52 protein-coding genes, 1 tRNA gene, 3 pseudogenes and 1 other annotated feature (2 of these 57 running past the window's edge) are annotated in these 56,244 nt (G+C 66.8%); of the genes and pseudogenes, 20 read left to right on the top strand and 36 right to left on the bottom strand.

Annotated features, from left to right (window positions below; translation table 11 throughout):
• From ACRAQ3_RS11925 to ACRAQ3_RS11865, 13 genes are all read right to left on the bottom strand, one after another.
• Window positions 1-1,091, bottom strand: partial view of an insulinase family protein gene (locus tag ACRAQ3_RS11925; RefSeq protein WP_432254762.1) — the 5' end (the start) only. 1,471 nt of this gene lie to the left of the window's left edge; 1,091 of the gene's 2,562 nt are visible here — the first part of the coding sequence; its start codon is at window positions 1,089-1,091; the stop codon falls past the left edge of the window.
• A complete protein-coding gene (locus ACRAQ3_RS11920; protein ID WP_099278448.1) occupies window positions 1,088-2,005 on the bottom strand; it encodes an alpha/beta fold hydrolase in 918 nt (305 codons plus the stop codon). Before ACRAQ3_RS11920 ends, ACRAQ3_RS11925 begins: the two co-directional genes overlap by 4 nt.
• A complete protein-coding gene (gene pqqE, locus ACRAQ3_RS11915) occupies window positions 2,002-3,144 on the bottom strand; it encodes a pyrroloquinoline quinone biosynthesis protein PqqE (protein ID WP_432254761.1) in 1,143 nt (380 codons plus the stop codon). Before pqqE ends, ACRAQ3_RS11920 begins: the two co-directional genes overlap by 4 nt.
• A complete protein-coding gene (pqqD, locus tag ACRAQ3_RS11910; RefSeq protein WP_099278446.1) occupies window positions 3,141-3,422 on the bottom strand; it encodes a pyrroloquinoline quinone biosynthesis peptide chaperone PqqD in 282 nt (93 codons plus the stop codon). The genes pqqE and pqqD overlap by 4 nt, the downstream gene beginning before the upstream one ends.
• Window positions 3,419-4,207, bottom strand: coding sequence for a pyrroloquinoline-quinone synthase PqqC (gene pqqC / locus ACRAQ3_RS11905; protein WP_099278445.1), 789 nt, complete (start codon window positions 4,205-4,207; stop codon window positions 3,419-3,421). The genes pqqD and pqqC overlap by 4 nt, the downstream gene beginning before the upstream one ends.
• A complete protein-coding gene (pqqB, locus tag ACRAQ3_RS11900) occupies window positions 4,204-5,127 on the bottom strand; it encodes a pyrroloquinoline quinone biosynthesis protein PqqB (protein ID WP_432254760.1) in 924 nt (307 codons plus the stop codon). The genes pqqC and pqqB overlap by 4 nt, the downstream gene beginning before the upstream one ends.
• A gap of 43 nt (window positions 5,128-5,170) precedes the next feature.
• Complete coding sequence (pqqA, locus tag ACRAQ3_RS11895; RefSeq protein WP_099278443.1) at window positions 5,171-5,251, bottom strand: pyrroloquinoline quinone precursor peptide PqqA; 81 nt, start codon at window positions 5,249-5,251, stop codon at window positions 5,171-5,173.
• Window positions 5,252-5,879: 628 nt separating this feature from the next.
• Window positions 5,880-7,664 (bottom strand): PQQ-dependent methanol/ethanol family dehydrogenase, encoded by a 1,785-nt coding sequence (locus tag ACRAQ3_RS11890; protein ID WP_269398678.1) that lies wholly within the window; start codon window positions 7,662-7,664, stop codon window positions 5,880-5,882.
• A 292-nt stretch (window positions 7,665-7,956) separates the two neighbouring features.
• Window positions 7,957-8,724, bottom strand: coding sequence for an ABC transporter permease (locus tag ACRAQ3_RS11885; RefSeq protein ID WP_432256286.1), 768 nt, complete (start codon window positions 8,722-8,724; stop codon window positions 7,957-7,959).
• An 80-nt stretch (window positions 8,725-8,804) separates the two neighbouring features.
• A complete protein-coding gene (locus ACRAQ3_RS11880) occupies window positions 8,805-9,524 on the bottom strand; it encodes an ABC transporter ATP-binding protein (RefSeq protein WP_432254759.1) in 720 nt (239 codons plus the stop codon).
• Window positions 9,521-9,958 (bottom strand): hypothetical protein, encoded by a 438-nt coding sequence (locus ACRAQ3_RS11875; protein WP_432254758.1) that lies wholly within the window; start codon window positions 9,956-9,958, stop codon window positions 9,521-9,523. The genes ACRAQ3_RS11880 and ACRAQ3_RS11875 overlap by 4 nt, the downstream gene beginning before the upstream one ends.
• Window positions 9,955-10,932: a YVTN family beta-propeller repeat protein gene (locus ACRAQ3_RS11870; protein ID WP_099278438.1), complete on the bottom strand. Its 978-nt coding sequence runs from the start codon at window positions 10,930-10,932 to the stop codon at window positions 9,955-9,957. Before ACRAQ3_RS11870 ends, ACRAQ3_RS11875 begins: the two co-directional genes overlap by 4 nt.
• A complete protein-coding gene (locus ACRAQ3_RS11865; RefSeq protein WP_432254757.1) occupies window positions 10,929-12,101 on the bottom strand; it encodes an ABC transporter substrate-binding protein in 1,173 nt (390 codons plus the stop codon). Before ACRAQ3_RS11865 ends, ACRAQ3_RS11870 begins: the two co-directional genes overlap by 4 nt.
• Window positions 12,102-12,241: 140 nt before the next feature.
• On the opposite strand from ACRAQ3_RS11865, the gene pedF reads away from it, so the two are divergent.
• Window positions 12,242-12,922 (top strand): cytochrome c-550 PedF, encoded by a 681-nt coding sequence (gene pedF, locus ACRAQ3_RS11860; protein ID WP_269398680.1) that lies wholly within the window; start codon window positions 12,242-12,244, stop codon window positions 12,920-12,922.
• A complete protein-coding gene (locus ACRAQ3_RS11855; protein WP_432254756.1) occupies window positions 12,919-13,815 on the top strand; it encodes a substrate-binding periplasmic protein in 897 nt (298 codons plus the stop codon). The genes pedF and ACRAQ3_RS11855 overlap by 4 nt, the downstream gene beginning before the upstream one ends.
• Window positions 13,816-13,819: 4 nt before the next feature.
• Here ACRAQ3_RS11855 and ACRAQ3_RS11850 read toward each other — a convergent pair whose 3' ends face one another.
• On the bottom strand, window positions 13,820-14,701 hold the full coding sequence (locus ACRAQ3_RS11850) for an FAD:protein FMN transferase (protein WP_432254755.1): 882 nt from the start codon (window positions 14,699-14,701) through the stop codon (window positions 13,820-13,822).
• Between the two features lie 8 nt (window positions 14,702-14,709).
• The gene (locus tag ACRAQ3_RS11845) at window positions 14,710-16,794 is read right to left on the bottom strand and encodes a 4Fe-4S binding protein (RefSeq protein WP_432254754.1); all 2,085 of its coding nucleotides are present in this window, start codon (window positions 16,792-16,794) and stop codon (window positions 14,710-14,712) included.
• A gap of 139 nt (window positions 16,795-16,933) precedes the next feature.
• Here ACRAQ3_RS11845 and ACRAQ3_RS11840 point away from each other — a divergent pair, with 139 nt between their 5' ends.
• The 11 genes and pseudogenes from ACRAQ3_RS11840 to ACRAQ3_RS11790 all read left to right on the top strand — a co-directional run bounded on the left by ACRAQ3_RS11840 (window position 16,934) and on the right by ACRAQ3_RS11790 (window position 27,790).
• On the top strand, window positions 16,934-17,626 hold the full coding sequence (locus tag ACRAQ3_RS11840) for a response regulator (RefSeq protein ID WP_432254753.1): 693 nt from the start codon (window positions 16,934-16,936) through the stop codon (window positions 17,624-17,626).
• Window positions 17,627-17,650: 24 nt separating this feature from the next.
• Window positions 17,651-18,817: an FIST N-terminal domain-containing protein gene (locus tag ACRAQ3_RS11835; protein WP_432254752.1), complete on the top strand. Its 1,167-nt coding sequence runs from the start codon at window positions 17,651-17,653 to the stop codon at window positions 18,815-18,817.
• A gap of 2 nt (window positions 18,818-18,819) precedes the next feature.
• Window positions 18,820-21,009 (top strand): PAS-domain containing protein, encoded by a 2,190-nt coding sequence (locus ACRAQ3_RS11830; protein WP_432256285.1) that lies wholly within the window; start codon window positions 18,820-18,822, stop codon window positions 21,007-21,009.
• 156 nt (window positions 21,010-21,165) lie between these two features.
• The gene (gene adh / locus ACRAQ3_RS11825; protein ID WP_432256284.1) at window positions 21,166-22,689 is read left to right on the top strand and encodes an aldehyde dehydrogenase; all 1,524 of its coding nucleotides are present in this window, start codon (window positions 21,166-21,168) and stop codon (window positions 22,687-22,689) included.
• 76 nt (window positions 22,690-22,765) lie between these two features.
• Window positions 22,766-23,110 (top strand): DUF779 domain-containing protein, encoded by a 345-nt coding sequence (locus ACRAQ3_RS11820; RefSeq protein WP_099278432.1) that lies wholly within the window; start codon window positions 22,766-22,768, stop codon window positions 23,108-23,110.
• 25 nt (window positions 23,111-23,135) lie between these two features.
• Complete coding sequence (locus tag ACRAQ3_RS11815) at window positions 23,136-23,561, top strand: pseudoazurin (protein ID WP_432254751.1); 426 nt, start codon at window positions 23,136-23,138, stop codon at window positions 23,559-23,561.
• A gap of 64 nt (window positions 23,562-23,625) precedes the next feature.
• A pseudogene (locus ACRAQ3_RS11810) lies at window positions 23,626-24,257 on the top strand (transposase); the annotation flags it as partial.
• Between the two features lie 411 nt (window positions 24,258-24,668).
• The gene (locus ACRAQ3_RS11805) at window positions 24,669-25,382 is read left to right on the top strand and encodes a hypothetical protein (RefSeq protein WP_432254750.1); all 714 of its coding nucleotides are present in this window, start codon (window positions 24,669-24,671) and stop codon (window positions 25,380-25,382) included.
• Between the two features lie 338 nt (window positions 25,383-25,720).
• Window positions 25,721-26,593 (top strand): hypothetical protein, encoded by an 873-nt coding sequence (locus ACRAQ3_RS11800; RefSeq protein ID WP_432254749.1) that lies wholly within the window; start codon window positions 25,721-25,723, stop codon window positions 26,591-26,593.
• 210 nt (window positions 26,594-26,803) lie between these two features.
• Complete coding sequence (locus ACRAQ3_RS11795; RefSeq protein WP_432254748.1) at window positions 26,804-27,352, top strand: hypothetical protein; 549 nt, start codon at window positions 26,804-26,806, stop codon at window positions 27,350-27,352.
• Window positions 27,353-27,484: 132 nt separating this feature from the next.
• Entirely contained in the window at window positions 27,485-27,790 is a 306-nt protein-coding gene (locus ACRAQ3_RS11790) for a hypothetical protein (RefSeq protein ID WP_432254747.1), read from the top strand.
• Window positions 27,791-27,814: 24 nt separating this feature from the next.
• On the opposite strand, the gene ACRAQ3_RS11785 is transcribed toward ACRAQ3_RS11790, so the two are convergent.
• Window positions 27,815-28,390 (bottom strand): hypothetical protein, encoded by a 576-nt coding sequence (locus ACRAQ3_RS11785; RefSeq protein ID WP_432254746.1) that lies wholly within the window; start codon window positions 28,388-28,390, stop codon window positions 27,815-27,817.
• Window positions 28,391-28,570: 180 nt separating this feature from the next.
• Window positions 28,571-28,629: a sequence feature (sul1 is cis-regulatory element that is thought to sense ions involved in sulfur or methionine metabolism; They are found in Alphaproteobacteria), on the top strand.
• A gap of 68 nt (window positions 28,630-28,697) precedes the next feature.
• Between ACRAQ3_RS11785 and ACRAQ3_RS11780 the strand changes: the two genes are divergently transcribed.
• Both ACRAQ3_RS11780 and ACRAQ3_RS11775 read left to right on the top strand, forming a co-directional pair.
• A complete protein-coding gene (locus tag ACRAQ3_RS11780) occupies window positions 28,698-30,179 on the top strand; it encodes a SulP family inorganic anion transporter (protein WP_322336321.1) in 1,482 nt (493 codons plus the stop codon).
• A 13-nt stretch (window positions 30,180-30,192) separates the two neighbouring features.
• Complete coding sequence (locus tag ACRAQ3_RS11775) at window positions 30,193-31,044, top strand: universal stress protein (RefSeq protein WP_322336322.1); 852 nt, start codon at window positions 30,193-30,195, stop codon at window positions 31,042-31,044.
• A gap of 39 nt (window positions 31,045-31,083) precedes the next feature.
• Here ACRAQ3_RS11775 and ACRAQ3_RS11770 read toward each other — a convergent pair whose 3' ends face one another.
• The 10 genes and pseudogenes from ACRAQ3_RS11770 to ACRAQ3_RS11725 form a co-directional block, all read right to left on the bottom strand.
• A complete protein-coding gene (locus ACRAQ3_RS11770; protein WP_322336323.1) occupies window positions 31,084-32,109 on the bottom strand; it encodes an IS1595 family transposase in 1,026 nt (341 codons plus the stop codon).
• Between the two features lie 106 nt (window positions 32,110-32,215).
• Window positions 32,216-32,731, bottom strand: a complete 516-nt coding sequence (locus tag ACRAQ3_RS11765; protein WP_432254745.1) for a nuclease-related domain-containing protein — start codon at window positions 32,729-32,731, stop codon at window positions 32,216-32,218.
• A 533-nt stretch (window positions 32,732-33,264) separates the two neighbouring features.
• A pseudogene (locus tag ACRAQ3_RS11760) lies at window positions 33,265-34,292 on the bottom strand (IS110 family transposase).
• A gap of 102 nt (window positions 34,293-34,394) precedes the next feature.
• Window positions 34,395-35,152, bottom strand: a protein-coding gene (locus ACRAQ3_RS11755; protein ID WP_432254744.1) for an IS5 family transposase whose coding sequence is annotated in 2 segments (ribosomal slippage) — window positions 34,395-34,828 and window positions 34,828-35,152 — 759 coding nt in all. Because the reading frame shifts where the segments join, the coding sequence is not laid out codon by codon here.
• A 230-nt stretch (window positions 35,153-35,382) separates the two neighbouring features.
• Window positions 35,383-37,146 (bottom strand): site-specific integrase, encoded by a 1,764-nt coding sequence (locus ACRAQ3_RS11750; RefSeq protein WP_432256310.1) that lies wholly within the window; start codon window positions 37,144-37,146, stop codon window positions 35,383-35,385.
• A 6-nt stretch (window positions 37,147-37,152) separates the two neighbouring features.
• Window positions 37,153-37,323, bottom strand: a pseudogene (locus ACRAQ3_RS11745) (DUF6538 domain-containing protein); the annotation flags it as partial.
• Between the two features lie 140 nt (window positions 37,324-37,463).
• Window positions 37,464-37,538: transfer RNA gene (locus ACRAQ3_RS11740), tRNA-Gln, on the bottom strand.
• Between the two features lie 140 nt (window positions 37,539-37,678).
• On the bottom strand, window positions 37,679-38,512 hold the full coding sequence (gene kdsA / locus ACRAQ3_RS11735) for a 3-deoxy-8-phosphooctulonate synthase (protein ID WP_432254743.1): 834 nt from the start codon (window positions 38,510-38,512) through the stop codon (window positions 37,679-37,681).
• A gap of 80 nt (window positions 38,513-38,592) precedes the next feature.
• Window positions 38,593-40,302, bottom strand: a complete 1,710-nt coding sequence (locus tag ACRAQ3_RS11730) for a capsule biosynthesis protein (protein WP_432254742.1) — start codon at window positions 40,300-40,302, stop codon at window positions 38,593-38,595.
• Complete coding sequence (locus tag ACRAQ3_RS11725; protein WP_269398167.1) at window positions 40,286-40,939, bottom strand: ABC transporter ATP-binding protein; 654 nt, start codon at window positions 40,937-40,939, stop codon at window positions 40,286-40,288. The genes ACRAQ3_RS11730 and ACRAQ3_RS11725 overlap by 17 nt, the downstream gene beginning before the upstream one ends.
• Window positions 40,940-41,282: 343 nt before the next feature.
• Between ACRAQ3_RS11725 and ACRAQ3_RS11720 the strand changes: the two genes are divergently transcribed.
• A complete protein-coding gene (locus ACRAQ3_RS11720; RefSeq protein WP_432254741.1) occupies window positions 41,283-41,870 on the top strand; it encodes a uracil-DNA glycosylase family protein in 588 nt (195 codons plus the stop codon).
• Between the two features lie 3 nt (window positions 41,871-41,873).
• On the top strand, window positions 41,874-42,653 hold the full coding sequence (locus tag ACRAQ3_RS11715; protein WP_432254740.1) for an SseB family protein: 780 nt from the start codon (window positions 41,874-41,876) through the stop codon (window positions 42,651-42,653).
• Between the two features lie 63 nt (window positions 42,654-42,716).
• Here the strand turns inward: ACRAQ3_RS11715 and ACRAQ3_RS11710 are convergent, their stop codons facing one another.
• The 8 genes from ACRAQ3_RS11710 to ACRAQ3_RS11675 form a co-directional block, all read right to left on the bottom strand.
• The gene (locus tag ACRAQ3_RS11710; protein ID WP_432254739.1) at window positions 42,717-43,643 is read right to left on the bottom strand and encodes a 2-hydroxyacid dehydrogenase; all 927 of its coding nucleotides are present in this window, start codon (window positions 43,641-43,643) and stop codon (window positions 42,717-42,719) included.
• Window position 43,644: 1 nt separating this feature from the next.
• Window positions 43,645-44,784: a rod shape-determining protein RodA gene (gene rodA / locus ACRAQ3_RS11705; RefSeq protein WP_432254738.1), complete on the bottom strand. Its 1,140-nt coding sequence runs from the start codon at window positions 44,782-44,784 to the stop codon at window positions 43,645-43,647.
• A gap of 1 nt (window position 44,785) precedes the next feature.
• Window positions 44,786-46,726 (bottom strand): penicillin-binding protein 2, encoded by a 1,941-nt coding sequence (mrdA, locus tag ACRAQ3_RS11700; protein ID WP_432254737.1) that lies wholly within the window; start codon window positions 46,724-46,726, stop codon window positions 44,786-44,788.
• The gene (locus tag ACRAQ3_RS11695; protein ID WP_432254736.1) at window positions 46,723-47,256 is read right to left on the bottom strand and encodes a rod shape-determining protein MreD; all 534 of its coding nucleotides are present in this window, start codon (window positions 47,254-47,256) and stop codon (window positions 46,723-46,725) included. Before ACRAQ3_RS11695 ends, mrdA begins: the two co-directional genes overlap by 4 nt.
• Window positions 47,249-48,202 (bottom strand): rod shape-determining protein MreC, encoded by a 954-nt coding sequence (gene mreC, locus ACRAQ3_RS11690; RefSeq protein ID WP_432254735.1) that lies wholly within the window; start codon window positions 48,200-48,202, stop codon window positions 47,249-47,251. Before mreC ends, ACRAQ3_RS11695 begins: the two co-directional genes overlap by 8 nt.
• 77 nt (window positions 48,203-48,279) lie before the next feature.
• A complete protein-coding gene (locus tag ACRAQ3_RS11685; protein WP_085895516.1) occupies window positions 48,280-49,317 on the bottom strand; it encodes a rod shape-determining protein in 1,038 nt (345 codons plus the stop codon).
• Between the two features lie 185 nt (window positions 49,318-49,502).
• A complete protein-coding gene (locus ACRAQ3_RS11680) occupies window positions 49,503-51,086 on the bottom strand; it encodes a 2-isopropylmalate synthase (protein ID WP_432254734.1) in 1,584 nt (527 codons plus the stop codon).
• A gap of 192 nt (window positions 51,087-51,278) precedes the next feature.
• Window positions 51,279-52,079 (bottom strand): glutathione S-transferase family protein, encoded by an 801-nt coding sequence (locus ACRAQ3_RS11675; RefSeq protein ID WP_269398176.1) that lies wholly within the window; start codon window positions 52,077-52,079, stop codon window positions 51,279-51,281.
• A 91-nt stretch (window positions 52,080-52,170) separates the two neighbouring features.
• Here ACRAQ3_RS11675 and ACRAQ3_RS11670 point away from each other — a divergent pair, with 91 nt between their 5' ends.
• Complete coding sequence (locus ACRAQ3_RS11670) at window positions 52,171-52,884, top strand: SDR family oxidoreductase (protein ID WP_432254733.1); 714 nt, start codon at window positions 52,171-52,173, stop codon at window positions 52,882-52,884.
• Window positions 52,874-53,566, top strand: coding sequence for an SDR family NAD(P)-dependent oxidoreductase (locus ACRAQ3_RS11665; protein WP_432254732.1), 693 nt, complete (start codon window positions 52,874-52,876; stop codon window positions 53,564-53,566). Before ACRAQ3_RS11670 ends, ACRAQ3_RS11665 begins: the two co-directional genes overlap by 11 nt.
• A gap of 257 nt (window positions 53,567-53,823) precedes the next feature.
• On the opposite strand, the gene ACRAQ3_RS11660 is transcribed toward ACRAQ3_RS11665, so the two are convergent.
• Both ACRAQ3_RS11660 and ACRAQ3_RS11655 read right to left on the bottom strand, forming a co-directional pair.
• Window positions 53,824-55,473, bottom strand: coding sequence for a 2-isopropylmalate synthase (locus ACRAQ3_RS11660; protein ID WP_432254731.1), 1,650 nt, complete (start codon window positions 55,471-55,473; stop codon window positions 53,824-53,826).
• Window positions 55,474-55,578: 105 nt separating this feature from the next.
• Window positions 55,579-56,091, bottom strand: coding sequence for a cupin domain-containing protein (locus ACRAQ3_RS11655; RefSeq protein ID WP_432254730.1), 513 nt, complete (start codon window positions 56,089-56,091; stop codon window positions 55,579-55,581).
• Between the two features lie 103 nt (window positions 56,092-56,194).
• Between ACRAQ3_RS11655 and ACRAQ3_RS11650 the strand changes: the two genes are divergently transcribed.
• Window positions 56,195-56,244, top strand: partial view of a DUF1801 domain-containing protein gene (locus ACRAQ3_RS11650; protein WP_432254729.1) — the beginning only. It continues 379 nt past the right edge of the window; the window shows 50 of its 429 coding nt (coding positions 1-50); its start codon is at window positions 56,195-56,197; its stop codon lies off the right edge, out of view.

The following is a 56,244-nucleotide window of genomic DNA, read 5'->3' as shown; positions in this document are numbered from 1 at the left end:
AGACCATGCCGCAGCGCAAGGCGGGCGCGCGCGGCCCGGACCTCGTCCGGGTCGAGGCCGCGCGACAGCCGCTCGATCGCGGCGAGCAGGCAGGTCTCGAAGACCGCGACCCGGTCGGGGGCGATGGCGGGCAGGGCGATGCGCAGCACCGGCGGGTCGGTCTCGGGATCGATCGGGTTAAGGAGCGGCTCGGCCTGAAAGCCCGCATCGGTCAGCGCCCGCCGCAGCGGCGCGGCGGGGGTGCCGAGCAGAGTCTCGGCCAGGAGCGCGGCCTCGGCGCCGGTCGCGCCGCGCAGCCACCAGGCGATGGCGGCGGGGGCGGGGCCGCGCGCCGCGATCCGGCGGCGCGGCGCGTGCCAGCGGCGGGGCGGGGCGGGCGCGTCCGGCACCGGCCCGGGCGCAGTGTCGAAGGCGTGGGCCAGCATTGGCAGCCGCGCCTCGGGCTCCGGCCCGGCGATCACCGCCAGCGCGCCGCCGGCGCGGTAGTGGCGGGCGTGGTAGCGGCGCATCGCCGCGAGGGTGAGATCGGGCAGCCGGGCCGGGTCGCCGCCGGGGTCGAAGCCCTGCGCCGCGCCGGGAAACAGCGCCGCGCGGATCGCGTCGCCGAAGGCGCGCGGCGTGGCGCGGTGGCCGAGCATCTCGTTCAGCACCACGCCGGTCAGGCGCGGCGGGTCGAGCGCGAGGCGCCAGCCCTCTCGGGCGAAGGCATCAGCGTGCAGCAGTGGGTGGAATGCCGCGTCGAGCCAGATCGCGGCCAGCCGGTCGAACTCGCGGTCATGGGCGCAGGCGATCTCGTAGACGGTCAGGCCGGGCAGGGTGGCGGCGTTGAGATGGCCGTGCAGCGCGCCGTCGAGCAGCGCGGCGAAGCCCCGGCGCAGCGGAAAGCGGCGCGAGCCCTGCAGCACGCAATGCTCCAGCACATGGGCGATGCCGCTGTCGTCGGGTAGCGGCGTGCGGATGCCGAGCGACAGTGCGTTTAGATCGCCGCCCTGCAGGGTCAGCGCCGCGCCGCCGCCCGGGTGATGGTGCAGCCGGGCCAGCGCGCTGATTTCGGGCAGATGCGCTTCGGCTGCGACGGCGAAACCGCTCACCGCGCTGCCATCGCGGCGATCGCCGCGCGCAGGGCGGCGATGGTGCCGCCATCGGCCATGTCGTGACCGGCATCCTCGATCACCTCCACCGGCGCGCCCCATCGCGCGGCAAGCGCGTGGCTGGTCGCGGGCGGGCAGAGGAGGTCATGGCGGCCCTGGACGATGTGGCCGGGGACCGGGCGCAGCGCCGATGCGCGGTCGAGGAGCGGCGCGTCGAGGAAGCAGCCGGCGCGGAAGTAATGCGCCTCCATGAACGGGGTGGCGGGCAGCGGGCCGGGGGCGGCGAGCGCATCGCGGTCGAGCCGGGCCGCGGCGGGGGTGATCCGCGACAGGATGCGCTCGGTCCCGGCCCAGGCGCGGGCCGCCGGGCGGTGGATCGCCGGGTCGGGGTCGAGGATGCGGGTCCAGTAGGCGCCGAGCGGATCGGCGCGCTCGGGCGCGTCGAGCAGCGCCAGGAAGTCGTCGAAGAGCGCCGGGTGAAAGCGCGGCAGCGTGTCGAGGAAGGCGGTCTCCAGCTCGGCGCGGGTGCCGAGGAACACCGCCCGCAGCACGATCCCTGAGACCCGCTCGGCATGGGCCAGCGCATAGGCCAGCGCCAGCGTCGCGCCCCACGAGCCCCCGACCACCAGCCAGCGGTCGATGGCGAAGCGGGCGCGCAGCGCCTCGATGTCGCGGATCAGATGCGCGGTGGTGTTGGCATGGCGCGCGCCATGCGGGCGCGAGCGCCCGGCGCCGCGCTGGTCGAACATCAGGAGCCGGGTCGCCTTGGGGAACAGCGCCCGGTGGGCGGGCTGGCAGCCGCTGCCCGGCCCGCCATGCAGGAACAGCGCGGCGGGCGCGTCGGCGGGGCCGGTCAGCTCGGCATATATCTGGTGGCCGTCGCCGACATCGACGTGGCCGGCGAAGCCGCTCATCCGCCCGGCTCTGGCGTGCCGCCAGAAAAGTCGCGGTAGGTGTAGCGGTCGGAGCCCTCGGAAAAGGCCAGCGCCGCCTCGAACACCTCGGCATGGCGGGGCGAGAAGGCGCAGGCCGGGTCGGTCGCGCCGGCGTCGCCCAGAAGCGCCGACGCCTGGCAGCGGCAGCCGCCCCAGTCGTCATGCTTGTGCGCGCAGGAGCGGCAGGGTTCGGGCATCCAGGCCGTGCCTCGATAGCGGTTCATCGCTTCGGAATGATCCCAGATCCAGGCCAGCGGGTGGTCGCGCACCGAGTCGAAGCGCAGCCCGGCGATGCTTTCGGCGGCGTGGCAGGGCAGCACCTTGCCCGAGGGCGAGATGTTGAAGACCTGCCGCCCCCAGCCGCCCATGCAGGGCTTGGGCCGGGCGGCGTAGTAGTCGGGTTCGACATAGTCGATGACGAGGCGGCCATGCAGCCGGGCGCGGGCCGCGTCGACCACCTTCGAGGCGGTGTCTATCTGGTCGGGTGTCGGCATCAGCGCGGCGCGGTTCCTAAGCGCCCAGCCGTAATACTGGACGTTGGCGACCTCGAGCCGGGCGGCGCCGAGATCGAGCGCCATCTCGATCATCTCGGGCAGCTCGTGCAGGTTCTGGCGGTGCATCACGGCGTTGAGCGTCAGCGGCAGGTCGCGGGCGCGGACCCATGCGGCGGCGGCGCGCTTGCGCTCGAGCGCGCCGCGCAGGCCGCCGATCCGGGTGGCGAGCGCGTCCTCGACCGACTGGACCGAGATCTGCACGTGGTCGAGACCGGCCTGCGCCAGCGCGTCAAGCCGGGCTTCGGTCAGGGTGACGGCCGAGGTGATCAGGTTGGTGTAGAGGTCGAGCGCGGCGGCGCGGGCGACCAGGGTTTCGAGGTCGCGGCGGGCCAGCGGCTCACCGCCCGAGAAATGCAGCTGCAGCACGCCGAGATCGGCGATCTCGCCCAGCACCCGCAGCCATTCCTCGGTCGAGAGCTCGGCGCTGGCACGTTCGAGCTCGACCGGGTTGGAGCAATAGGGGCATTGCAGCGGGCAGCGATGGGTGATCTCGGCCAGCACGGCGATCGGGATGCCGTGGCTGCGGGCCGGGTCGGGGCGCAGGCGGGCGGAAAGCTCGGTCATGCCGCCTCGCGGTCGCGCAGGAAGCCCTTGGCCTCGAGGTCGGCCAGCATGTCGGTGATGTCGGAGAGGATCTCGGGTTCGGGGGCGTCGTAGCGGGCGGCGAGGGTGGCGGCGATGGCCGCGAGCGTCGCCTCGCCGTCGCAGAGCTTCAGCACCTCGACCGCGATCTCGTCGGGGATCAGGATCCGCTCGGGCGCGAGCAGCAGCCAGGTGTCGCGGGCGCGGTCGAAGCGCAGCTTGACGAAGCGGGGCAGGGCGGGGCGGCTGTCGGGGGTCACGGGGCGTCCTCCGGAACGAAGGCGCCGGGCGGCGGGTGGCCGGTGACATAGGCGTGGTAGAGCGCGTCGAGCTGAACCCAGAGCACCTCGGTCTTGAACACCAGCGCCTCGCAGACCAGCGCGCGGCTCTCGGGCGTGCGGGCGTGGGTCCTGACGTAGTCGAGCGCGAAGCCCGCGTCGCGCGGTGCCTGGCCGAGCCGGGTCTTGAAATAGGTCATGATCTCGGGGGTGATGAAGTCGTAATTCTCCAGCATCCCGGAAATGCGCCGCTCGTGGATGTTCGGCGCGAACAGCTCGGTCAGCGAGGAGGCGATCGCCTCGAGCGGCGAGCGGGTGGCGACGAAACTGACATAGGCGTCGACCGCGAAGCGGGTGGCGGGCAGCACGCCGCGGGCCGAGGTGACGTAGTCGGGGTCGAGGCCGAGGCCGGTGGTTAGGAGCAGCCAGCGGTCGATGCCGCCGGCGTCGTTGTCGCGGCCATCATGGTCCTCGATCCGGTGGCGCCATTCGCGGCGCAGCGCCCGGTCGCGGAAGCGCGAGATCACCAGCGCGTCCTTGATCGGGATCGAGGACTGGTAATACCAGCGGTTCAGCGCCCAAGCCTGGACCTGGCCGAGGGTGAGCTTGCCGTCATGCAACAGGTGATGGAACGGGTGACGGTCGTGGTAGCGGGCCGCGCCTATGGCGCGCAGCCGGCGCTCCAGCGCCTCGGCGTCGTCGAGCGGCTCGCCCGTGAAATGGAAGGTCGTGTCGAAATCCGGGGCAGGGGGCTGATGGGCGTTCATGGCGCGATCTCCTCTCCGGCGCGGGGCAGGCGCCAGCCCGCGGCCTCGATCGCGGCGCGCTCGGGCGTGCCGGGGCGCAGGATCGGATTGGAATTGTTGACGTGGACGAACAGCTTTCGCGCGATGCCGAGACCCTCCAGACGGGCCATCGCGCCCTCGGGGCCGGAAACCGAGACATGGCCCATCCGGCGGCCGGTCTTGGCGGCCAGCCCCTGGTCGATCAGCTCGTCATCATGCCACAGCGTGCCGTCAAACATCACCAGCGCCGCGCCGCGCAGCCGATCGCGCAGGGCTTCGGTGACCCGGCCGCAGGCGGCGATGATGAAGGCCTCCGGCCCGCCTGTGGCGGCGCGCAGCCGCAGGCCGAGCGTGTCGCCGGGGCGCTCCTCGGTCGGCTCGGCCCGGCCCTCGAGATGCCAGGCGGGCTTGCCCGGCACCTCGAAGGCCTCGACGATCAGCCCCGAGGGGGTGCCGTCGGGCAGGGCGGGCTCGAAGGGGGTGTCGAGGGCGATGGCGTGGCGCGGCACGCGGGCGCGGTCGAGCACGTCGAAGATCGGGTTCTCGGCCAGCACCGACAACACGCGGGGATGGGCGTGGATCGCGAAGGGCGAGCCCTCGCGCAGCGACAGGAGGCCGGTGACGGCGTCGATTTCGCCATTGGTGAGGATGACGCCGGCGATCGGCGTGTCGCGCAGCCGGCCCGCGCGCGGGTGCAGGGCGGGCGTGGCGTTGATCTGGGCGCGGATGTCGGGCGAGGCGTTGATCAGGAACCAGTGCTCGCCATCGACCGAAGCGGCGATCCCGGCCTGGCCCTCATGGGTGTCGGGCGCGGCGCGGGCGGCCCGGCAGCCGACGCAGTTGCAGTTCCATTGCGGGTAGCCGCCACCCGCCGCGCAGCCCAGGGTGATGAATCTCAGCATGCGAGCCTCCTCCCCCAGGCGTCGCGGCGGGCGCGGCCGCCGGTCACTTGCGCTTGGCGCAGGCGTACATGTTGATTTCCATGCCGGCTTCGACTTCGACGATCTTCGGGGCTTTCCAGGCCATGCAGCACTCCCTTCAAAGGCTCCGCCGGTGCGCCCGGCGGCGGCGCGGGGCCGGGGGCCGGTCCCTCGGGTCAGGCTAGCAGCGCGGCGGGGCGGGGCGGTATCGTCAAATGGTCGTAGAGCGCCGGGCCGCTCAGCCGACAGAGCGCGGCGCGCCGGTCGAGCCTTGCAGCTGCGGCGCCGGCCCTGGCCGGTGCCCGAGATGACCGAGGGTCGGGGGCAACGCCTCAATGTGGCGTCGGGCCTTGCGCCAAGCGTGACCATCACATGCCCCATGGCGCGGCCGGTTGTGCCAGACCTGCCCACTCGGGGACTCAAGGATGCTGGTCTGCCAAGGCATGCGGAAGGAGCAGGGAGCCATGTCCTTGTGCCGATCGGGATGTGCGGATGCAACTATAGGAACACTGCAGTGTCGCGGGCGCTCAGGTAGGTTACATGCCGCAAAACGCCGGATCGCCTGACATTGATTGGAAATAAAAGTTGCGGCCGGACGTCGAATACGCGGCCCGCCTCGGACTTCAAGCGCGCGCCGGTGATCATGTCGTGATGTTAGCTAGCTGAGGTCGAGATCTCGAAAGGATGCGACCGGCCGGGGGGCCGGCCGGTCGCAATGGCAAGGCAGTGCCAGGTTACTGGGTCGAGGCCAGCTCGGCCAATGCTTTGGGCAGCTTGAAGGTCCACAGCGTCGCACCTTGATTGAGGAAGTTGACCTTCTTGGCCACCTCCCCGCCCCACAGCGGCACCGCGCCGCCCCAGCCCGAGATCACCGAGACGTACTGCTCGCCATCCTGCTCCCAGGTGATTGGCTGGCCGACCACGCCCGAGCCGGTCTGGAAGCTCCACAGCTCCTCGCCGGTGGCATCGTCGAAGGCGATGAACCGCCCCTCGGGGGTGCCAGTGAACACCAGACCGCCCTTGGTCGACATCACGCCCCCCCAGAGCGGGGCCTCGTTTTTGAACTCCCACACCCATTCGCCGGTGGCGGGATCGATCGCCTTGAGGCTGCCGATATGGTCCTCGTAGAGCGGCTTGATGGTGAAGCCCGCGCCCATGTAGGCCGCGCCCTTCTTGTAGGTCACCGGCTCGTTCCACATGTCCATGCCCCATTCGTTGGAGGGGACGTAGAACAGGCCGGTATTCTCCGAATAGCTCATCGGCATCCAGTTCTTGCCGCCGAGGAAGGACGGCGCGGCGAAAATCGTCTCGCCCTTGGCCTCGCCGGTCAGCTCGGCCGGGCGACCGGGGCGGTTGGCCTCGACGAAGATCGGCCGGCCGGTGTCGTCGATGCCCTCGGCCCAGGTGATATCCTTCACGAAGGGGAAGGCGTCGACATAGCCGCCATCGGCGCGGTCGAGCACGTAGAAGAAGCCGTTGCGGTCGGCGGTGCCGTAGCGCTTGTTGCCGTCCTTGTCGGTGAAGCCCACCACCTCGTTGACGCCGTCGAAATCCCAGCCCTCGCGCGGGGTGGTCTGGAAGTGCCACTTGATCTCGCCGGTCGCCGGGTCGAGGCCGACGCGGGAGGCGGCGTAGAGGTTGTCGCCGGTGTTGCCTTCGACGGGCTCGCCCGCATTGCGCAGCCAGCTGTTCCAGGGCGCGGGGTTGCCGGCGCCGAAGACCAGCGTGTCGGTCTCGGCGTCATACGAGCCGCCGAGCCAGGTGGCGCCGCCGCCCTGCTTCCACATGTCGCCCGGCCAAGTCGCGTTCAGCGTCCCGGTCATGGTCGATTCCTCGCCGTTGAGCGTGCCCATGTGGCCCTCGATCATCGGCCGGGTCCAGACCAGCTCGCCGGTCTCGGCGTCGCGGGCCTGCACCTCGCCGACGATGCCGAATTCGCCGCCCGAATTGCCGGTGATGATCAGCCCGTTATGGATCAGCGGCGCGGCGGTGTAGCTGTAGCCTTCCTTGTAGTCGGCGATCTTCTTGTTCCAGACCACGTCGCCGGTCTTGGCGTCGAGCGCCACCAGCCGCGCGTCGAGCGTGCCGAAATAGACCTTGTCGCCCCAGAGCGCCGCGCCACGATTAACCACGTCGCAGCAGGGCAGGATGCCTTCGGGCAGGCGGGCGTCGTACTGCCACAGCTCCTGCCCGGTGCGGGCGTCGATGGCATAGAGCCGCGAATAGGAGCCGGTGATGTACATCACCCCGTCCTTCACGAGCGGCTGGGTCTCCTGGCCGCGCTGCTTCTCGCCGCCGAGGCTGAAGGCCCAGGCGGGGATGAGATATTCGACCGTCTCGCGGTTGAGCGTGTCGAGCGGGCTGTAGCGCTGCAGCCCGCGGCCCATGCCGTTGGTGACCACGTCCTCTACGGTGGCGGCGTCGTTGGCGATGTCCTCGTCAGTGACCTGAGCCCGTGCGGCTTGGGCGGCGGTGCCTGCGATCAGCGTGGCGCAGGCGGCGGCGATGAAGCGGTTCATGTGGGTCCTCCTCCCATGTGGCGGCGGCAGCGGCCCCGTCAGAACCCCTCGCGCCGCCTGCATGATCGCCGCGGGGCAGGGGGCGCGGAAATCGGACGATGGTCGTAGCCCCGCCCCCCTGCCAAGGTCGTAGCCCGCGCCGAGCGGTCGAAGGGTCCACGCCAACGCCCAACGCCGCCCGCAGGAGAGACGCGGGCGGCGGGGTCGGCAGCAGGTGGAAAGAAAGCTTTCGGGATGATGTCAGCCTGTCCCGTCCTGAAGTGGCACGCAGCCCCGACTTTGGTCGAGTGCCTTAGCGTGCCCGCCTGCGACCGCGCCCGGCTTCGAACCCCGCCAGCGCCAGCCCGAGGAACACGGCCCCCGCCAGCGCCACCCAACCCATTGCCGGCCAGTTGGCCTGGCCGTGCAGCGCGAAGCGGATCGCCTCGACCGCGTGGGTAAAGGGGTTGGCGGCGCAGATATCGCGCAGGAGCGCGCTGGCCTCGGCCATCTTCCACAGCGGGTAGAGCGCCGAGGACAGGAAGAACATCGGGAAGATCACGAAGTTCATCACGCCGGCGAAGTTCTCAAGCTGCCGCACCGTGCTCGAAAGCGCCAGCCCCAGCGCGCCGAGCATCAGCCCCGACAGGAATAGCGTCGGCAGTGCCAGCAGCCAGCCCCATCCGGGATCGGCATGGCCCAGCGCGGCGGCGATGCCGAGAAAGGCATAGACCTGCAGTACCGAGATTAGCGTCGAGGCCACCAGCTTGGAGGTCAGGAGCCACCAGTGCGGCAGCGGCGCTGTCAGCAGCAGCCGCATGGTGCCAGTCTCGCGGTCGAGCACCAAGCCCAGCGAGGACTGCATGCCATTGAAAAGCAGGATCATCGCGCACAGGCCCGGCAGGATGTAGGTCTCGTAGGTGATGTAGGTCTGGTAGGGCGGGGTGATCGACAGCCCCAGCGCGGCGCGGAAGCCGGCAGCGAAGACCAGAAGCCAGACCAGCGGCCGCACCAGCGCCGAGACTAGCCGTGCGCGCTGACCCAGAAATCTCAGCGCCTCGCGGCGCACGATCCAGCCCATCGCCAGCGCCCAGGCCCGGGGGGCGGGGCGCCGGGGACACGGCGCATGGGCGGCGGAGGCCGTGGAGAGCGCCGTGTCGGTCATGCCGGCTCCGCCGTCATCGCTAGGAACCGCGCCGCAAGATCGCCCTCGGGGGCGATGTCGCGCGCCACCGCACAGGCCAGGATATGGCCGCGATGCATCACTGCCACCTGATCGCCGGGCGCCACCTCGTCGGCCAGATGCGTGGCCCAGAGCACCGTCAACCCGCCCTGTCCGGTTAGGTCGTGGACATGGGCGGTGATCGCCGCGCGGCTGGCCGCGTCGAGGCCCACCGTAGGCTCGTCGAGCAGCAGCACCGACGGCCCGTGTAACAGCGCGCGGGCGATCTCGGCCCTGCGCCTGTGGCCGCCGTTGAGGTCGCGCACCCGCTCGCGCGCCCGCTCGGCCATTGACACCCGCGCCAGCGCTGCGTCGATCCGGCGGCCCGCCTCGCGCCCGCCGATGCCGTGCAGGGCGGCGGCGTAGCGCAGATTGGCCATGACCGGCAGCTCGGGATCGAGCGCAGCCTGCTGGAACACCACCCCGAGCCGGGTCAGCGCCGCGCGTGGGCGGCGGGCGATGTCGTGCCCCGCGATCACGATCCGCCCCGCTTGCAGCGCCGCAAGCCCGGTCAGCAGCGAGAACAGCGTCGACTTGCCAGCGCCATTGGGACCCAGCAGCGCGCAGAACTGCCCCGGCGCCACCCGCAGCGACACGGCGTCGAGTGCGCGGCGCGCGCCGTGATCGTGGCTCACCCCCTCAATCGCCAGCCCGCTCATTCGATGGTCACGGCGAGGCGCTGGCTCTCGCCGCCGCCGGGTACCTGGATTTCGTAGCGGCCGGGCTTGATCGCCAGAAAGCCGATCTCCATCACCCCCGCCTCGTCGAACTCGACGCTGTCTAGGCCGAGCGGGCGGATCTCCAGCCCCTCGATGACGATTTCGTCGATCCAGATCGCGCGGAAGAACTCGGGCGCTGTCAGCGCCAGCTCCTGGCTGCCGTCGGCCTCGATCTCGATCTCGTAGTAGCTGCCGGATCTGAGCGTCAGCGGCGCCTCGGCCAGCGGCATCCCCGCCGAGAGCAGGATCGGCGGCAGGTCGTGCTTGTTGCCCGAGGACAGCACGCCCGCCGGGCCGAAGCCGGCCTCGTCATGGTCGTCGGCCAGGGCGGGCGGGGCGACGAGCGCGAGCGCGATGGCGAAAGGTCTGATCATGCCGGGTCTCCTTGGGCGGGACGGAAGGCCGCGCCCCAGGGAAAGCGGCCGACCTTGATGGTCTTGAGGGCTTCGCGTTTCGCGACGTCGATCACGGTCACGTCGCCGGAGACACCGTTGGTGGTGAAGAGGAGCGAGCGGTCGGCGTTGAAGGCCATGTGCCAGACGCGGCGGCCGACCAGGATGTAGTCCTCGACCCGATAGGTCTCCGCGTTCACCACCGCCACGTGGTTCGACGGCCCCAGCGCCACGAAGGCGATGGATTCGTCCGCCGTCAGCTCGAAGCCCACGGGCTGGATGCGGTCGGGGTGGATGCCCGCGATCTCGAAGCCAATCTTGGCGATCTCGCCCTGACTGGCCACGTCGAACACCGAGATGGTGCCGCCGATCTCGGCAGAAACCCACAGCTCGGTGCCGTCCTTGACGAACTCGGCATGGCGCGGGCGGGCGTCGACCAGCGTGTTGGCGAACAGCGCCTCGGTCTCGGTGTCAATCCAATGGGCCATGTTGGTCGTCTCAGAAGTGGTGATGGCGATTCGGCCGTCGGGGCTCACCGCCATGCCCTCGGGCTCGATGCCGACGTCGATCTGGGCGATCACCGACCGTGTCTCGGTGTCGACCACGGTGGTGATCGCGTCGTCCTCGTTGGCGATGTAGAGTCGCCGGTCGTCGGGGTGCAGCACGAACTGCTCGGGGTCCTCGCCGGAGGGCAGGTCGTGCAGGATCTCGCCGGTCTCGGGGTCCATAACCTGCACCGCATCGCTGTCGGAGGCGCAGATGTAGAGCCGTGAGAAGTCATGGCTGAAGGTCAGCCCCCGTGGCCTCTCGCCGGTGGGGATGGTGCGCACCACTTCCAGCGTGGCGACGTCGATCACGCTCAGCGTGTCGTCTTTCTCGTTGGTGACCCAGATCTCGCCTTGGCCCTGTGCGAACGCGGGCGTGGCGAGAAGCGCGAGGATGGCGGCGTATCTCATGATCTCTCCTCGAAGGCGGCGCAGAGGGATTCGGGGGCGTCGGTGCCGAGCGTGTCCATCTCGCTCACCGGGTGCAGGAAACCTTCAAGCGGCGCGGTGGCGACCACTGCGCGTTCGGTCACCAGCGGAATCGGCTGGCGCATCTGCCCGTCCCAGGACCGGAACGACAGCGGGCTGCCGAGAAAGCCGCCCAGCTCGAAATCGGGGCCGAGGAGAAAGTCGCGCAGCACTTCGGGGTCGACTGATCCGGTGCGGGTCACCGCCTCACCGATGGCGCGCATCGCCGCCCAGGCGGCGTAGTCGCGCGGCCGCATCGTTCTGCCGGCCAACTCCTCGAATCGCGATTGCAGTTGCGCCGCGCCCCAGGCTTCGACCACCGGCGCCCAGGCCACCGCCTGCAGCCCCTCCGAACCCGCGAGCGGGCGCGGCGTCCAGGCGTTATAGGCGATGTAGCGGGCGAAATCCCCGGCCTCGTCGGCGACCAGAAGCACGTCGTGATCGGGCAGGGCTTGGGTGAAGACCGGCACCTCCTGCCCGGCGTTGCGGCGGATGTCGGCATCATCGAGCCAGTCGCGCTCGGCGCGCAGCTGCAGACTGAACTTCGCCAGCGAGCCTCGCAGCGCCTCGGCATAATCGATGTCCTCGGGCCGCTGCCCGGCGATCAGCGCCAGATCGTCCCAGCGGCGCTGAACGAGGAACTGCGCCAGCGCGTCGGTGCGCATCGCGGTCGAGGGGATGGTGTGCATCAGGTTGGCGCGGCAATCGGCGCCGCGCAGCCGCGCCCCGGGGGCGGCAGCGTTGAACAGCAGCGCGCCCTGCGCCTCAGCCATGTCGGCCACCGCCAGAACGGCGTCTTCGGGCGCGTCTAGGATCAGCAGGCCACCGCGCGCCAGCGCCGCGCGGGCCGCCGCCTCGAGGTCGCCGCCCTCGGGCACCGAGACGGTCTCGAGCGCGTAGTCATGACCGAGGAAGCGCCCGGTGGTGGCGTTGTCGTCGCGGCCGAGCTCGGCGCCCGCGCGGCCCTCGTCCTGGGGGATCTCGTCGAGGTTCGACAGCACCGGCGGGTGCGCCACCTCCTGCCTAAGCCAGGTCACCGGCACCTCGATAGCGGCCTGCGCAGCGCCGGCCCAAAGTCCCAGCATCACGATGGATGTCGCCTGTCGCAGCATTGCCTTCCTCCCGCCAAGCAGGCTAGCAGCGCCGCCCGGCCCGCCCCCATACGACCATGGTCGCGCCCCGCCGAAGGTCGCATAGGCGGCCCGGCCCGGTCCGGCTATCCCTGTGGCCCAGGACCAAGGGAGGACCGACCATGCCCCGTACCACACGCATCCTGGCGTCGCTCGGCGCGATCGCCGCCGCCGCGACCATCGCCCAGGCCGCCGGCCTGCCGCTCGACATCCAGGCGGTGAACACCGACGCCCTGCCCGATATCGGCGAGGAGTGGCTGACCGAGAACCCCTATCGCGACCAGGGCGAGGAGGTCTGGGCCAAGGCGATCGAGATCGGCGCCTCGGGCTACAACCAGAACTGCGCCCGCTGCCACGGCCTCGGCGCGGTGTCCGGCGGCCTCGCCCCCGACCTGCGCTTTCTCGAGGCCGAGGAATACGGCGACGAGTGGTACATGGAGCGGTTCCGCCACGGCTTCACCCAGAACGGCGTCACCCGGATGCCCGCCTTCGGCGATCTTCTGGGCCAGAAGGCGGCCTGGGCGATCCGCACCTATCTCGAGACCCGCCCCGACGAGGACGCGGTGAGCGCCAAATCCGCCGAACTCAAGGCGCTGCGCGACACGCTCGCGACGGGTGGCGAGATCGACGCCGAGGCGGTCAAGGCCGAGCTGTCCGGCATCGCCGAGGAGATCGAGACGCTGTCGGGGGCCCCGGTCGCCGATTCGATCGCCTACCGCGCGAGCGCCCAGATCGACGGCACGCCCGAAAGCTTCCACAAGGCCGCGGAGACGCTGACCGTGGGCCTGTCGGCCGCGCAGTGACGCGCCGCGCGGGCCTTGCGCTGGCGCTCGGCCTCGCCCTCTCCTTCGCGGGGGGCGGGGCCTTCGCGCGTTGCGAGGACTGGGTGCCGCAGCCCAGGCCCCAGAACGCCGATCGCGACTATGTCGGGCAGACCCTGGACGAGATCCTCGATCGCGGCTTCATCGAATTCGCGGTCTACGAGGATTTCCCGCCCTGGTCCGATCGGGCCGGCGGCGCGGCCACCGGCATCGACGTGGAGATCGGCCGGCTGATCGCCGAAGGCATGGGAGTCGAGGCGCGCTTCCGGCTGGTTGCCGCGGGCGAGGACCTGGCCGCCGATCTGCGCAACTGGGTCTGGAAGGGGCCGGTGGTCGGCGGATCGGTCGCCAACGTCATGCTGCACATCCCCTATGACAGCGCCTTCACCTGCCGGGTCGAGCAGGTGATGTTCACCGGCCTCTACGGGGTCGAGACCCTGGCAGTGGCCTATGATGCGGGCGTGTTCGGCACCGAGGGCCCCGGTCCGGCGATGTTCCGGATGCACCGGATCGGGGTCGAGAACGACTCGATCTCGGATTTCTACCTTTCGGCGATGGCGGGCGGGCAGCTGGGGCCGAACATCTCGCGCTATCCGACCACCGAAGCCGCGATGGCGGCGCTGGCCATGGGCGAGGTGACGGCGGTGATGGGGCCGCGCGCGCAGCTCGAGGCCGAACTCGGCCGGGCGCTGGTCCATGTTCCACCTTTCCCGGGGCTGATGAAGCCCGACTGGGCGCTGGGCCTCGCGGTGCATCACAGCCACCGCGACCTCGGCTACATGATCGAGGGCATCGTCGCCGAGGCGGTAGCCGACGGCCGGATCGCGGCGATCTTCGAGGATCACGGCCTGAGCTGGACCGCGCCGGAATGGTGAGGCGCTAGAGCGTCGTCAGATCGCCCGTGGCATCGACCAGCCGCACGCGCCTCAGCCCCGCGACGCGCAGCGCCGCGATCTCGTCGCGCTCCATCAGACAGAAGGCGGTCGACAGTGCATCGGCCAGCGCAGCGCTGTCGGCCTCGACGCTGACGCTCGACCAGGCGGGCGGCACCGCGCCGCCGCTTCTGGGATCGAGGATGTGGCTCGCGCCGCCGGGCAGGAACAGCGCGCCGGGACTCGAGGTCGCGATCGCGCCGCCGGTGAGGGTCGCCTGCCCCAGCAGACCCCGCGCGTGGTCCTCGATGCCGATCCGCCATGGCCCGCCCAGCGCCCGCATCTCGCCGATATTGACCAGCGCCCGTTCGAAGCCGCGCGTCGCCAGCCCCTCGGCCACGCGGTCGCTGGCATAGCCCTGGGCGATGCCGTTGAAGGTCAGCGCCTGCCCCGGCCCGAGCCGGAGGCCCGCGCCGCGCGCGACGCGCCCCCAGCCTATGCGCGCGGCGGCGGCGGGAACGTCGCCCTGCTCGGCCAGCGCCCGCCAGAGCGGCTGCACGGTCGGATCGAAGCGCCCGCCGGTGGCGGCATGGGCGGCCGCGCACAGATCGATCACCGCCATGAATTCGGGCGCCGGCGCGTCGAGCCGGCCGGTGGCGTTGAGCCGGGAAAGCGCGCTGTCCGGGCGATGCAGGCTGAACAGCGCCTCCATCCGCTCCAGCGTGGCCCGGGCCTCGGCCAGCGCGGCCTCGACCTCCCGGCGCGGCCCCGAAAGCGTGATCGCCGCCTCGGCGCCGAGCGCGGTGCCGCGCCAGCCCTCGGCATGGACCGCGCCCGGCGCGGCGAGGGTGGCGGCGGCGATGGCGAGGAAACGGCGACGGGTCTGCATGGCGGTTCTCATTCGGCGGCGACGGGACGGGGCGGCGGGCGGCCGGGGCGGCGGGCGTCGAGCACCAGCGGCACGCAGCGCGCCGGGTCGTCATGGATCGACACGCAGTCGAGGCAGCCGAAGCATTCGGAATAGTCGATTCCGCCGGTCTTCTCGATGGCGCCATAGGCGCATTTGACCCGGCAGAGCTGGCAGGGCGAGCCGCAGGCCTCGCGCCGGGCGATCCAATCGCGCCCGCGCAGGAGCCCGCCGATCGCCATCACCGCGCCCAGCGGGCAGAGATAGCGGCAGAACCCCTTGAACAGCACCAGCCCGAGCAGCAGCCAGAAGGCGGCATAGGCGACATAGTACCATTCGCGGACGAAGAAGGTGGTGATCGCGGTCTTGAACGGCTCGATCTCGGCGGCGGTGTCGACATGCTCGGGCGCGAGAATGGCGATCAGCACCAGCCCGGCCAGCGCCAAGTATTTCAGAAGCTTGAGCCGCGCGTCCCAAGCCGCCGAGGGCCGGATCTGCGGCAGGCGCAGCAGCCGGCCCGCGTGATGGGCGAATTCCTGCAGTGCGCCGAAGGGGCACAGCCAGCCGCAGAACAGCGCCCGGCCCCACAGCACGAAGCCGAGGATCGCGGCGCCCCAGACCGCGAGGCCGAACGGGTCATAGAGCAGGAAGGCGAAGCTGCGCCCCTCGATCGCGGTGCGGATCCCGCCCAGCACCGTGACCACCGACAGCTGCCCCTGTCCCCACCAGCCCACGAAACCTGTGGTCACCGTCAGCGCCCCGAGCCGCAGCGGCGTCAGCGTCCCCGGCGCGGCGGCGCGGCGCAGACCCGGCCCGAGGGCCGCGAGGAGCGCCGCGAGGAACACCGCCAGCAGTCCGAGATCCCCGGCCCGCGCCGCCAGCGCCGCCATGGCCGGCGTCTGCGGGGTGACAACTTCGGGTCGCTCGAAGAACCGCTCGGGCGTGACATGCGGCAGCTCGAACACGGTGGCGCCGATCTCGGGCATCAGCATGCCGTGTTCGCGGGTGGCGCGCACGTCCAGCACCCACTCCGCCGCCGGGTCGAAGCCCAGCCGCCGGTCGGCGCGCAGGATCATCGCCGTGCCCTCCGGCGCGCCGGGCGCGGTCTCGACGAAGATGTCGGCGTCGCGCAGCGCGACCGGCAGACCGCCCTGCCGGGCCGAGACCAGTTCGGGAGCGGTGTTGCGCACGAAGTCCGGCCCGACCAGACCGTGCCGCCCGGCCTCGATCAGCAGCAGGGGCTCGTCATGCGGGGCGACTTCGCGCAGGCGGTCAAGCTCCTCGAGCGTGGCGGGCGCCAGCGCCGCGCGGGCGATGGCGGGCGGGCCGAGATCGACCAGCCACAGATCGAGGAACATCGCCTCGGGTTCGGCGCGGGCCTGCGGATCGTCATGGCTCCAGATCGTGCCTTCGAAGCGGGCATCCACTTCGGCGTTGGTGACGGCAAGGCGGGCCGCCAGCCCCTGCGCCGCCAGCGCCGCCCAGTCCAGCGGCTCGTCGTGGTCGAGGTCGGGCCGGGCGGGCGGGGCGGTGTCGATGCCGCGCATCCGCTCGCGCGCCACCTTGAGCGCGGCGGCGAGGATGGTCTCATGCGCGATCCGCACGCTGGCCGTGGCCTTGCTCACCCCGTCGAGATGCACCAGCGCCGAGCCGGTCTCGCCCGCCGCGTAGGGGGTGCCGACCACCATGTTGTCGTCGATCGACAGCCCGCGATACTGTTCGAGAAACGCCCGGAACGGCGCCTCGCCCAGCCCGGAGACGAAGATCGGCTCGTTGTGCGTCAGGAGCTTCGCGTCGATGAAGCCGCCGGAGGGGTCGAGCGTCACCAGCATGTCGATCGGCGCGCCGGAAAACCCCGGCAGCGGCGCCAGAGGTGCGGTGCGGAAGGCGTAGCCCGCCGCCGCGCCGCCCGAGTTCGAAAGCCGCCAGACCCCCTCGCCCAGTTCTCCGCCCAGCGCATAGGGCGGCACTATCAACGCCTCGATCTCCTCCCGCGCGGGCGCTTCGGCCCGCGCCGGGGCGAACGGCAGGCAGGCGACGAGTGCGGCGAGAAGCAGGGCGCGGTGGCAAGACATGGCGAAAGGCTAGGCGCGCGCATGGGGGCGCGGGAATCCGACCTTGGTCGCGGAGCGCGCGGCATGGGACTTTTGGCCAATGGGGCGGCCGGGCAGGGGCTGGTAGTCTGGACGGGGACGCAATGCACGGGGTGCGATCATGGCCGGGACGCAACAGGAGAACGGGGCCTTCGGGCGGGCGCTGGTGATCGACGACCACCCACTGTTCTGCGACGCGCTGGGGCTGACACTGAGGAATTTCGTGGGCATCGCGCAGATCGACACCGCCGACCGGCTGCAGTCGGCGCTCGACCGGCTGGGGGCGGGCGAGGCCTGGGACGTGATCATGCTCGATCTGCACCTGCCCGACGTGTCCGGCCTCGATGGGCTGGTGCGGCTGCGCCGGGTCGCGGGCGCGGCGCCGATCGTGGTGGTCTCGTCGATGGCCGACCGACAGGTGGTCGCGGCGGCAGTGCGCGCTGGCGCGCGCGGATTTGTGCCCAAGCACAGCGAGCGCGAGGTGTTCCTGACCGCCTTCCGGGTGATCGCGGCGGGCGGGCTCTACCTGCCCGACGGCATGGACCTTCCCGACGCGCCGGGACGCGGCACCGAGGAGGCGATCGACCGGCTGGCGCAGCTCACCCCGCAGCAGGCGACGATCCTGCACAAGATCTGCTGCGGGGCGATGAACAAGCAGATCGCCTACGACCTGTCGATCGCCGAGACCACGGTCAAGGCGCATGTCACCTCGATCATGCGCAAGCTCGGGGTGCAGACCCGCACCCAGGCGGTGCTGCTGGCCAAGGAGGCCAGCTTCGGAAACATGTTGCCCGAGCCGCCCGCCGGGCGGTAGCCTGCGCGCGGGGAGGAGATCGCGATGCAGGCTGTCGCAGACGCGCCGGAGGGGGCGCGGCTCGGGGCGGGTCGGGTGCTGCGCAGCGCCAGCGTCTCGGCCATCGAGGCCGATCCGGCGGCCGCGCTGATGCGCGTGCTGGGGCCCGGTCCCTTCGCGCTGGTGCTGATTTTCGCCGCGCCGCGCGCGCCGATGGCGGCGCTGGCCGCCGCTGCCGCCGCCTGGCCCGGCGCGCGAGCGGTGATCGGCTGCACCACCGCGGGCGAGATCACCGGCGCGGGCTATGCCGAGGACGAGATCGTCGGCATCGGCCTGCCGGCCGAGCTGTTCGAGGCCGAGGTGATGGCGATCCCGGATCTCGACCGGGTCGGCGCGCCCGAGATGCTGCGCCAGCTGGCCGAGACCCGCGCCCGGGTCGAGGGCCGCCGCCCGAACTGGACCTCGGAATTCGCGATGCTGCTGGTCGACGGGCTGTCGCGGCGCGAGGACGCGCTCGCCGCCGCGCTCTCGGCCGGGATCGGCCGGGTGCCGCTGTTCGGCGGCTCGGCCGGCGACGGCGAGGATTTCGGCGAGACCCGGGTGCTGATCGACGGCGCCTGGCACCGGGGCGCGGCGGTGCTCGCCTTCGTGCGCACCGCCTGCCGGGCGGCGGTGTTCAACCTCGACCATTTCGACCCCACCGAGGAGCGGATGATCGTCACCCAGGCCGACCCCGAGGCGCGGCTGGTGCGGCGGCTCAACGGCGAGCCGGCGGCGCGCGAATACGCCCGCGTGCTGGGGCTCGACCGCAGCCAGCTGTCGGCCTTCACCTTCGCGGCGCACCCCCTGGTGGTGCGGATCGGCGGGCGCCACCACGTCCGGGCGATCCAGAGGGTCACCGAGGCGGGCGAGCTGGTGTTCTACGCCGCGATCGACGAGGGGATGGTGCTGTCGCTGGCCGAGCCGCGCGACATCGCGCAGCATCTCGACGCGTCCTTTGAGGCGATGGCCCGCGAGGACGGCCCGCCCGACGCGATCCTGGCCTTCGACTGCATCCTGCGCCGGCTCGAGGCCACCGAGAAGCAGATGGGCGGGCGGATGAGCGCGGTGCTGCGCAAGCATGGGATCGTCGGCTTCTCGACCTATGGCGAACAGCTCAACGGGCTGCACGTCAATCAGACCATGACCGGCGTGGCGCTGCGCCGGCCGTGAGCATCCCGCACGCCTATCTCGACCCCGAGGACGGTCTCGAACGGCAGAACCAGAAGCTGATCGAGATCGTCGACGCGCTGGTGCGGCAGGTCGAGCGCGGCGGCACCGGCTCGGGCGAGGCCTATGCCCAGTTCCGCCGCGCGGCGCTTCTGGAGGAGCAGGTCCAGGCCCGCACCGCCGAGCTCGAGGACGCGCTGGGGATGCTCAACCGTTCCAACGCCCGGCTGGCGCAGGCGATGCGCGACACCGAGGCCGCGCGGCGCGACTTGTCCACCGCGATCGAGACGGTGCAGGAGGGCTTCGCCATGTTCGACCCCGACGGGGTCATGGTGATGTGCAACTCGCGCTTCGGGATGCACATGGACGATCTGCGCGATCAGCTGGTGCCGGGGCTGCGCTTCGTGGATTACATCGACAGCGTCGCCGGTTCGCGGGCGCTGTCGCTGCCACCGGGCGAGACGCCCGAGATCTGGCGCGCGCGGCGGCTGGCGCGGCATGACGACCGCCACGCGATCTTCAACGTCTCGCTCGCCGGGGATCATTGGGTGCAGATCAGCCAGCACCGCACCCCGGGCGGCGGCACTGTGATCCTGCAGACCGACGTCACCGACATGATCCGCGCCGAGCGCCAGGCGCGCGAGCGGATGCTCGACGACCAATCGCGGATGGCGCGCGCCACGCTCGACCACATCAAGCAGGGAATCTGCATCTTCGACGGCCGGATCCGGCTCGCAGGGTGGAACGACGGCCTGACCCAGCTGATGGGCGTTCCGACGCCGCGGCTCAAGCGCGGGCTGCAGTTCCCGGCGCTGTGGCGAATGATCGAGCAGAATTTCGGCTTTGACGGCGAGATGTCCCGCGACCGCCTCGCCGCCTGGGTCGAGACCCCGATGGCGCGCCAGCCGCTGCGCTTCACCATGCGCAGCGAGGACCGGCGCTTTATCGACGCCTCGGCCCAGCAGATGCCGGATGGCGGCTTCGTGTTCTCCTTCACCGACATCACCGCCGAGCGGCGCGCGATCCACGACCTCGCCCGCACCAACGAGGCGCTGGAGGAACGTGTGCGGGGCCGGACGCTCGAGCTTGAGGACGCGCTGGAGCGGGCCGAGAGAGCCAATGCCAGCCGCTCGCGCTTCGTCGCCGCAACCAGCCACGACTTGCTGCAGCCGCTTTCGGCGGCCAACCTGTTCTTGTCGGCGCTGCGCCAGGACGACCCCGCCAACCGCGAAGTGCTGGGCAAGGCGCATGACGCGCTGCACAGCGTCGAGGCGATCCTGCACGCGCTGCTCGACATCTCCAAGCTCGAGCTGGGCCACGCCTCAATGGATGTGGGTCCGGTGGCGCTCGGCCCGGTGCTGGCGCAGCTGCGCGACCAGTTCGCGCTACAGGCCGCGGCCAAGGGGATCGAGCTGCGCATTCTGCCCTGCGCCCTCAGCGTCACCAGCGACCGGACCTATCTCAAGCGGGTGCTGCAGAACCTGATCGGCAACGCGGTCCGCTATACCGAGACCGGACGGGTTCTGGTCGGCGCGCGGCGGCGCGGCGGCGCGGCGGCGATCGAGGTCTGGGACACCGGCCCCGGCATCCCGGAGGAGGATTTCCAGACCATCTTCCGCGAATTCGCGCGGCTCAACGCCCGCGCATCGGCCTCGGAGGGGATGGGGCTGGGCCTCGCCATCGTCGAGCGCGCCTGCGCGATCCTCGGCCACCCGCTCGACGTGATCTCGGAGCCGGGCCGCTTCACCCGGTTCAGCGTCACGGTGCCGGTGACCCAGGCGGTGGCCGAGGCCGCCTCGGACGGGCCTGCCGCCGTCGCGCACGAGGATGGCTGCGACCGGGTCGTGCTGCTGGTCGAGAACGACGCCGAGCTGCGCCGCGCCATGTGCCATCTGCTCGAGCGCTGGGGCGTGACCGTGCTCGATGTCGAGAGCGGCGAGGCGGCGATCGAGCTGATCGGCGAGACCGGGGCCGAGCCGGACCTGCTGCTGGTCGACCAGCAGCTCGGGGACGGCATGACCGGCCTCGACACCATCGCCGCGCTCCGCGGCCTGCTGCCGGGGCGCCCGACCCGTCTGGTCACCGCCGACCGCTCGCCCGAGCTGCGCGAGGCCGCACGGCGGGCGGGGGTGACGATCCTGCCCAAGCCGGTCGGCGCCGAGGCGCTGCGGGCGGTGCTGGGCCTCGGCTCTTGACCCGCGACCATGGTCTTACGACCATGGCCGCATTTTCGCCCCCGCCCGGTTTCGGCATCCTCTTCCCAGACGCGCAGACCGCGACATCGCGACGGCCCGCGTCAACTCAGGGAGGACGACATGAACATCCAGACCCAGGACGGCCAGAGCCGTTCGATGAGCGCCGCGCTCGACACCAGCCATCTCGGCGTGCCGTTCCCGTTCAAGGCGCGCTACGGCAACTACATCGGCGGCGAGTTTGTCGAGCCGCGCGCGGGCCGCTATTTCGAGAACCCGACCCCGATCACCGGCGAGATCGTCTGCGAGATCGCCCGCTCCGACGCCTCCGACGTCGAGGCCGCGCTCGATGCCGCCCACGCAGCTTTCCCCGCCTGGGGCAAGGCCTCGCTGGCGCATCGCTCGAACATCCTCAACCGCATCGCCGACGTGATCGAGCGCAACACCAACCTGCTCGCCGCCGCCGAGACCATCGACAACGGCAAGCCGATCCGCGAATCGATCAACGCCGACATCGCGCTGGCGGTCGATCATTTCCGCTACTTCGCGGGCGTGATCCGCGCCGAGGAGGGCTCGATCGCCGAGATCGACCACCAGACCTTCGCCTACCACTTCAACGAGCCTCTGGGCGTGGTCGGCCAGATCATCCCGTGGAACTTCCCGCTCTTGATGGCAACCTGGAAGATCGCCCCGGCGCTGGCCGCCGGCAACTGCATCGTGCTGAAACCGGCCGAGCAGACCCCGGCCTCGATCATGGTGCTGATGGAGCTGATCGGCGATCTGCTGCCGGCAGGCGTTCTCAACATCGTGCAAGGCTTCGGCCTCGAGGCCGGCAAGCCGCTGGCGCAGTCGAACCGGATCGCCAAGATCGCTTTCACCGGGGAGACCACGACCGGCCGGCTGATCATGCAATACGCCTCGCAGAACCTGATCCCGGTGACGCTGGAACTCGGCGGCAAGTCGCCCAACGTCTTCTTCGAGGACGTGATGCAGGCCGATGACGCCTATTTCGACAAGTGCCTCGAAGGCTTCACCATGTTCGCGCTCAACCAGGGCGAGGTCTGCACCTGCCCGAGCCGGGCGCTGATCCAGGAATCGATCTACGACGACTTCATCGCCCGCGCGATCGAGCGGGTCGGCAAGGTGAGCCAGGGCAACCCGCTTGACATGAGCACCATGATCGGCGCGCAGGCCTCGACCGAGCAGATGGAGAAGATCACCTCCTATCTCAAGCTCGGCCGCGACGAGGGCGCCGAGGCGCTGATCGGCGGCGACCGTGCGAGCCTCGACTCTGGCCTCGAGAACGGCAACTACATCCAGCCCACCGTCTTCCGCGGCAACAACAAGATGCGGATCTTCCAGGAGGAGATCTTCGGCCCGGTGCTGTCGGTCACGACCTTCAAGGACGAGGCCGAGGCGCGGGAGATCGCCAACGACACGCTCTACGGCCTCGGCGCCGGTGTGTGGACCCGCGACGGCTCCCGCGCCTTCCGGATGGGCCGCGCGATCCAGGCCGGCCGGGTCTGGACCAATTGCTACCACCAGTATCCTGCCCACGCAGCCTTCGGCGGCTACAAGCAGTCCGGCATCGGGCGCGAGAACCACAAGATGATGCTGGATCACTACCGCCAGACCAAGAACCTGCTGGTGTCCTACGACCCGAACGCGCTGGGCTTCTTCTAAGAGGCCGCGCCTCCCCGCCCGGACCGGCGAACTCCCGCGCCGGTCCGGGTCCCATCCCCTTTCTGGAGACAGGCCCATGGCCGACACGCCCCGCCCGATGGTCACCGCCACCCCGGCCGCGCTGGACCTGATCGAGGAGATCAAGGTGCGCCACGGCGCCGACCTGCTGTTCCACCAGTCGGGCGGCTGCTGCGACGGCAGCGCGCCGATGTGCTTCGCCGCCTCGGACTACATCACCGGCCCGCAGGACGTGCTGATGGGCGAGATCGGCGGCGTGCCGTTCTACATGAACCGCGACCAGTACGAGCGCTGGAAGCACACCACCCTGACCATCGATGCGATCCACGGCGTCGGCGGGATGTTCTCGCTCGACAACGGCACGGGGCGGCGCTTCCTGACCCGCTCCGAGGTCTGTCTCTAACCCCTTCCCCGAAAGGACCGATCCAATGCGCTTCACCGCGACCCTCGCCGCGGCCATAACCCTGGCCGCCCCCGCCTTAGCCGAGACCCACGAGATCAGGATGTTGAGCCGCGGCGCCGACGGCGCCATGATGGTGTTCGAGCCAGCCTATCTGGAGATCGCGCCTGGTGACAGCGTCACTTTCCTCGCCACCGAAAAGTCGCACAACACCGAGACCGTAGACGACATGCTACCCGAGGGCTTCGAGAGCTGGAAGGGCAAGCGCGATGAGGAAATCACCGTGACCTTCGACGCGCCGGGCTATTATCCCTATAAGTGCAAGCCGCACGAAGCGATGGGCATGGTCGGGTTGATCAAGGTCGGCGAGCCTGGATCGGCGCCTAAGATCGGTAAGCTGCGCGGCAAGGCCGTGCCGGTGATGAAGGAGCTGCTGGCGCGGGCAGGCTCTTGAAAAGGCGAGAAGTGAATAGCCCCATAGCTTGTAGACGCCTTCTTCAATTTTGATGCGAGGCAAGATGAGCAGCAGCAACTTTAGCGACGAGCTCAAGCGATTCGCGGTTGCGCAAATCACCGAGCGGGGCTGCTCGTTTAGGGAAGTGTCGGAGCAGCTCGGGGTCAGCCCGCATTCGCTCTGCGCCTGAAAGAAGTTCGCAATGGGCTCTTCGGGCGAGACGGAGAAGGACATGGAGATCCGGCATGTGAAGGCGGAGATGGCACGGGTTTCAGAGCGCGATATTCGGGAAAGGTCACCGCGTATTTCACTTGGGATACAAAGTGAGATACGCGTTCGTGACCAAGCATCGCGAGCGGTTCTTTGCTCGGACGATGTGCCGGCGCCTGCGCATCCAGCCAAGTAGTTTCTACGCATAGCTGAAGGCGCTGCTGTGCAGGCGGGCTCCGGAAGATCGCCGTCAGACCGGGATGCTGAGGGAGGCCTTAGTTGAAAGCGGCAAGGTCTATGGGCACCGGAAGCTGCACGATAATCTTGTCGAACAAGGCTGAGAGCATCTGTTTGTACCGTGTCTCCCGCCTGACCAAGCTGGCTGAAATCAAGGCACAGATCGGCTACTAGCGCCGCCCCGGCAAGTATGGCGGCAAGCCCTCGATCATCCTCGACAGCACCCTTGATCGGCAGTTTGATGTCGAAAAGAAACGCGGGGCTATTGGTTACACCGAAGCGCGCAGTCTTCCGGCCGTACGTGTTTCATCAAATCCTGCTCCCGCAACCACTGAAATCTGACACAGATCCAAACAGGCCTCCCTCGGGAGGCTTTCTGCATTTAAGGGCCACAGGGCAGGGCACTCCGCCCCGCTCGTCTCAATGCGCTGCTCCCTACTAAAGGCCGCAAACGGCCCTGAGCCGCCATTCGCGCAACTTCTCCGCGCTGCGGCGCAGCTTTCGTATAGCTGCCACTCGTGCTTCTCCCAGCATGTTTGGAGGACGAAGGGCCATCAGGGTGGGACAAATCGACCTTTGTTCGGAGAGACGTTGCACACAACCTTTGGTCTTCATCCCGTCGTAGAGTATGATGTATCCTAAATCGCAGGTGATGGTTCGTTGGCCAAAGTTCTGGACATAGCAATTGAGACCGTTGGGGGGTCGCTTAACGCTATACTCCAGTCTCTCGCTCACAATGCATTTATGGAAAACCCATACACCATCAATATTAGGGTGATCGCCCATGCTCTCTTGTGCGCAAGTGCTTCCTACTCAATCTGGCAATTTACCCGCGCTACAACTGACATTGACATCAAGGCTCAAGAAACAGCTTTATACTTGATGCTGCTGCTGGTGAATTGGTTCGTGGCATCCGCCATATACTTTGGCATCCTTCGAAACTTTAGATGCAAAGCGAAGTTTAAAGACATCTTTACCGTCTACACGTTTGTGCACAGCAATATTCTTTTGCTGGCTTCAGTGGCATCGCTCGTTGTTTTTGTGTTCTTTAATGATTTTGCGATCACCCGAGTTGAACTGGAGTTAGTTCGACAGGTTCAGCAGGGATTGCCATTTGATGTCGTTACGACCACGACAACATACTTGCTTGGTGTGCAGGTCGTATTCTTGGCACTGGCGGTCGCAATGATCTTGTTCTACGAGCCAGCTCATATTGCATTGGTGACAGATGCACGTCGAGGGATTCTTTATGTAATCACAGCTCTTTTAACTTCGACCTCAATCTTGATTCAGGTTCGGCAGTGGAGCTTGACCTCCACATCTTCGGAAATCTTAAATCGAATTATAATTGCACCGAACTTGATCCCCCACTGAAAATTCGGACAGAAATTGCCTGCCATAAATACTACACAAATAACTACGGATTCTGCCTGGCCGATTGGCCCGCGTCACGTCAACCCAAAATACGCCTTGGTAGGTCGATCTATAGGTCCGCTTCCGGTAGCGCCCTCGAGGTGCCTCGAAGTCGCGGCGAACGGCAGTAGTCTGCCCTCTATGCTGCGAACGCTCACGGCCCATACCAGCCGTTCATCTGGTGAGGCCAGTTGCGGTGCACCTATCTAATAGCGGACGTGTAGTCGCCCTAGTCATTCGACCGCTTGCCTTCCCCTTGCCGAAGTATGTTACTTCGCACAGACGATTTTAGAGGTAACATGGCTTATCAGCGGCAGTGGCTAAATGAGAAGGGCGCGCCATACTTGCTTGCCCTCATCCTTGTAAAGCTGGAAACAGTGGACGAGCCGTTCGTCACTTACGGCGAAGCTGCGGAGATGTTGGAACGCGAGTTGAAGACATCGAAAATCTTCAGTCTTCACGTTGGCGGCGTCGCGGGCAAAATGATGAACGAAATTTCCTCCATTGCGGAGAGCGCACCTCCAATCAACGCTTTGGTAACCAGCTCGTCAGGAATCCCGGGGACCGGCTTCAATTGGTATTACGACAACCTTTGGCGAAAGAAGCGAACCAAGAAATGGGAAGACTTGGATCGTAGTCAGAAGCTCGAGGTCGTAAGAGATATTCGCGAGGCAGTTAGGAATTTCAAAGACTGGGATTGGGTCTTTCAGGAAGCATTCGGCGAACGCCCGAGGGGCGTGGATCAGAAGATTTTCACGGAACAGGACGGAAAGCCCCCCAAGACTGTGTTTTCGAAGGGCGAAGGAGAGAGCGAACAGCACAAACGCTTAAAGGAATGGACGCGCAATAGCCCGAGTGCAATTGGGCTATCGCAAGGATTCGCAAGTGAAGTTGAGAAGGACCTTCTGTCCGGCGATCGAGTCGATGTGCTCTTCACAAAAGGAGAAGAGTTCGCAGTTGTCGAGGTCAAGTCATGCCTGTCGAGTGACGACGATCTTCGCCGCGGAATATACCAATGCGTGAAGTATCGGGAGGTGCTCAGGGCAACGCGTTTGCCGGTCGAAGTGAAGGTGCGCGCAATCCTTATATCTGAACGAGAACTACCCGCAGAACTCGCCGCCAGAGCCAAGCTCTTGGGTGTTAAATCTCGAGTTCACAAAGTGAACGAGTGATATCCAAATATCTGACAGGTCGAGATTGCCTTGCCTTTGGGTCGCTACTAAAACGGCCCACTGGGGGAGTTCGCGGGGCCGACAGGATGCCGCAGTTGCTGGCCGCATTTCGGACCCTTAGCGGACCCAACAACTTCATGGCTTGGGTGACGTTCCTTCGGGAGTTCAGACAATCGGAACCCGTGATCCATAAGGCGAAAGGTTGGCAGTTTGATTGACGATGAACTTCTGGGTTTCGCTCGGGATAACCTCGAGAAGCGAATTTCGGCGCTCAACAATGCGGAGTTCGGGGACGTGGTCGAGCAAGACTTCTCATTCCACAAGATAAGAGCGGGATTCGAGCCCGGAGGGATTCGCAACTTGATCAGGCCATCGCTCGGCGATGTCACCAACTGTGCGGCCATCTACCGCCTCACTGTAAATGACCAAGCTACAGCGGATATGCTGCAAATGGCTTTCGAACAGTTCAGGCCACCGGACGGACTAAAGCTGGCACGAAATAATCATGTCGCTGATAGCAGGACCGTCTATGTTGGCAGTTCGAAAGATGTTGGGGCGAGACTCCATCAGCATCTGCACTTCAGCGCCAATGGCACGTATGCACTAAAGTTGCATCTATGGTGTCCGGATGCGGATTCCAAGATAAATGTAGAAGTTACTCCTGTTCGCGGAGAGGCGGAAGCATCATTAGTTCAAGACGTTGAGGATGCCCTTTGGGAGCGGTCGCACCCAATGTTTGGCAAGTTTGGTGCAAAGTAGCCACGGCCAACATCCATCATAAGAACCCGTCAAACGCGGCGATGCAGCTTCCAGAGTGCAGAACTCCCACCAGAGATTATCCAAGGCGTAGAGGCAGAATAGAAAGGTTATTTTGGAAGCCTATGCGACCACATGATTAACGTTTTTGTCGGCGCTGGCACTGGAACTGTCGGTTTTGTTTTTGAAGCGGTCTCAGGGGTGATAGTCTTCATTGTTATCGGTGTTGCATGGGAGGGAGCGCCGGTCCTAGCCTTCTATAAGCATCTCAGCGCTGGCGAGGTCAATGACGGCCCATTCCTGACCTTGACCGGTTGTTACAACGCTGCGCCGCAGCTCCCCGAACCGATCATTTGCAGTCCTGCGCAGCATCGCCTCAATAAGAAGGCTATCTTCGCGGACAGAACTTACTTCCGGCAGGCATCAGCTATTAGTGTCTGAGCAACTTGTAAGAATGTACCCTGATCAACCCCGAACCATACTAAAAATCCGCGAAAGCTCAAATTCCTCCGGCCTTTCTTGACCTGCCGCATGAAACAAAACACTATCGCAAGGAGAAACAGAGATTGATTGGTAGGGCTCAGACAAGCAGATCATAGGTGATGAGCCAAGCACAGCTGCGAAGAAAAGCAATAGCTTGTTTCTCCGGCACTTCACGCTGATCGTTTTGCCACTCGGTAGATTTTTGAGTGAAATTGAGTGACCATTTGCTCGCAGCTCAAGTAAGTCACCTGATAGAACTCTACCGCCGTATAGCTTAAGTTTATCAAATGTTTCAAGTTGCGAGATGGCATGAGTTGCGGCCTCGAAATCATCATTCTGAATAGCGCTAAAGAAGCCATCTGCTGCGATCTTACTAGCTTCTTGTTCGAGGCATAGTTCAAGCACAGACATCATAAACCGCTCGCCGAAACCGGACGCCTTTTGATGGCTCAAGAATTTCTTAAGCTCATGATGCATAACGACTTCGTCGCGTTTGGCAACCTCCAGTGGCACCCTAACATTCTGATTCCCGCTTATCCACCAAAGAAAGCAGATCACCAAATCCGTGAAATCCAGAATAAGTCCTCTCGAAAACGGAGACCATTCGCGCTGCCGTGCGTGCCTTTGCGCGCGCCCTTGAAGGCAGCCGCGATCCTTGTCGGCCTCTTCTCCGTATGATCCCGAGTGGGTTGATCTGGTTGCACTCTGGGAGGCCACCCGCTATCTGCGATCCAATCATCTGGACCCGGGGTGCGATCCCTGGGTGGCTCTCCCGGCCGCCGATCCGCCGGGCCAACCAAGATTATCTGCAAAGATGACCGGTGCGGCATAGCCGCCGAACCGGACAGGAACGGAACACTTAAACATGAACCTCGACGCCTACCGACGCCAATGGCTCGGTAACGTGCGCGGCGATCTGCTCTCCGGCATCGTCGTCGCGCTCGCCCTCATTCCCGAAGCGATTGCCTTCTCGATCATTGCCGGCGTGGACCCCCAGGTGGGTCTCTACGCCTCGTTCTCCATTGCCGTCGTCACTGCCATCGCCGGCGGCCGGCCGGGCATGATCTCGGCTGCGACAGCCGCCACGGCTGTGCTGATGGTGACACTCGTCGCCGACCACGGCCTCGAATACCTCTTGGCGACCACGGTGCTCGCCGGCCTTCTCCAGATCGCTGCCGGTTTCGCGCGGCTGGGGCACCTGATGCGCTTTGTCTCGCGCTCGGTGATGACGGGTTTCGTCAACGCGCTCGCCATTCTGATCTTCATGGCGCAGATCCCGGAACTGACGGGGGTGCCTTGGCTCACTTATCCGCTGGTCGCGGCCGGCCTCGGGATTATCTACCTCTTTCCCTATCTCACTCGGGCCGTGCCCTCGCCGCTGGTGACGATCATCCTCCTGACGGCAGTGGTGATGGTCATGGGCTGGGACGTCCGCACCGTCGGCGACATGGGCGCGCTGCCCGACACGCTGCCGGTCTTCCTGATCCCAGACATTCCGCTCAATCTCGAGACGCTCGCGATCATACTACCCTATTCGGCGGCGGTGGCCGTCGTCGGGCTGCTCGAGAGCATGATGACCGAGAATATCGTCGACGATCTGACGGACACGGGGTCGGACCGGAACCAGGAGTGTATCGGCCAGGGCCTCGCCAACACGGCGACGGGCTTTATCGGCGGCATGGCCGGCTGCGCGATGATCGGGCAGTCGATGATCAACATCAAATCCGGCGGCCGCGGACGGCTCTCGTGCTTCGCGGCCGGTGTCTTCTTGCTCTTGATGGTGGTCCCGCTTGGCGAACTCGTGGCGCAGATTCCGATGGCCGCGCTCGTGGCAATCATGATTATGGTCTCGATCGGCACCTTCTCCTGGTCCTCGATCAAACAGCTGAAGACGCACCCTCGGTCTTCGTCCATCGTCATGCTCGCGACGGTGGCGGTCGTGGTCTACACCCACAACCTCGCCATCGGCGTGCTCGTCGGCGTGCTGCTGTCGGGTCTGTTCTTCGCGGGCAAGATTGCGCAGCTGTTCCGGGTCTCCTCGTCCCTGTCTGAGGACGGGCGCGTGCGGACCTACCATGTCGAGGGGCAGCTCTTCTTCGCCTCGGCGGAGGATTTCATGGACGCCTTCGACTTCAAGGAGGCCGCTGACCGCGTGGTGATCGACGTGAGCCGCGCGCATATCTGGGACATCTCCTCAGTTGCTGCCCTCGACATGGCCGTGCTCAAGTTCCGCAGGGATGGCTCTGAAGTCGAGATCGTCGGCATGAATGAAGCGTCCGAAACCATCGTCGACAGGCTTGCCGTGCACGACAAGCCCGGCGCGATGGACAAGCTGATGGCGCATTGAGGGAGGAGACGTCATGACCAAGAAGATTATCGCCCTGGTAGACGGCTCCGCCTACTCGAGGAGCGTCTGCGACCACGCCGCATGGATCGCCGGATGCGGCGACTATGCGGTCGAGCTGATGCACGTGCTCGGTCGGCGCGAGAGTGGCGCGGGATCGGACCTCTCCGGCGCAATCTCCCTCGGCGCACGCAGCGCCCTACTGGAGGAGCTGTCCAGTCTCGATGAGCAGCGCGCGAAACTGGCCCTTACGCGCGGCCGTGCCATCCTCGAGGACGCAAAGGCGCTTCTCGACGACGCGAGTGTCCGTGCGACGGAGCACCTGCGCCACGGGGATCTGATCGAGGCGATCTCCGAGAAGGAAGGCGGTGCCGAGATGATCCTGATCGGCAAACGCGGCGAGGCCGCCGACTTTGCAAAGGGGCACCTCGGCTCGAACCTGGAGCGCGTGGTCCGTGCCGCGTCGAAGCCTCTGTTCATCGCGTCCCGGGCATTCCGCCCGATCGGCAAGGTGCTCATCGCCTACGACGGCAGCGCGAGCGCCATGCGTGCGGTCGATTACGTGGCGCGCTCTCCGCTCTATGCGGGGCTCGGGATCAGGATCGTCACGGTCGGGTCCGAAACGGAGGCGACGAAGAAAGGGATTGAGGACGCGAAGGCTCTGCTCCTGGCCGCCGGGCTCGAGGCGGAGACGGGCATCCTTCCCGGCCAGCCGGAGGAGGCCCTCGGCAAGCTCATCGACGAGGCCGGGGTCGATCATCTCGTCATGGGGGCCTCGGGGCATTCCCGTCTGCGGTCGCTCTTCGTGGGCTCGACGAGCCTCGAGATGATCCGCACCTGTAAGGTGCCGATCCTGCTGGTGAGATGAGCCTACGAGTTCGGACCGTGGAGGGATGCGCACTTCAGGCTACGGCCAGTATAGCCCGTATTCCTTCGAGCGGCGGATCTGCTTTCCGACCGCCCCCTGAAGCAAGACGCGCATCTGGTCGGCCACAGGGATCGGCTTCCAGATTGTCGTCGATTTCTCCCGGTCGATGCCGGCCTTCGTAGTCCATTGCTTGACCACTTCCCGGACCGGGTCGCGATGGTTCCACCGCCAGACAATCTCGTCGAGGTATCGCTGGAGGTGCTGTCGACCGAGGTTGTGGTAGACCCCGACCAAAGCGCGCTGCACCTGGGAGATCACTGCCTCAGCCGTGTTCACGTGGGCGCCGGTCTCCGGGTTGGCATACTCTTTCTGGCTGTGGATCACATACTGGTGGTCGGCCATCGTCTGTCCCAGACCCCGGTAGCTCTTGCTTCCATCGGTCATCAGGTTCGTCGTCTCGGGGTCGATCCACTCCAGGAGAACCGGCTCGAGCGTCGCCCTTTTGTCATCGGAAACGACCCTGGCGCGTGTCTGCCCATCGCGAGAGGCCGCCACGAAGATCATCGGCTTCCCAGTGCCCTTGCCGCGTGGATTATAGGCCTCTGACAGGGATTTAGGGGCTCCCCCGACATACGCCTCGTCCACCTCGACGATGTCCTCCAGCGGCAGCAGCTCGGCGTTCCGGTCGTCCATCATTTCCCTGATGGCGTGCCCCATCTTCCACGCGGTCTTCTGGTTCACGCCGAGCAGCCGTGCCATCACGACCGAGGATATGCCCTTGCTCGATGTGAGCACCAGGAACATCGCGCAGATCCAGATACGCAAGTCGAGCTTGGTGCCGTGCATCGGGGTGAGCGTGGTGACCGTGAATTGGAGACGGCAGTCTCGGCACTGGTAGAGCCCCGGTCGGCAGGTCCTTCCGCGCAGCGCCGACGAGGTCGCCGACCCGCAATGCGGACAGTGCCTGCCGGTCGACCATATGATACCCTCCAGGAAGCGTCGCGCGTGCATCTCGCTCGGCATCCGCTTCCAGATGTCAGGGATCGACTTCAGTTCGGTGATCATCAGGGCTCTCCGCTCGTTCCGCCAACCGAGCAATGTTGGCCCGGCGGGTGTTCGGCGAAGAAGAAACCTGGAAAATCGCGCAAAATGCGGCGATATGGCGGAAAAGCTAAGCTAAATCAGAGTCTTGGTCTATTAGCTGCTTTTTCTCGTGGATAAGCGGGTTCTGATTCCATAGTATTACTCTGCATATTCGAGCGTTTGGAACACGAATACCCTTAGACTCTAAGAATGCGCATAAGCTTTCTAGCTTTTTCTGATTTTTTTGTAGTGGATCTTCGTGGATGATTTCTTGACCGTTCCGCCGTTCCTGAATCCAAGAGGACCCGGACATGCGCACCGAGCCAGACCAATTCTTGATCTCGATAGCACTAATCTGCTTATGAGAGAGAACTATAAGGTCAATCTCGTAACGACCTCGCCTTTGCGAGCGAAGATTGGATGGGACTCGCTTCGAATGGAAGATGCTCGCAGATTTCCAGCTTAGGTGGCTCGAAACCATCGAACGTAGCGCGAGTTCCGCGTCCCTTCCTGCAGTGACCTCTTCAAGCTCAGGTTCTGCCTTGGCCGAGACAATGTCGCGCCAAACCTCCAGTCTCGGTTTGTGTTTGACCCGTGCGACCATCTCGAACCCTCCAGCTACTTATCAGTATTTCCTAACAGCGTAGTAGACTGAAGGCCAAGGCCCATGGGCGCGAGCGAGCCAATTTGCTACTATCTGAGCAGTCGTAGGATCAAGAAATGGACCTTGCCGAATATCCGCTTTCGTTAGAGGTGCAGGGCGCATCTCGCTGGGGTAGCGAAAGTCAGGAATCCGCCCTTCGTGCCTAGGGTCAGGACTTCGGTAACGGGGGCGTCCCAGTCAAGGCGTATTGCACAAGACCGGCGGTCCCGCAGCCGCGAGAGATTGTAGCATTAGTCATACCGCTCCCGGCTTTGAGGGGGCCTTCGCTTGGGGTCCTTGGGGCACATGCTTCGGTCCGTGGTCAGCGCGATGGCTGCCAACAAGATGCTGGCTCGGTGCAATTCCGATGTGCCCATCTCATTAGCGTGCTTGGTCATTACCAGCGACAGTCCTGAGCACGGCATCATCGGAACCACGTCCCTGCGGGACCTCGAAGGCCTGCAACCGAGCAGGCAACGAATAGAGCCGACCGATCAGCTCATCTTCGGGGCAGCCTCTGGCTGGAAGGTGGTGCCGTCGACCCAGATCCGATGCAGGATGACCGCGATACGACGCGCCAAGGCGACCATGGCGCGCTTGCGTCCTCGGCGTTTGGCAAGCTGGGCTCCCAAATTCTCAGCCATGTCGGCCGGCCACGGTTCATCATGACAGTTGCCGCCTGGCACAGCGCTCGTCTGAGGTTCACGTCTCCGGCTTTAGTAATGCCACCCGAGACATCCCGTTCGCCGGACTGGCTGCGGGATGGCGTTAGGCCAACCCAAGGCCCAACCCTCTTCGAAGACGCGAAGCGGGCGGGGTCATCGACTGCCGACCTGTAGGTCAGCGCCACCACCGCCCCGATCCCCGGCATCGTCATCAGGCGGCGGCAAACCGGATCGTCTTGGGCGAACTGACGCACCTGCTTTTCGAGGCCGACCAGTTCTTGGCGCAGCGCAGTTCTGGCGCGCAGCATGGGCTCTGTTGCCGTTACCAGCATGGCGTTTCCATCCGCCAATTCTCGGATGCGGCTCTCGAACTTGCCGCGAGAAATCGCGCCGACCTTCAAGCCGAAGTTGCGGAGCAGTCCGCGCAGTGACATCTCCAGAGAAATCATAACTTGCTGTATGGCCTTCCGGGCGCTGAGAACGGCTCTTACCTCTTGAGCAGAAACGGATTTGCAGTGAACTGGCCGGAACCAGCCAAGGTGAAGTAGGCGTGCAATCCCCTCGGCATCGCGGCGGTCCGTCTTGATCGGCATGGCCTTGAGCGCGCCCTTGACCTGCCGCGTCTCCATGAGGACAGGATCCAGCCCCGCTTCGTTCAGAGCACGGTGCAGCCACTGCGACAGAGGGCCTGCTTCCAAGCCGATTGCGGCAATGCTGCCGTCGAGGTCCCTTAGCCAGCGGATCAGGGGATCCGGCTCACAGGCCACTTCGGCCTCCCTGCTGATCTTGCCATGCTCGCTGACCACACAAATCGCGACTTTAGCCAGCGACACATCCAGTCCAACAAACAGTTTCATCCCGTAATCCTCCACGTTGAACGAATACGGGAACGGCAACAGCCTCGTTTTGATCAAGCAAGCGGTAACGACGATGCATGACGCAGGCCCCGTTACGGCATCTCATAGCCAATAAATGACGATCGCGGCGAGAGCGATGGCGGAAAGGAAGACCTTCGGGCATCGGTCGTAGCGCGTGGCGACGCGCCGCCAGTCCTTGAGTCTGCCGAACATGATCTCGATCCGGTTTCGGCGCTTGTAGCGGCGCTTGTCATACTTCACTGGCATCTTGCGCTGTTTCCGTCCGGGGATGCAGGCGCCTATCCCCCTGTCTTTCAACAATTCCCGAAGCCAATCGGCGTCGTAACCGCGATCCCCGAGCAGCCAATCGACATTCGGCAGGCTGCTCAGCAGAGCCCGCGCGCCGATGTAGTCGCTGACCTGCCCGGCGGTAACGAACAGGCTCAAAGGTCGCCCCTGGCTGTCGCAAATGGCGTGCAGCTTGGTATTCATGCCGCCCTTTGTCCGCCCGATCAGGCGACCACGTCCCCCTTTTTCGCGCCCAGACTGGACGCCGTTCGGTGTGCCTTCAGATAGGTTGCATCGATCATCACGGTCTTCTTTTCGCCGTGCTCGGCGGCCAGTCCCGTCATCATCGCCGCGAAGATGCCTTTGTCGCTCCAACGCTTCCAGCGGTTGTAGAGCGTCTTGTGAGGGCCGTATTTCTTGGGTGCATCTCGCCAGCGCAACCCATTGCGATTGATGAAGATAATCCCGCTTAAGACGCGCCGGTCATCGACGCGTGGCTTGCCATGGGACTTCGGGAAGTAGGGCTCCAGACGAGCCATCTGCGCATCGCTTAGCCAGAAGAGATCAGACATATCACCGCTCTGTTTTCGCGCGGTGAATCATGCCCTTCCACTCCAATCAATGGGTCCTGACCCTAACCATCGGCTCCCTGCTGCACATGGCACGAAGGTCGCAAAAGGGCTGCTTTCGGTCTTTTGCTGCACATAGCACGAACGGCCGGTCCGGGTTGTAGGCGCCACTTTTTACTGTCGAACTCGGCAAGTTCGATCGAGTGTGGGCAAATACGTGGATCTTAGTGCTGTCAGTCGAATGCGAACACTCGTGGAAGGCGTTCGATAGCGGGTTTGAGGATGCTGATAGGCAACGTATCCCCATAGCGCTCCTCGGTTTCGTCTCGTCCCGCGTGCCCGATGATATCTTTTTCGTACCCTGCCTTGAGTTCAGGATCGCGCTTGAGCTGGTTGACCACATAGTGGCGAAGAGAGTGGAAAACCTGTTCGGGCGAATTGTCGTTCTCATCGTTCCCGAGCTGTTGCGTCACGATCATTCTCCAGTTCCGGTCGAGCCGATCACCAAAGGTGCCCTTGGCATGCTTCGGCCGCATGTCAGGGAATAGCTCTGCAACTTTTGACTTTTTCCGGGCGTTCAGGTGCTCGATCAAGCCAAGCTCGATGAGGTGAGTGTGAACCGGTACCTTGCGGATCGAGGCCTCGTTCTTGAGACGGCGGAGGTGCGTAAAGCGGATATCGAAGAACCAAAGGCCATTCTCGTCCTGACGGAGATCCTCGATCGCGAGGCCCGCGATCTCCGCACGGCGGGCGCCGGTATATGCGGCAATAAGGGGAATCCAGAACAGGCCGTCCTTGATGATTTTCTCGCCAGGGCGCAGGCGGCGGGTGGATCCGTGGCAGCCCGTCCAGACAGGATGCTCAAAAACCTTGCGGATCTCGCTAAGACTAAATGGCTTTCGGTCGTCCCGGGCTCGACGGTGGGATCGAACACGCAGCTTGTCTAGCTTAATGCTTGAGCTGACCGGAATGCCGTCGCTTTCCGCTCTGTCGAGCAACTGTTTCAGCAGGCCAAGATTGCGGTTGATCGTTGCAGCGCTCAGACCTCTTTTCTCGGCGGGCAGGTCCGCTGCAGCCTCGATGATCTGCGGCACCGTGAGGTCACGATCCTTCGGGCTTTTTCCCCAGCTTTTGGGAAGCTTGTAATGGGAATCCCTGAAGCGCGCGCAATGCCTATGGTTCAGGTTTCGGATATCGCTGATCCCTGTGACCTGCTGCAGGATTCGGGCTGCGGTCATGATCTGCGTTTGAAACTTCTCGTCGACGCCGTCACGACTTTTGTCATCGACCAAACGAGCACAGACTGCGTCAATCCGACTATCGTATTCGAGGTCATCGGAAGGCACGTCTTCCTTGGTTTCCATGGTCGTCAATGCAATGTCCGAGCGCTCAGTCGTGCAAGCCTCGTTACCTGCTGCGGGCTGGACTGGTAACGGGTTGGTACCGCGATCCATCGCAGGATCCGCGCAAGGAGGGGCACAGGCTGCGGTCATGGCCTCCCTCCTGATTTCAGCAGCGAGAGTGATCTCGGGGCTGATGTCGTCGGAAGCGTTCGCGGCTGCGCTTTCGAGGTAAGCCGCAGCGCGCCCCTTTAGAATGATCTGGCGGGCAGTGATCAAGTCGAGGGCTGACAGGTTCCGCCGACCAATGGCCTCGGAGGTCTTGCGACCGATCAGGCCCGTCCATGATCGAGAAAAATACGCGTCCCGCAGAACGTCCATATGGGCGACGACGGAGTTGCATTCCTCCTCGCTCAGTCCCTCCTGCGCAAGCGATTGCCGGTCCTGTTCGCTGAAGTGTGCCGACTGGCCACGGGTCGCCACTAGCCTATGCGCATGTCCCGATACGAGATCGGCCCGCCGTTCCGCCTCGACCGCGTTCGGCGCGCCATCTGCGAGAGCGAGAAGCTCATGCTTTGCAATCTGAGCCTGCGCGTCGCGCAAGCTATGCTCCAGCAGACGCCGGGCCTCTTCGGGGGAAAGGTTTTCGTGTTCCATGGCCCAAAATACAGCTTCGCTCTGCGCTGTCACAATAGCGGCGAGACGCCTAGCGGCCGGTAATCCACAGGTTTGTAAGCTCAATTGCATTACGGCAGGCGCTCCACGCCTGACCAGCGTGCGAGGCAGTCGACGGCGCCACGTATAGACGGCGCCTCTTCGGAAGACATGGTTCATTGCGGTCATGCCACCCTCCATCGAGAGCAGGCCGTCCGAGATCCCCGTCATCCAGTGCTGCACCGTGGTGTGACAGCTCTGTGTGACATGCCCCAGTCACGTTTAGGGGCATCAACAATATCAATGACTTAGGAAAAACCTGGCTGGGGTGGTAGGATTCGAACCTACGGTACACGGTACCAAAAACCGCTGCCTTACCACTTGGCTACACCCCAGCAGGTGTGGCGGCTGTCTAACCTTGTCGGCTGGCGGCTGCAAGAGCCAGATGCGGGATTTTTGCGGCTTCCGCCGGGGCATTTTTCCGCATCGCCAAGGCGGGGTGGCGCGGACCGGGATGCGGCCCGCGCGGCGGGGCTCAAAGGCGGATCGGCTCGGTCTTGGCGAGACGGTCGAAGCCCATGAGCGTGGCGACCAGCTTCGGCATCTGCGACAGCGGCACCATGTTCGGCCCGTCCGAAGGTGCGGTGTCGGGCGCTTCGTGGGTCTCGATGAACACCGCCGCGATGCCGAGGCTCGCCGCCGCGCGCGCCATCACCGGCGCGAATTCGCGCTGCCCGCCAGATGCACCGCCCAGGCCGCCGGGCTGCTGCACCGAATGGGTCGCGTCCATCACCACCGGGTAGCCGGTCTTCATCATCTCCGGCAGCGACCGCATGTCGGCCACCAGCGTGTTGTAGCCGAAGGAGACGCCGCGCTCGGTCAGGAGGATGCGGCGATTGCCGGTCGAGGCGATCTTCTCGGCGACGTTGGCCATGTCCCATGGCGCCAGGAACTGGCCCTTCTTGACGTTGATGGCGGCGCCGGTCTCGCCCGCGGCCAGAAGCAGATCGGTCTGGCGGCACAGGAAGGCCGGAATCTGCAGGATGTCGGCCACCTCGGCCACGGGCGCGCAGTGATCGGCGCCATGGATGTCGGTCAGCACCGGGCAGCCGATGGCGCGCTTCACGTCGTCGAGCACGCGCAGCCCGGCCTCCATGCCGAGGCCGCGCTTGCCCGAAAGCGAGGTGCGGTTGGCCTTGTCGTAGCTGCCCTTGAACACGAATTGCGCGCCGTGGGCGGCGCAGGCCTCGGCCATCTGGCCCGCGATCATCTGCGCGTGGTCCGAGGATTCGAGCTGGCAGGGTCCGGCGATCAGGGTGAGGGGGCGGTCGTTGCCGACCGTGAGTGAGCCTATCTGGACGTCGATCATGGGGCAGGGGCCTTTCGCGTGCTGTCGGGGCCCGGTCTAGCGCGGCTGGCGGGCGGCGTCACGCGCCGCCCGCCAGCGGCTCAGCCCGACACCTGCTCGCGCAGGATCGAAACGGTGAGCGAGAGCATCAGGTAGATGCCCGAGAAGATCAGGAAGGCCAGTGCCGTGTTCTCAAGCGCCTTAGGATAGGTCGGCTCGTCCGGGGCCACAGGTTCGACCCCGAGCGACAGGTAGCGTACCTGCCGGTTCGCCTCGATCTGCGCCGCCTCCATCTGCTGCAGCGCCTGCTGCACCAGAAGCGTCTGGAAGCCGTAATCCTCTTCGGCCAGGCGCAGTTCGGTATTGCGCGCGGCGAGCGAAGCGCCCTGTTCCGATGCTTCGGTCATCTCGCGGCGCAGGTCCGAGATCAGCGCCTCGATGCCCGCGATCTGGCTTCTGAGCGAGTTCACCTGCGCCTCGTTCGGGCGGCGCACCGCGAGACGGGTCTGCAACTCCAGCTGCAATTGCTGGCGCTGGGTCTCGAGCGCCGAGATCTGCGAGGTGCGCGCCGCGGTCTCGCCCACCGGGTCGATCTGCTGCACCTCCTGCTGGATCCTGAGCCAGTTGGCCAGGGCCTCGGCGCGGCGCGCCTCGGCCGTCTCGTAACTCTCTCGCGCGCCCTGCATCTGGTCGGTGCGCAGCCGCGCGGTGAGCTGGTCGACCTGTTCCTCGGCATAACCCAGAAGCGCCTCGGAAAAGCGCTGCGAGGTTTCGGGGTCGGGGGCGATCACCTCCATCTTCACGATGCCCTCGGTCGGGTCGTAGGAGATTTTCACGTGATCCTGGTAGAGATCGTAGGCGGCCTCGTTGGTGGCGGGACGGGGCAGGCGCTGCAACGGGTCGATGGCGGGGTCCGAGAACACCTCCTTGAAGCCCTCCTCCTCGTCGAGCCGGACCATGGCCGCACGCGAGGTCAGATAGGACTGAACGGTGATGCTGTCCTGCTGCGTCGCCATCGAGGTGCCCTGGAACAGCCCGCCCAGACCGGGGCCGGCCTGCGGTTCGGCCTGCTGGATCACGAATTCCGAGCGGGTGGCGTACATCGGGGTGGCGACCGCGAAGAAGTAGTAGCCGGCCAGCACCGTCGGCAGCAACACGAAGAGCGCCAGCCGCAGGCACAGGAGCGCCATGCGGCGGCGGCGGCGCTTCGCGAGGTCGCGCTGGATCCGACCGATCTCGGAGGCGCGGCGCTCGGCCGAGGCACCGGGGTCAGACCGCTCGGTCGAGGGCAGGCTGCGATCGGGATCGGGCACGGTGGAGGGAAGCTGCACGCGGGGCGAGATCCCGGTCTCATCGTCCTGCTGCCGTGGCACGACCAGCTCGATGATGTTCGAGCGCTGGAACGGATCGACACCGCGGGCGCGAAGCTGGCGCACCGCATCGTAATCCGAGCTCACCTCCAGCCCCTGCTTCTGCGCCACGCGCCGCGCCATGCGCAGCTGCCTGCCGCTCAGCCCCTCCTGGCGGATCCGGTCGATCTCGTCCTCGACATCGGCGAAGCTGCCGCCGGACGCCGAGGCCGGCGTCGCGGGTCGGGCAGCGTCGGCCGGCCCGGCCTCGTCCTCGGCCAGCCATTGCTGAACCGGGCGCATCGCGACGGCGGTCCCGGCCTGCCTCTGCCCGGCTTCGGCCTCGACTGTGCTGGCCTCGGTGTCGGCATCGGCGACGCCCCGGGCCGCCTCGAGCGCGGGCGGAGCGAGCGGCGCGCCTGCGCGCAGACGGTAGCGGGTCACCCTAGGCTTGGTAGTCATAGAGCTCCCGTGCCTCCTCGAGACTGTCGAACATGTGCAGCTGGCCGTGGCGGAGCACGGCGGCCTGCCGGGCAAAGCGTTCCAGCGTCTGCGGCTGGTGCGAGACGATCACGACCGTCGTCGTTTCCAGCCGCTCGCGCAATATTTCGCCCGCCTTGCGGTTGAACTCGGCATCCGTGGTCTGTGGCATGCCCTCGTCGATCAGGTAGATGTCGAAATCGAGCGCCAGCATCAACGAAAAGCCGAAACGCGCGCGCATGCCTTGGCTGTAGGTGCCGACGGGACGATCGAAATATTCGGCGATGCCGCAGAGCCATCGGCAGAAGGCCTCGACGTAATCGGGATCGAGCCCGTAGAGGCGGGCGATGTAACGCGCGTTCTCCCGCGCGCTGTGACGCGGCACCACGCCGCCCATGAAGCCGAGCGGAAAGGAAATCCGGGAGCTGCGGATGATCCGCCCCTCATCGGGCTTTTCCAGCCCGGCCATCATGTTGATCAGCGTCGTCTTGCCGGTGCCGTTCGGCGCCAGGATCCCGAGCGAACGGCCGAGCTCGACCCGGAACGAGGCCCGGTCGAGGATCACCTTGCGCCGTTTGCCGGTCCAGAAGGACTTGCTGACCTCATCGAATTCGAGCATCGGCTCCCCGTTTCTGCCCTCGTCGCCCCGTTCAACCACATAGGGCCGGTATCGGATGCCCTGAAGCCCTGTCTAGAAGGGCTTTAAGGCGAAAGAGCGCCGAAATCCTCGCCAAACTGGGGGACTGTTTCCCGTCAGGGCCTTGCGTATCCTTCGCCACCGCATGGACCTTCGGCTTCGGCCGCGCGTTTAGTGGCCAAACCCCCTTAGTGAAGGAGTGACGTCATGCGCAAGTTCGTCAAGTATTTCGCGATCTGGAAACTCGCACGCAAGTTCCTGCGCGGCGGCCGCCGGGTCTGATCGGGCCCTTGCGCGGGGGCCTTGGGCACATAGATGATCGGCGATGGACCAGCTTCGTTCCGATCTTTCCGCCTGCCGCCTCTGCGCCGACCGCTTTGCCGCCACCGCGACGCGCCACGCGCCGCGTCCGGTGGTCTGGTTTCGCCCCGGCGCCCGGCTCCTGATCGCGAGCCAGGCGCCGGGGCTTCGCGTGCACGAGGCCGGCACCCCGTTCTGGGATCGCTCCGGCACCCGCCTGCGCGACTGGCTGGGCCTCGACGAGGACGCCTTCTACGATCGAACGCGCGTGGCCATCGTGCCGATGGCCTTCTGCTTTCCCGGATATGACGCCAAGGGCTCCGACCTGCCGCCGCCGCCGGTCTGCGCGCAGGTCTGGCGCGACCGGGTGCTGTCCGAGCTGAGCGATATCCGGCTCACCGTGCTGATCGGCGGCGCGGCGATGAACTGGCATCTGGGTCGCGGGCCGGGCGTGACCGAACGGGTGCGACGCTGGCGCGAATACGGCCCCGAGCTGTTTCCCTTGCCTCATCCGTCGTGGCGCAATACCGCATGGCTCAAGCGCAACCCGTGGTTCGGCGAGGAGGTTCTTCCGGATCTGAAGGCCCGCGTGCGAGAGGTCATGGAGGACTGACACATGGAAACCGGTCTCGACGTGGCCTCGGCCACGATGGATGCGTCGCCCGAGGATGACGCCGCGCGGCTGCGCTATTACGGGCGTCTCGCCGATGCCGAGCTGTACCTGCTGCTGGCCGAGGAGGCGGGCGACGAGAACGTGACCCCCGTGACCATCGACGAGGCCGGGCAGAGCTATGCGGTGGCCTTCGATCGCGAGGAACGCCTGTCGGACTATGCGGGCGCGGCCGCCTTCCACGCCGCGGTGCCCGGGCGGGCGCTGGCGCAGATCCTCGGCGCGCAGGGTCTGGGCCTCGCGCTCAACCCGCGCGTGGCGGCCTCGGCGCGGCTGCTGCCGCCGGAGGCGCTGGTCTGGCTGGCCGAGACGCTGACCCATGCGCCGCAACAGGCCGCCGACCGGCCGGTTGCGGTGAACCCGCCCAAGGATTTCCCGGAAAAGCTCTTGGCCGCGCTCGACGAAAAGCTGGCTTCGGCGCGCGGTCTGGCGCGAGAGGCCTGGCTGGTGCGGGTCGAATATGCCGATGGCCGCGAGGCACCGCTTCTGGCCTTCATCGATCCGGCACCGGTGGCCGAGCGCGGCCTTGCCGTTGCCGTGGGCGAGGCGCTGACCTTTTCGGGGCTGGAAGAGGGGGCGCTCGACGTGACCTTCCTAGAGGGCGGCAGCGAAACCGCGAGGCGCATCGCCCGCGTCGGCCTGCGTCTCAAGCTGCCGCAGCCGCATGTCGCGCCGGGACCCAGGGCCCCGGGCATGGACCCGGAAAAACCGCCGCGGCTGCACTAGTCTCCTTCAGGCCACTTTGTTCCAGAAATACGCAAACACGCCGCCAGCCCCGCTCGGACGGTCTCAATAGCCGCGTCCCCGGTCCACGAGGTGCAAGAGCGGCTCGCCCGCCTCCGAGCGCCGGATATTCTCGACGATCACCCGCGCCGCGGTGGCGGGGCGGGTGGCCGAGGCGACATGCGGCGTCACCGTGACCTGCGGATGCCGCCAGTAGGGATGGTCCGCGGGCAGCGGCTCGGTGCGGAACACGTCGAGCGTCGCATGGCCGATCCGCCCCTCGTCCAGCGCCGCCAGCAAGGCCGCGTCGTCGATCAGCGGCCCCCGCCCGGGATTGATGAGCGCCGCGCCGCGCGCGGGCAGGGCAAGGCGCGTGGCATCAAGCAGGTTCTCCGTCTCGGGGGTCAGCGGCAGCAGCGTCACCACGATCTGGGCGTCGCGCAGCGCCTGCGTCAGGCCGTCCTCACCGGACAGGCAATGCAGGCCCTCGATCTCTTTCGGCGTGCGGCTCCAACCCGTCACCGGGAAACCCAGCCCCGCAAGCGTCTCGGCGCAGGCCCGTCCCAGCGCGCCAAGGCCCAGCACGGTCACGGGACGGTCGGCGGCCAGAGGCGGCGGCGTCGGATGCCAAGCGCGCTCCGGGTTGAGGATATGCGCATCCATGCCGAGGTGATGGCGCAGCACGTGACCGGACACGTATTCCACCATGCCCCGTTCGAGCCCCGCATCGACCATCCGGGTCAGCGGCTGGGTCAGCGTCGCGTTGCCGACGATCCGCTCCACCCCGGCCCAGAGGCTGAGCACGGCACGGGCGCGGATGAATGGTGTGAAGTCGCGCAACGCGTCATTGGGTGCATAGACGATGTAATCGACCGTCTCCGGACCGGCGTCCCGCGACAGCTCCGCCTCGATGCCGGCCTCGGCCAGCGCCCGGGGCAGCAATTCGCGATAATCGGCCCAGTCCGTATCGGGCGCGGAAAACAGAATTCTCATGTCACCTCGGCTTGTGGACATGCGCGCTCTGCACCAGCCCGAAAGCCAGCAGCAGCACCAGCATCGCCGAGCCACCATAGCTCACCAGCGGCAGCGGCACGCCGACCACCGGGGCGAGCCCCATCACCATCGACATGTTCACCGCGAAGAACAGGAAGAACGTCATGGTGATGCCGATCGTGAGCAGCGAGGCGAAGCGGTCGCGGTTGTTCACCGCCGACACCACGCAGAAGAAGATGATCAGCGCGTAGAGCGCCAGCAGCGTCGAGGCGCCGACGAAGCCGAACTCCTCGGCCAGCGTGGTGAAGATGAAGTCGGTGTGCTTCTCGGGCAGGAAGTTGAGCCGCGACTGCGTGCCCTGCATGAAGCCGCGCCCGGTCCAGCCGCCCGAGCCCAGCGCGATCTTGGCTTGGGTGATGTGGTAGCCCGCGCCCAAGGGATCGTTCGAGGGATCGAGAAACGTGTCGATGCGACGGTACTGGTAATCCTTGAGGAGCTGCCATGGCGTGCCCCGCGACACGAAGACGGCATAGACCGTGCCGACCCCCGCCGCGATCACGGTGGCGAAATAGGCCCAGTGGACGCCTGCCGCGAACATCACCGTGGCGCCACCGATCAGCAGGAGCAGCGCCGTGCCGAGATCGGGCTGGGCCAGCGTCAGCAGCGTCGGGATCGAGATGAAGACGACCGGCAGCAGCACCCAGAAGATGTGCGAGGTGCGCCTGAGCGGCAGCCAGTCGTAATAGGCGGCGAGGAACATCACGAGGCTGACCTTCATCAGCTCCGAGGGCTGCAGCCGGATCGGCCCGAGGTCGATCCAGCGCTGGGCGCCCATGCCGACCTCGCCGAACATGTCCACCGCCACGAGCAACGCCAGAGAGCCGCCATAGGCCAGGAGCGCCATGTTGCGCCAGAACCAGATCGGCACCATGGCGACGACGATCATCGCCACCATGCCGACGCCGAAACGCTTCATCTGCGGCTCCATCCAGGGCCGGGGCGACCCGCCGGCGACCGAGTAGAGCATCAGGAAGCCGAAGCTGCAGACGGCGGTGATCAGCAGGATCACCGGCCAGTTGAGGTAAAGCAGCTTGCGAAAGCCCGTGGGGACGAACTTGGCGTTGGTCTCGAGGTAGCTCATCTCAGGCCCTGTCGGAGGCGGTCATGCCGCGCGCCACGTGGTTCTCGATGCGCTTTTGCTGCTCGGCGATCGCGTCGCGCAGGTTCGAGGGGTAGGCCTCGAGCGGCGGCGGCCCGTCATAGAGCGCCTGCAGCGTCACGTCGCGCGCGATCGGGGCGGCGACCGAGGAGCCGCCGCCGCCATGCTCGACCACGACCGAGACGGCGAAGCGCGGGTTATCGTAGGGGGCGAAGTTGACCCAGAGCGCGTGGTCGCGCCGTTCCCACGGCAGGTCGGCGTTCGAGGTGACGCCGCGGGCCCGCTCCTCGGCGGTGATGCGGCGCACCTGGCTGGTGCCGGACTTGCCTGCCATCTGCATTCCCTCGGCCACGATCCGCGCGCCGTAGCCGGTGCCGCGCGGGGCGTTCGAGACGTCGTTCATCGCGGAGCGCACCCGGCGCAGGTAATTCTCGTTGAGCCCCATCGGCTCGCCGGCGCCCGAGGGCTGGATCTCGCCGCCGATCGAATGCACCAGCCGTGGCCGCACATCGCGCCCGGTGGCAAGCCGCGCCGACATCACCGCGAGCTGCAGCGGCGTCGCCAGCACGTAGCCTTGGCCGATCGAGGCGTTGACGGTATCGCCGATGCGCCAGCTCTCGCCATAGCGGTCGCGCTTCCACTGGGTGTCGGGGGCCACCCCCTCGCTCACCGCCGACATCGGCACGTCGAGCGGCACGCCGACGCCGAGCCTGCGCGCCATCTCGGCGATGCGGTCGATGCCGATCTTCTGGCTGATCTCGTAGTAATAGACGTCGCAGCTCTCCTGCAGGCTGCGATGCATGTTGACGTTGCCATGGCCGCCGCGCTTCCAGCAGTGGAAGCGGGTGCCGCCGACCTCGGAATAGCCGGGGCAGTACTCGGTGTCCTCGGGGCCGACGAGCCCCGATTCCAGCGCCGCCATGGCGACCACCATCTTGAAGGTCGAACCGGGCGGGTAGGCGCCCTGCACGGTCTTGGCCGAGAGCGGGCGGTACTTGTTCTCGTTCAGGGCGCGCCAGTCGGACCCCGAGATGCCGCGCACGAAGAGGTTCGGGTCGAAGGTCGGGGCCGAGGCCACGGCGCGCAGGTCGCCGGTCTCCAGATCGATCACCACCACCGAGGCGCTCTCGCCCTCGAGCCGCGCCTCGGTGTAGCTTTGCAGCTTGCTGTCGAGGGTGAGCTGGATGTCGGCGCCGGACTTGCCCTCCTCGCGGTCGATCTCGCGCATCACCCGGCCCGCGGCGTTGACCTCGATCCGCTTGGTGCCGGCGGAGCCGCGCAGCTCTTCCTCGAACTTGGCCTCGACCCCGGTCTTGCCGATCTGGAAGCGCGGGATCTGCATCAGCGGGTCGGGGTTCTCCATCTTCGACAGGTCGTAATCGGAGACCGGACCCACATAGCCCACCACATGCGCGGTATCGGAGCCGCGCGGGTAATGGCGCGACAGGCCGACCTCGGCGGTGATGCCGGGCAGGGCAGGGGCGTTGACGGTGACCTTGGCCACGTCGTCCCACGGCACCCGCTCGGCCACGGTGACCGGAACGAAGGCGGGGCGACGGGCCATCTCGGCCTTGACGCTTTCGATCGCCTCGGGCGGCAGGTCGATCAGCCGCGCCAGCCGGTCGAGCGTGTCGTCGACATCGCCCGCATCCTCGCGGGTTATCACGACGCGGTAGTTCTGTTCGTTGACAGCGAGCGGCACGCCGTTGCGGTCGAAGATCAGCCCGCGCGCCGGCGGGATCAGCCGCATGTTGATACGGTTCTCCTCGGCGAGAGAGCGGTAGATCTCGCCCTCGTCAACCTGCATCGACCGCATCCGCCAGCCCAGCACGCCGATCATGGCAAGCTGCGAGGCACCGATGACGAGGCTGCGCCGCCCGATGCGGCGGGCGCTTTCGGCGGTTTCCTTCGGCGGTCGTTTCATACGGAGATCCTCCGACGGCTATCGGTGGGGCGGTGGCCGATGCGAAACAGCCAGCGCGCGGCGATGGCGGCGAGCGGGTAGGCCAGCGCGGTGGTGACGGCCTGGCTCGCCACGAGGCCGAGCGGCGGCGCGGGCACCACGGTGATCAGCAGCGCCAGCTGCGTCGCCGCGAGGATCCCCGCCACGGCGAGGCTCGTCGCCGCCCATTCGGCGGCGAAGCCGCCGGCGCGCAGCCGCATGTGCCGCCGCCTGAGCATCTCGGTCGCGATCACCGTCAGCGCCGCCATCAGGCCCGGCGGCCGCTGGAACAGGAAATCGGCCAGCAGCACCACCGCGGCCACCAGCCAGACCGGCAGGAAGCCGGGTCGCCGCACCACCCATAGCAGCACCGCCACCAGCAGGAGGTCCGGCCCGGCCCATCGCGGCGGCATCGTGTCGAGCGGCAGTAGCCGCAGGAAGATCAGCCCCATGGCCAGCGCGGCGAAACCCGCGCGACCGAGCCAGAGCCGGGCCTGCCGGGGGCTAGCCATCGGGCGCCTCCGCGGCCTGGTCCGGCTCTGGTTCGGCCAGCCCGAGGCTTTCGGGCGCCGGGGCCGGCGGGCCGAAGACCTCGCGCGGCTCGGGCACGATCAGCCGGCCCGTCTCGTCCACGGTCTCGGCCTGATGGCTGCGCAGCACCCGCAGGAATTCGAGCCGCTCGTAATCGGCGGCAAGACGGATCCGCAGCCGCCCGTCCGAGCCCATCGTCACTTGGCCCACCAGCAGGTCGGCCGGGAACATGCCGCCATCGCCCGAGGAAACGACCCGGTCGCCGGGGCGCACGAGGTCGGGGTTCTCGAGGAAATCGATCGGCGGATAGATCGTGTTGTCCCCGGCAAGGATCGCGCGCTGCCCCGAGGGCTGGATCGTCACGGGAATGCGCGACGAGGTATCGGTGAGCAGCAGCACCCGGCTCGAAGCATGTCCCACGCCAGAGATCCGGCCGACCAGCCCGATCCCGTCCATCGCGGGCCAGCCGTCGAGCACGCCGTCGCGGGCACCGACATTGACCAGCACCGACTGCCGGAACGGCGAGCCGCTATCGGCCATCACCACGCCGGTGATGTAGGTGAGTCTCGGGTCGAGCCGCACGTTGTTGAGGTCGAGAAGCTTCGCGTTCTCCTGCTCGAGCTGCAGCGCCGCCTCGCGCCACGCGCGCATCTGTTGCAGCTCGCGGCGGAGCTGCTGGTTCTGCTCGTGCAGATGCGCGTAGCTCTGGAAATTGCCGGCCATGGTCGCGAGGCCGGTGACGGGCGCCAGCGCCCAGTCGAAGCTGGGCAGCACCCGGTCCACCACCTCGGCGCGCATCCGCTCCACGCGGGGGCTGTCGATGCGCCACAGGGCGAACAGCGCCAGAAGGGCGAGCAGCAGGAGCCCGACCAGCAGCCTGCGGATCGGGCGGGCGTAATCCTCGCCGCTATGTCTCGGTCTCGCCAAGGAGCGCGCACCCCCTCGTCATCTGGCAGGAACCCTCCGCGAGGGAGGGTCGGGACGCCCCCGGCGGGGGCGTCGTCTCAGCTGTCGTAGTCTATCACATGCCGCAGCTGCTTCTCGTATTCCAGCGCCTTGCCGGTGCCGAGCGCCACACAGTTGAGTGACTCGTCGGCGACCGAGATGGCGAGCCCGGTCTGCTCGCGCAGCGCGAGGTCGAGCTGGCCCAGAAGCGCGCCGCCCCCCGTGAGCATCACGCCCCGGTCGACGATGTCGGCGGCGAGATCCGGCGGCGTCGCCTCGAGCGCGGTCATCACCGCCTCGCAGATCTGCTGCACCGGCTCGGCCAGCGCCTCGGCGATCTGCGCCTGGGAAATCTCGGTTTCCTTGGGCACGCCGTTCAGGAGGTCGCGGCCCCGAATATGCATCGACTGGCCGCGGCCGTCATCGGGCATCCGGGCGGTGCCGATCTGGGTCTTGATCCGCTCGGCCGTGGCCTCGCCCACCAGCAGATTGTGCTGGCGCCGCAGGTAGCTCACGATCGCCTCGTCCATCCGGTCGCCGCCGACGCGGACCGAGCGGGCATAGACGATGTCGCCGAGCGACAGCACCGCCACCTCGGTGGTGCCGCCGCCGATATCGACGACCATGTTGCCGGTGGGATCGGTGATCGGCATGCCCGATCCGATCGCCGCCGCGATCGGCTCGGCGATCAGGCCTGCGCGCCGCGCGCCGGCCGAAAGGACCGATTGCCGGATCGCCCGCTTTTCCACCGGGGTGGCGCCATGCGGCACGCAGACGATGATCTTGGGCTTCGAGAAGGTGGTCCGCTTGTGCACCTTGCGGATGAAATACTTGATCATCTCCTCGGCGACATCGAAATCGGCGATGACGCCCTCGCGCATCGGCCGGATCGCCTCGATCGAGCCCGGGGTCCGGCCCAGCATCAGCTTGGCGTCCTCGCCCACGGCGAGCACCTTCTTGACGCCGTCCTTGACGTGGTAGGCCACGACGGAGGGTTCGGACAGCACGATGCCACGTCCCTTGACGTAGACCAGCGTGTTCGCCGTCCCGAGGTCGATCGCCATGTCAGACGAAAACAAGCTGCCCAATCCGAACATGGCGTGATCTATCCCGTTCCCAGTGCTGTGATGTTCCGCGACTCCGAGGGCCTGCGGACCTCGCGCCTTATAGGCATGACGGCCCGGCGCGGAAAGGCCCGCAACCCCTGCGGTCAGCGCATTTTCGCCGTTTCACGTACCGTTGCATGGAAGACGCGGCGCCGGGGCGCCGCGTCGGCGCGATGTCATTCCCCGGCGTCGAGATAACCCACGCCCTTCACATCGGCATTCGGGGCGGTCTTCTCGCGCCGCACCAGCAGCCGGTTCACGGCGTTGATATAGGCCTTGGCGCTCGCCACCACGGTGTCGGTATCGGCGGATTGGCCGGTCGCGATGCGCCCGTCCTCCTCCAGCCGCACCGAGACGGTCGCCTGCGCGTCGGTGCCTTCGGTGACGGCCGCCACTTGGTAGAGTTGCAGCCGCGCCTCGTGCGGGAACAGCGCCTTGATCGCGTTGAAGGTGGCATCCACGGGGCCGTCGCCGGTGGCGTCGACCGACTTCTCTTCGTCGTCGATCGTCAGGGTCATCTCGGCGTGCTGCGGCCCTTCGGTGCCGCAGATCACCTTCAGCGACTTGAGCCGCAGCCGGTCCGAGACCGCCTCGTTCTGGCGCACCAGCGCGATCAGGTCGTCGTCGTAGACCTCCTTCTTGCGGTCTGCCAGTTCCTTGAACCGCACGAAGACGTCGTTGAGCTGATTGTCGGCCAGCTCGAAGCCCAGCTCCTTCAGCTTGGAGCGCAGCGCGGCGCGGCCGGAATGCTTGCCCAGCACGATGTTGGTGGCGTTGAGCCCGACATCCTCGGGGCGCATGATCTCGAAGGTCTCGGCGTTCTTCAGCATCCCGTCCTGATGGATGCCGCTCTCGTGCGCGAAGGCGTTCTTGCCGACGATCGCCTTGTTGAACTGCACCGGGAAGCCCGAGACGGTGGCGACGCGACGCGAGATGTTCATGATCTTGCGGGTGTCGATGCCGGTGTCCCAGGGCAGGATGTCGTGGCGCACCTTCAGCGCCATCACCACTTCCTCCAGCGCGGTGTTGCCGGCGCGCTCGCCGAGGCCGTTGATCGTGCATTCGATCTGCCGCGCGCCACCTTCGACCGCGGCCAGCGCGTTCGCCGTCGCCATGCCCAGATCGTTGTGGCAATGGGTCGCGAAGATGATCTCGTCGGCGCCCGGCACCTCGGCGATCAGCCGGCGGATCAGGTCGGCGCTTTCCATCGGCGCGGTATAGCCCACCGTGTCGGGGATGTTGATCGTCGTGGCGCCGGCCTTGATCGCGATCTCGACCACGCGGGCGAGGTAATCCCACTCGGTCCGGGTCGCGTCCATCGGCGACCACTGCACGTTGTCGCACAGGTTGCGCGCGTGGGTCACGGTGTCGTGGATCCGCTGCGCCATCTCGTCCTGCGTCAGGTTCGGGATGGCGCGGTGCAGCGGCGAGGTGCCGATGAAGGTGTGAATGCGCGGGGAGCGGGCGTGCTTCACCGCCTCCCAGCAGCGGTCGATGTCCTTGTAATTGGCGCGGGCGAGACCGCAGATCGTGGCGTTCCTCGACTGCTTCGCGATCTCGCTCACCGCCTTGAAATCGCCCTCCGAGGCGATCGGGAAGCCGGCCTCGATGATGTCGACGCCCATCTCGTCGAGCAGCTCGGCGATCTCCAGCTTTTCGGCATGGGTCATGGTGGCGCCGGGCGATTGCTCGCCGTCGCGCAGCGTCGTGTCGAAGATCAGGACGCGGTTTTCGGGGCGGGTGTCGGGGGTGGTGGTCATCTCTCAATTCCTCTCGGGTCCGGGTGCGTTATCCGGCGCGATTGTCCCCTCTGAGCGGTCGCGCCGACGGGCACGCTCAGAGGCGAGTAAGGAGAAGGAGGGTCCGAAGCGCGGGCAGGGCCGCGGGGGACGAGAGGGTGAGGTTCCGGCTCATGGGCGGGACTATATCGCCCGTTCGCGGGATGAAAACCCCTAAGCCGACAGAAGTCCCAACTCGGTATCCGAGGCGACGCGGTCGTACTTGTCGCGGGGCGGCATCGGCCGGTCGCGCCAGTCGGGCTCGAACACGAAGCTCGAGCGCCGCCGCCCGTCTGGCAGCGCGCCGTTGCCCGACCCCACGGCGTAATCGTAGTAGAGCTTGACGATCTGTTCGTAGCGCACCTGCTGCGCCGCCTCGAAGCCGAGACAGGCGTCGCGCCAGCGACGCACGCGATCGAATTCGGGGGTCTCGGGCAGATCGAATCCCTCGTAATGCTCGAGAAACCAGAACCGCATCATCAGCGGCGTGTAGACGATCTCGGCCAGCCCGTAGCGATCGAACAGCCATGTGCCCTGCGGGTTGTGCCGCTCCAGCATCTCGCCCAGCCAGCGGTAATGCCCGAGCAGCGCCGCGCGCTTGTCGTCTCGCTTCGCGGGATCGGTGTTCATCACGTAGAGATAACCGGACATGCCGAACGGCCCCTCGCGGGTGATGAACAGCCGCTCGATGCCGCGCTCGAACGGGTCGGCACGGGCGATGCGCGGCTCGGCCCAGCGCTCCTCGACATAGCGCAGGATCACCAGGCTCTCCTTGAGGATGCCGCCGTCCTCGGTCTCCAGCACCGGCAATGCCGTGGTGCCGCCGGTCTTTTCCAGCAGCCAGTCGGGGCGCGGTTCGGTGATGTCTATGACATGGAAATCGACCGCATCCCTCAGCCCCTTGAGCGCCAGCAGGATCTCGACCCGCTGCGAGAATGGGCAGACCGGGATGTGGTAGATGGTCGGTCGGGTCATGGACGATCCTCCTCTCCGGCGGACATCATGCCACGCCGTGGCCGCGCCGTCACGGATTGACCGGCGAACGCATCCTTCTAGCTCGCGGCGCATGACACAGCACATGAAGCGGGCGCTCGTCACCGGCGGCGCCAAGGGTATCGGGCGCGGTCTCGTGGAGCGTCTGGCGCAGGAGGGCTGGGAGGTCGCGGCGATGGACCGCGACCCCGGGGCGTTGCAGGGGCTGCCCGAGGGCGCGCGGGCGATCGAGGGCGATGTCTCGGACGAGGCCTCGGTCCGGGCCGCCATCGCCGCCACCGGCTGGGACGGGCTCGACCTGCTGGTCAACAATGCCGGGCTGGCGAGCCCGGAGGCGGGACCGATCGAGGATCTGGCGCTGGCCGATTGGCAGAAATGGATCGGCACCAATCTCACCGGTGCCTTCCTGATGACCAAGCACTGCGTGCCGCTGTTGCGCGCACGGCGCGGCACGATCGTCAACATCACCTCGTCGCGCGCCCACCAGTCCGAGCCGCAGACCGAACCCTACGCTGCCGCCAAGGGCGGCCTCACGGCGCTGACCCACGCGCTCGCCATTTCGCTCGGGCCCGAGATCCGCGTGAACGCCATTGCGCCCGGTTGGATCGTGACGACCGGCTGGGACGAGCTGCGCGAGATCGACCATGCGCAGCATCCGGCGGGCCGTGCGGGCCGCCCCGAGGACGTGGCCGAGGCAGTGCTCTGGCTCGCCGGGGCGGGGTTCATGACCGGCGAGAGCATCCTGCTCGACGGAGGCATGACCCGGAAGATGATCTATGCCGACTGACGCCGCCACCCCGGCGACCGTTCCTGCGACCGCCCTCGTCATCGGCGCGTCGGGCGGCATCGGCGCGGCGCTCGCCACCGAATTGGAGCGGCGCGGCACGGCCGTCACCCGGCTGTCGCGCCGGGATGACGGGCTCGACGTCACCGATCCGACCTCGGTCGAAAGGGTCCTTGGCGCTGTCGAGAGGCCCTTCGCGCTGATCCTCGTCGCCATCGGCATTCTCGCGCCCGAAGGGCAGGGGCCGGAAAAGGCGCTCGACGCGATCGAGGCCGATCACATGGCCCGGGTCATCGCGGTCAACGCCATCGGCCCGGCGCTGGTGCTGCGGCAGCTGTCCCGGCTGATCGAGCCGGGCGGGCGCTGCGGCGTGCTCTCGGCGCGGGTCGGCTCCATCGGCGACAACGCCATGGGCGGCTGGTATTCCTACCGCGCCTCGAAGGCGGCGCTGAACCAGATCGTGCATGGCGCGGCGCTGGAGTTGAAACGACAGGACAAGGGCGCGGTGCTCGTGGCCCTGCATCCCGGCACGGTCGAGACCGAGTTCACCGCCCCCTATGCCGGACGCCACAAGATGGTTTCGGCCGAGGAGGCGGCGAAGAACCTGTTGCAGGTCATGGACAATCTCGATCCGGCGCAGTCGGGGGGCTTTTACGACTGGCGCGGAGAGGAGGTGCCGTGGTGAGCCGGTCCTCGCTTTCGGCGGTCACTCACCCTGTCACTCTCGGCGCTGCGCAAGGCCGGCAAGGGCCGCGACATGGTGGTGATGGCCGAGGTCGGCGACGTCCCGTATCATCCCAGGAAGACGCATTTCGGTTTCCTGCCATGCGCAAGTTCGCAGATGTACCGGACGCGGGACCGGATAGGGGCCGACAAGCACCGCGCCATATTGCGCGAGGCGGCTTCCTTGATCGGATGAACCGGGGCGAGCGGGTCTAGCGCTCAGCTCTCCTCCCCGACCTCCTCGGTCCCGTCGCCGTCGGCATCATCCTCCGCAGGGGCTTGGGCGGGCTCATCTCCCTCGATGCCGTCTTCCGGGGTTTCAGGGGTATCCGGGGTTTCGGGCGTGTCCGGGGCCTCGGTCTCGACAGGCTCTTCCGGTGGCGTGCCGGCCGTGTCCTCTTCGACGGCATCGGCATCGGCATCGGCATGGGTGCCGGTCGCGTCCTCCTCCGCCTCCGGGGGCTCGACCGGCGCGTCGCCGACGAAGGCGCCGTCGCGCCAGCCGCCTTCCTCGGTCTCGCCCGTGGCATAGCGCATCACGCCGCGCCCCTGGCGGCGACCGTCGCGGAACTGGCCCTCATAGATGTCGCCATTGGCATAGGTCGCGACGCCTTCGCCCTCGATCTCGCCATCGACCCACTGGCCTTCATAGGTAAAGCCGTCGGGCATGGTGATCCGGCCCTGGCCATGGCGCTGGCCGTCCTCGAAGCCGCCCTCGTAGCGGGTGCCGTCGGCATAGATCGCCAGGCCCTGGCCCTCGCGCTGGCCTTCGACCCAATCGCCTTCGTAGCTGTAGCCGTCGGCATAGGTCATCTTGCCGCGCCCGTGATTGCGCGCGTCGAGGAACTCGCCCTCGTAGACGAGGCCGGTGGCGTAGGTGGCGGTGCCGGTGCCCTCGATCACGCCCTCGCTCCAGTCGCCCTCATAGGTCGAGCCGTCGGGATAGGTGATCTTGCCTGTGCCATGCGCGAGATCGTTCTCGAACTGGCCGACATACACCGACCCGTCGGGATAGGTGACCTCGCCCTGACCTTCGATCCGCCCCTCGACCCATTCACCGACATAGCGATAGCCGTCGGTGCCGGTGAAGGTGCCCTGACCATGGCGGCGATCATCCTTGAACGCGCCCTCGTAGACGTCGCCATTGGCGTATTGGACCCGGCCCGTGCCCTCGCGCTTGCCCGCCGCGAACTGGCCGATATAGACGTCGCCATTGGGCTGTTCGAGCCGGCCCTCGCCCTCGATCTGGCCGTCGACCCAATTACCTTCATAGACCAGCCCGTCGGGCATGGTGAGCGTGCCTTGCCCGTCGCGCTCGCCGGCCTTGAGCATGCCCTCGTAGGTCGAGCCGTCGGGATAGGTGATCTTGCCTTCGCCTTCCTTGACGCCGTTGACCCACTGGCCGTCATAGACATAGCCGTCGGGGCTGCTCAGCCGGCCGGTGCCGTGATGCATGGCGTTGCGGAATTCGCCTTCGTAGCGGGTGCCGTTGGCGTATTCGGCGGTGCCGCGGCCGGTGATCTTGCCGTCTTCCCACTCGCCCTCGTAATTGCCGCCATCGGCGAAGGTGATCCGACCCACCCCTTCGGGCTTGCCGCGCGCGAACTGGCCCTCATAGACCGAGCCGTTCGGGAAGGTGGCCTGACCCTCGCCGCGGATCTCGCCCTCGAACCATTCGCCGACATACTCGTAGCCATTGGGCAGTCGGTAACTGCCGCGCCCGTGCTGGCGCCCGTTGAGGAAGGTGCCCTCGTAGACGCCCCCGTCCTCGTATTGCTTGATGGTGGCTTCCTGCGCCTGCGCGCCGGGCGCCTGCGCGAGCATCATCGCCGCCGCGAGTGTGAACGCGCGCTTGGCTCCTGCCGACATGACCGATTGCCCCCGATCGCTGGACCCGGTGCGACCGGTCCAAGTTTCCGCTTTGGTGCAGAGTAACGACGGCCCCCGCCCAAGACAACAGCCCCGGCACCTCAGTCACTTGCGCGGCGGATCGGCCACGGTATCGGGCCACGTGTCCGACATCGGGCCGCCGGTCACTGGATCGCGCTCCGGGCAGGGCAGGGCGGCGATTTGGGCGCCGAAGCGGTGCCCGGCATCCACGGCCGCACGCTCGACCGATGGCGCTTCCTGGCCCGGCGGATAGGCCCCCACTACCGCGAAGCCCGGCCGGCACTCGAGGCAGCGATGACCGAACCCCGCCGGCAGCACCAGCGCGTCGCCGGGCGCGACGTCGAGATCCTCGCCCGCCTCGCCGCCGATCCGCAGCCGGGCGCTGCCGGCGACGCAAAGCAGCGCCTCATGCGCGTCGGGGTGGAAATGGTGATAATCGAAGACGCCCCAGCGCCAGATCCCGCCCCAGCCATGGCGTCGCAGCAAAGCTTCCGCCGCCTCGGGCGCGAAGGCGCGCGCATAAAGCAGCGCCGGCCAGCGCGGGTGGTTCGGAATGCCGCCATTGGCGGCGACGCGGATGCGGCGGACAGGGCTCATGCGCAGTATCCTAGACGCCCGCGGCCCCTCGGCAACGCCGCGCTTGCGCCACGCCGCCGGGTCTCTAATCTCGGCCCGATCCCCAACCCCGTCGGGAGGCGCCATGTCCGAGAACAAGACCCTGCCCACCGGCGCCAGCGTCGAGGCGTTCCT

This window comes from Limimaricola sp. AA108-03 (assembly GCF_050847355.1).
Lineage (GTDB): Bacteria > Pseudomonadota > Alphaproteobacteria > Rhodobacterales > Rhodobacteraceae > Limimaricola.
This window is presented reverse-complemented; position numbering and strand designations above follow the sequence as displayed.

Coding starts and splice junctions, on each gene's coding strand:
- ACRAQ3_RS11920 (WP_099278448.1), bottom strand. CDS start 2,005: ATGAGCGGCTTCGCCGGCCACGTCGATGTCGGCGACGGCCACCAGATA.
- pqqE (WP_432254761.1), bottom strand. CDS start 3,144: ATGACCGAGCTTTCCGCCCGCCTGCGCCCCGACCCGGCCCGCAGCCAC.
- pqqC (WP_099278445.1), bottom strand. CDS start 4,207: ATGAACGCCCATCAGCCCCCTGCCCCGGATTTCGACACGACCTTCCAT.
- pqqB (WP_432254760.1), bottom strand. CDS start 5,127: ATGCTGAGATTCATCACCCTGGGCTGCGCGGCGGGTGGCGGCTACCCG.
- pqqA (WP_099278443.1), bottom strand. CDS start 5,251: ATGGCCTGGAAAGCCCCGAAGATCGTCGAAGTCGAAGCCGGCATGGAA.
- ACRAQ3_RS11890 (WP_269398678.1), bottom strand. CDS start 7,664: ATGAACCGCTTCATCGCCGCCGCCTGCGCCACGCTGATCGCAGGCACC.
- ACRAQ3_RS11885 (WP_432256286.1), bottom strand. CDS start 8,724: ATGGGCTGGATCGTGCGCCGCGAGGCGCTGAGATTTCTGGGTCAGCGC.
- ACRAQ3_RS11880 (WP_432254759.1), bottom strand. CDS start 9,524: ATGAGCGGGCTGGCGATTGAGGGGGTGAGCCACGATCACGGCGCGCGC.
- ACRAQ3_RS11875 (WP_432254758.1), bottom strand. CDS start 9,958: ATGATCAGACCTTTCGCCATCGCGCTCGCGCTCGTCGCCCCGCCCGCC.
- ACRAQ3_RS11870 (WP_099278438.1), bottom strand. CDS start 10,932: ATGAGATACGCCGCCATCCTCGCGCTTCTCGCCACGCCCGCGTTCGCA.
- ACRAQ3_RS11865 (WP_432254757.1), bottom strand. CDS start 12,101: ATGCTGCGACAGGCGACATCCATCGTGATGCTGGGACTTTGGGCCGGC.
- pedF (WP_269398680.1), top strand. CDS start 12,242: ATGCCCCGTACCACACGCATCCTGGCGTCGCTCGGCGCGATCGCCGCC.
- ACRAQ3_RS11850 (WP_432254755.1), bottom strand. CDS start 14,701: ATGCAGACCCGTCGCCGTTTCCTCGCCATCGCCGCCGCCACCCTCGCC.
- ACRAQ3_RS11845 (WP_432254754.1), bottom strand. CDS start 16,794: ATGTCTTGCCACCGCGCCCTGCTTCTCGCCGCACTCGTCGCCTGCCTG.
- ACRAQ3_RS11840 (WP_432254753.1), top strand. CDS start 16,934: ATGGCCGGGACGCAACAGGAGAACGGGGCCTTCGGGCGGGCGCTGGTG.
- ACRAQ3_RS11835 (WP_432254752.1), top strand. CDS start 17,651: ATGCAGGCTGTCGCAGACGCGCCGGAGGGGGCGCGGCTCGGGGCGGGT.
- adh (WP_432256284.1), top strand. CDS start 21,166: ATGAGCGCCGCGCTCGACACCAGCCATCTCGGCGTGCCGTTCCCGTTC.
- ACRAQ3_RS11820 (WP_099278432.1), top strand. CDS start 22,766: ATGGCCGACACGCCCCGCCCGATGGTCACCGCCACCCCGGCCGCGCTG.
- ACRAQ3_RS11815 (WP_432254751.1), top strand. CDS start 23,136: ATGCGCTTCACCGCGACCCTCGCCGCGGCCATAACCCTGGCCGCCCCC.
- ACRAQ3_RS11800 (WP_432254749.1), top strand. CDS start 25,721: ATGGCTTATCAGCGGCAGTGGCTAAATGAGAAGGGCGCGCCATACTTG.
- ACRAQ3_RS11790 (WP_432254747.1), top strand. CDS start 27,485: ATGATTAACGTTTTTGTCGGCGCTGGCACTGGAACTGTCGGTTTTGTT.
- ACRAQ3_RS11780 (WP_322336321.1), top strand. CDS start 28,698: ATGAACCTCGACGCCTACCGACGCCAATGGCTCGGTAACGTGCGCGGC.
- ACRAQ3_RS11775 (WP_322336322.1), top strand. CDS start 30,193: ATGACCAAGAAGATTATCGCCCTGGTAGACGGCTCCGCCTACTCGAGG.
- ACRAQ3_RS11770 (WP_322336323.1), bottom strand. CDS start 32,109: ATGATCACCGAACTGAAGTCGATCCCTGACATCTGGAAGCGGATGCCG.
- ACRAQ3_RS11765 (WP_432254745.1), bottom strand. CDS start 32,731: ATGGTCGCACGGGTCAAACACAAACCGAGACTGGAGGTTTGGCGCGAC.
- ACRAQ3_RS11750 (WP_432256310.1), bottom strand. CDS start 37,146: ATGGAACACGAAAACCTTTCCCCCGAAGAGGCCCGGCGTCTGCTGGAG.
- kdsA (WP_432254743.1), bottom strand. CDS start 38,512: ATGATCGACGTCCAGATAGGCTCACTCACGGTCGGCAACGACCGCCCC.
- ACRAQ3_RS11730 (WP_432254742.1), bottom strand. CDS start 40,302: ATGACTACCAAGCCTAGGGTGACCCGCTACCGTCTGCGCGCAGGCGCG.
- ACRAQ3_RS11725 (WP_269398167.1), bottom strand. CDS start 40,939: ATGCTCGAATTCGATGAGGTCAGCAAGTCCTTCTGGACCGGCAAACGG.
- ACRAQ3_RS11720 (WP_432254741.1), top strand. CDS start 41,283: ATGGACCAGCTTCGTTCCGATCTTTCCGCCTGCCGCCTCTGCGCCGAC.
- ACRAQ3_RS11715 (WP_432254740.1), top strand. CDS start 41,874: ATGGAAACCGGTCTCGACGTGGCCTCGGCCACGATGGATGCGTCGCCC.
- ACRAQ3_RS11710 (WP_432254739.1), bottom strand. CDS start 43,643: ATGAGAATTCTGTTTTCCGCGCCCGATACGGACTGGGCCGATTATCGC.
- rodA (WP_432254738.1), bottom strand. CDS start 44,784: ATGAGCTACCTCGAGACCAACGCCAAGTTCGTCCCCACGGGCTTTCGC.
- mrdA (WP_432254737.1), bottom strand. CDS start 46,726: ATGAAACGACCGCCGAAGGAAACCGCCGAAAGCGCCCGCCGCATCGGG.
- ACRAQ3_RS11695 (WP_432254736.1), bottom strand. CDS start 47,256: ATGGCTAGCCCCCGGCAGGCCCGGCTCTGGCTCGGTCGCGCGGGTTTC.
- ACRAQ3_RS11685 (WP_085895516.1), bottom strand. CDS start 49,317: ATGTTCGGATTGGGCAGCTTGTTTTCGTCTGACATGGCGATCGACCTC.
- ACRAQ3_RS11680 (WP_432254734.1), bottom strand. CDS start 51,086: ATGACCACCACCCCCGACACCCGCCCCGAAAACCGCGTCCTGATCTTC.
- ACRAQ3_RS11675 (WP_269398176.1), bottom strand. CDS start 52,079: ATGACCCGACCGACCATCTACCACATCCCGGTCTGCCCATTCTCGCAG.
- ACRAQ3_RS11670 (WP_432254733.1), top strand. CDS start 52,171: ATGACACAGCACATGAAGCGGGCGCTCGTCACCGGCGGCGCCAAGGGT.
- ACRAQ3_RS11665 (WP_432254732.1), top strand. CDS start 52,874: ATGCCGACTGACGCCGCCACCCCGGCGACCGTTCCTGCGACCGCCCTC.
- ACRAQ3_RS11660 (WP_432254731.1), bottom strand. CDS start 55,473: ATGTCGGCAGGAGCCAAGCGCGCGTTCACACTCGCGGCGGCGATGATG.
- ACRAQ3_RS11655 (WP_432254730.1), bottom strand. CDS start 56,091: ATGAGCCCTGTCCGCCGCATCCGCGTCGCCGCCAATGGCGGCATTCCG.